Source organism: Streptomyces sp. NPDC050546 (genome assembly GCF_044457425.1).
In the GTDB taxonomy this organism is placed as follows: Bacteria; Actinomycetota; Actinomycetes; order Streptomycetales; family Streptomycetaceae; genus Streptomyces.
Genome location: NZ_JBITGX010000003.1, coordinates 559,186 through 616,014 on the forward strand (window position 1 = coordinate 559,186; position 56,829 = coordinate 616,014).

51 protein-coding genes (2 of these 51 cut by a window edge) are annotated in these 56,829 nt (G+C 71.2%); 30 read left to right on the forward strand and 21 right to left on the reverse strand.

The window, feature by feature from the left end; all coding sequences use genetic code 11:
• The 3 genes in view from ACIBK5_RS10585 to ACIBK5_RS10595 are tightly spaced (at most 28 nt apart) and all read left to right on the forward strand, a layout consistent with a single transcriptional unit that may run on beyond the window.
• Nucleotides 1–1,298 carry the 3' portion of a glycoside hydrolase domain-containing protein gene (locus ACIBK5_RS10585; protein ID WP_399018206.1) on the forward strand. It extends 901 nt beyond the left edge of the window, so only the last 1,298 of its 2,199 coding nucleotides appear in the window; the start codon falls outside the window, past its left edge; its stop codon occupies nt 1,296–1,298.
• Between the two features lie 9 nt (nt 1,299–1,307).
• Nucleotides 1,308–1,661 (forward strand): hypothetical protein, encoded by a 354-nt coding sequence (locus tag ACIBK5_RS10590; RefSeq protein ID WP_399018208.1) that lies wholly within the window; start codon nt 1,308–1,310, stop codon nt 1,659–1,661.
• Nucleotides 1,662–1,689: 28 nt separating this feature from the next.
• Entirely contained in the window at nt 1,690–2,382 is a 693-nt protein-coding gene (locus ACIBK5_RS10595) for a hypothetical protein (RefSeq protein ID WP_399018341.1), read from the forward strand.
• Between the two features lie 81 nt (nt 2,383–2,463).
• Here the strand turns inward: ACIBK5_RS10595 and ACIBK5_RS10600 are convergent, their stop codons facing one another.
• Nucleotides 2,464–3,390 (reverse strand): RNA polymerase sigma factor SigF, encoded by a 927-nt coding sequence (locus tag ACIBK5_RS10600; protein ID WP_184598226.1) that lies wholly within the window; start codon nt 3,388–3,390, stop codon nt 2,464–2,466.
• 242 nt (nt 3,391–3,632) lie between these two features.
• Between ACIBK5_RS10600 and ACIBK5_RS10605 the strand changes: the two genes are divergently transcribed.
• The 4 genes from ACIBK5_RS10605 to ACIBK5_RS10620 all read left to right on the forward strand — a co-directional run bounded on the left by ACIBK5_RS10605 (nt 3,633) and on the right by ACIBK5_RS10620 (nt 6,743).
• Nucleotides 3,633–4,010, forward strand: coding sequence for an STAS domain-containing protein (locus ACIBK5_RS10605; RefSeq protein WP_189726744.1), 378 nt, complete (start codon nt 3,633–3,635; stop codon nt 4,008–4,010).
• Nucleotides 4,011–4,253: 243 nt separating this feature from the next.
• Nucleotides 4,254–4,808, forward strand: coding sequence for an ATP-binding protein (locus tag ACIBK5_RS10610; protein ID WP_399018212.1), 555 nt, complete (start codon nt 4,254–4,256; stop codon nt 4,806–4,808).
• Nucleotides 4,809–4,986: 178 nt separating this feature from the next.
• On the forward strand, nt 4,987–5,691 hold the full coding sequence (locus ACIBK5_RS10615; protein ID WP_399018213.1) for an LPXTG cell wall anchor domain-containing protein: 705 nt from the start codon (nt 4,987–4,989) through the stop codon (nt 5,689–5,691).
• A 2-nt stretch (nt 5,692–5,693) separates the two neighbouring features.
• Nucleotides 5,694–6,743: a hypothetical protein gene (locus ACIBK5_RS10620; protein ID WP_399018215.1), complete on the forward strand. Its 1,050-nt coding sequence runs from the start codon at nt 5,694–5,696 to the stop codon at nt 6,741–6,743.
• Nucleotides 6,744–6,819: 76 nt separating this feature from the next.
• Here ACIBK5_RS10620 and ACIBK5_RS10625 read toward each other — a convergent pair whose 3' ends face one another.
• A complete protein-coding gene (locus ACIBK5_RS10625; RefSeq protein ID WP_399018216.1) occupies nt 6,820–8,316 on the reverse strand; it encodes an oligopeptide:H+ symporter in 1,497 nt (498 codons plus the stop codon).
• 483 nt (nt 8,317–8,799) lie between these two features.
• On the opposite strand from ACIBK5_RS10625, the gene ACIBK5_RS10630 reads away from it, so the two are divergent.
• The gene (locus tag ACIBK5_RS10630; protein WP_189726740.1) at nt 8,800–9,477 is read left to right on the forward strand and encodes a response regulator transcription factor; all 678 of its coding nucleotides are present in this window, start codon (nt 8,800–8,802) and stop codon (nt 9,475–9,477) included.
• A gap of 28 nt (nt 9,478–9,505) precedes the next feature.
• Complete coding sequence (locus tag ACIBK5_RS10635) at nt 9,506–10,783, forward strand: ATP-binding protein (protein WP_399018219.1); 1,278 nt, start codon at nt 9,506–9,508, stop codon at nt 10,781–10,783.
• A gap of 19 nt (nt 10,784–10,802) precedes the next feature.
• Here ACIBK5_RS10635 and ACIBK5_RS10640 read toward each other — a convergent pair whose 3' ends face one another.
• A complete protein-coding gene (locus ACIBK5_RS10640) occupies nt 10,803–11,294 on the reverse strand; it encodes a GtrA family protein (protein WP_399018220.1) in 492 nt (163 codons plus the stop codon).
• Between the two features lie 163 nt (nt 11,295–11,457).
• On the opposite strand from ACIBK5_RS10640, the gene ACIBK5_RS10645 reads away from it, so the two are divergent.
• From ACIBK5_RS10645 to ACIBK5_RS10660, 4 genes are all read left to right on the forward strand, one after another.
• Nucleotides 11,458–12,597, forward strand: coding sequence for a 5-(carboxyamino)imidazole ribonucleotide synthase (locus ACIBK5_RS10645; RefSeq protein ID WP_399018222.1), 1,140 nt, complete (start codon nt 11,458–11,460; stop codon nt 12,595–12,597).
• Entirely contained in the window at nt 12,594–13,121 is a 528-nt protein-coding gene (purE, locus tag ACIBK5_RS10650) for a 5-(carboxyamino)imidazole ribonucleotide mutase (protein WP_184598238.1), read from the forward strand. The genes ACIBK5_RS10645 and purE overlap by 4 nt, the downstream gene beginning before the upstream one ends.
• A 5-nt stretch (nt 13,122–13,126) precedes the next feature.
• Nucleotides 13,127–14,305, forward strand: coding sequence for a dipeptidase (locus ACIBK5_RS10655; protein ID WP_399018225.1), 1,179 nt, complete (start codon nt 13,127–13,129; stop codon nt 14,303–14,305).
• A gap of 223 nt (nt 14,306–14,528) precedes the next feature.
• Nucleotides 14,529–14,756, forward strand: coding sequence for a DUF397 domain-containing protein (locus tag ACIBK5_RS10660; protein WP_399018228.1), 228 nt, complete (start codon nt 14,529–14,531; stop codon nt 14,754–14,756).
• Nucleotides 14,757–14,984: 228 nt separating this feature from the next.
• Here the strand turns inward: ACIBK5_RS10660 and ACIBK5_RS10665 are convergent, their stop codons facing one another.
• Nucleotides 14,985–15,200: a hypothetical protein gene (locus tag ACIBK5_RS10665; protein ID WP_399018230.1), complete on the reverse strand. Its 216-nt coding sequence runs from the start codon at nt 15,198–15,200 to the stop codon at nt 14,985–14,987.
• Nucleotides 15,201–15,490: 290 nt separating this feature from the next.
• On the reverse strand, nt 15,491–16,345 hold the full coding sequence (locus ACIBK5_RS10670) for a helix-turn-helix domain-containing protein (protein ID WP_399018231.1): 855 nt from the start codon (nt 16,343–16,345) through the stop codon (nt 15,491–15,493).
• Nucleotides 16,346–16,744: 399 nt separating this feature from the next.
• Here ACIBK5_RS10670 and ACIBK5_RS10675 point away from each other — a divergent pair, with 399 nt between their 5' ends.
• The gene (locus tag ACIBK5_RS10675; protein WP_399018233.1) at nt 16,745–17,878 is read left to right on the forward strand and encodes a dipeptidase; all 1,134 of its coding nucleotides are present in this window, start codon (nt 16,745–16,747) and stop codon (nt 17,876–17,878) included.
• A gap of 36 nt (nt 17,879–17,914) precedes the next feature.
• Here ACIBK5_RS10675 and ACIBK5_RS10680 read toward each other — a convergent pair whose 3' ends face one another.
• Nucleotides 17,915–18,307, reverse strand: coding sequence for a VOC family protein (locus ACIBK5_RS10680; RefSeq protein ID WP_399018235.1), 393 nt, complete (start codon nt 18,305–18,307; stop codon nt 17,915–17,917).
• A gap of 14 nt (nt 18,308–18,321) precedes the next feature.
• A complete protein-coding gene (locus tag ACIBK5_RS10685) occupies nt 18,322–18,693 on the reverse strand; it encodes a VOC family protein (protein ID WP_399018236.1) in 372 nt (123 codons plus the stop codon).
• 116 nt (nt 18,694–18,809) lie between these two features.
• On the opposite strand from ACIBK5_RS10685, the gene ACIBK5_RS10690 reads away from it, so the two are divergent.
• Nucleotides 18,810–19,316: a CGNR zinc finger domain-containing protein gene (locus tag ACIBK5_RS10690; protein ID WP_399018238.1), complete on the forward strand. Its 507-nt coding sequence runs from the start codon at nt 18,810–18,812 to the stop codon at nt 19,314–19,316.
• 143 nt (nt 19,317–19,459) lie between these two features.
• Here ACIBK5_RS10690 and ACIBK5_RS10695 read toward each other — a convergent pair whose 3' ends face one another.
• Nucleotides 19,460–20,803: a UDP-glucose dehydrogenase family protein gene (locus tag ACIBK5_RS10695; RefSeq protein ID WP_399018240.1), complete on the reverse strand. Its 1,344-nt coding sequence runs from the start codon at nt 20,801–20,803 to the stop codon at nt 19,460–19,462.
• Between the two features lie 189 nt (nt 20,804–20,992).
• Between ACIBK5_RS10695 and ACIBK5_RS10700 the strand changes: the two genes are divergently transcribed.
• Nucleotides 20,993–22,150: an acyl-CoA dehydrogenase gene (locus tag ACIBK5_RS10700; RefSeq protein WP_399018241.1), complete on the forward strand. Its 1,158-nt coding sequence runs from the start codon at nt 20,993–20,995 to the stop codon at nt 22,148–22,150.
• A gap of 199 nt (nt 22,151–22,349) precedes the next feature.
• Nucleotides 22,350–22,715 (forward strand): four-helix bundle copper-binding protein, encoded by a 366-nt coding sequence (locus ACIBK5_RS10705; RefSeq protein ID WP_399018242.1) that lies wholly within the window; start codon nt 22,350–22,352, stop codon nt 22,713–22,715.
• Nucleotides 22,716–22,775: 60 nt separating this feature from the next.
• Here the strand turns inward: ACIBK5_RS10705 and ACIBK5_RS10710 are convergent, their stop codons facing one another.
• Nucleotides 22,776–24,077 (reverse strand): LCP family protein, encoded by a 1,302-nt coding sequence (locus tag ACIBK5_RS10710; protein ID WP_399018244.1) that lies wholly within the window; start codon nt 24,075–24,077, stop codon nt 22,776–22,778.
• 119 nt (nt 24,078–24,196) lie between these two features.
• On the opposite strand from ACIBK5_RS10710, the gene ACIBK5_RS10715 reads away from it, so the two are divergent.
• Nucleotides 24,197–24,754: an acyl-CoA thioesterase gene (locus ACIBK5_RS10715; RefSeq protein ID WP_399018246.1), complete on the forward strand. Its 558-nt coding sequence runs from the start codon at nt 24,197–24,199 to the stop codon at nt 24,752–24,754.
• Between the two features lie 50 nt (nt 24,755–24,804).
• Here the strand turns inward: ACIBK5_RS10715 and ACIBK5_RS10720 are convergent, their stop codons facing one another.
• Nucleotides 24,805–26,169: an LCP family protein gene (locus tag ACIBK5_RS10720; protein ID WP_399018343.1), complete on the reverse strand. Its 1,365-nt coding sequence runs from the start codon at nt 26,167–26,169 to the stop codon at nt 24,805–24,807.
• Nucleotides 26,170–26,422: 253 nt separating this feature from the next.
• Between ACIBK5_RS10720 and ACIBK5_RS10725 the strand changes: the two genes are divergently transcribed.
• A complete protein-coding gene (locus ACIBK5_RS10725; protein WP_399018248.1) occupies nt 26,423–27,460 on the forward strand; it encodes a glycosyltransferase family 2 protein in 1,038 nt (345 codons plus the stop codon).
• A 57-nt stretch (nt 27,461–27,517) separates the two neighbouring features.
• Here ACIBK5_RS10725 and ACIBK5_RS10730 read toward each other — a convergent pair whose 3' ends face one another.
• The 6 genes from ACIBK5_RS10730 to ACIBK5_RS10755 all read right to left on the reverse strand — a co-directional run bounded on the left by ACIBK5_RS10730 (nt 27,518) and on the right by ACIBK5_RS10755 (nt 37,300).
• Nucleotides 27,518–29,239 (reverse strand): LCP family protein, encoded by a 1,722-nt coding sequence (locus ACIBK5_RS10730; protein WP_399018250.1) that lies wholly within the window; start codon nt 29,237–29,239, stop codon nt 27,518–27,520.
• A 92-nt stretch (nt 29,240–29,331) separates the two neighbouring features.
• On the reverse strand, nt 29,332–31,113 hold the full coding sequence (locus tag ACIBK5_RS10735; protein ID WP_399018251.1) for an LCP family protein: 1,782 nt from the start codon (nt 31,111–31,113) through the stop codon (nt 29,332–29,334).
• A 186-nt stretch (nt 31,114–31,299) separates the two neighbouring features.
• The gene (locus ACIBK5_RS10740) at nt 31,300–32,946 is read right to left on the reverse strand and encodes an LCP family protein (RefSeq protein ID WP_399018253.1); all 1,647 of its coding nucleotides are present in this window, start codon (nt 32,944–32,946) and stop codon (nt 31,300–31,302) included.
• Nucleotides 32,947–33,019: 73 nt separating this feature from the next.
• The gene (locus ACIBK5_RS10745) at nt 33,020–34,783 is read right to left on the reverse strand and encodes an LCP family protein (RefSeq protein WP_399018255.1); all 1,764 of its coding nucleotides are present in this window, start codon (nt 34,781–34,783) and stop codon (nt 33,020–33,022) included.
• A 242-nt stretch (nt 34,784–35,025) separates the two neighbouring features.
• Nucleotides 35,026–36,273, reverse strand: coding sequence for an LCP family protein (locus tag ACIBK5_RS10750; RefSeq protein ID WP_399018256.1), 1,248 nt, complete (start codon nt 36,271–36,273; stop codon nt 35,026–35,028).
• A gap of 271 nt (nt 36,274–36,544) precedes the next feature.
• The gene (locus ACIBK5_RS10755; protein ID WP_399018257.1) at nt 36,545–37,300 is read right to left on the reverse strand and encodes a TIGR03089 family protein; all 756 of its coding nucleotides are present in this window, start codon (nt 37,298–37,300) and stop codon (nt 36,545–36,547) included.
• Nucleotides 37,301–37,450: 150 nt separating this feature from the next.
• On the opposite strand from ACIBK5_RS10755, the gene ACIBK5_RS10760 reads away from it, so the two are divergent.
• Together ACIBK5_RS10760 and ACIBK5_RS10765 are read left to right on the forward strand one after the other, a co-directional pair.
• Nucleotides 37,451–38,911 carry a peptidoglycan recognition protein gene (locus ACIBK5_RS10760; RefSeq protein WP_399018259.1) on the forward strand — a complete coding sequence of 487 codons (1,461 nt, stop codon included), beginning with the start codon at nt 37,451–37,453 and terminating at the stop codon, nt 38,909–38,911.
• Nucleotides 38,912–39,045: 134 nt separating this feature from the next.
• Complete coding sequence (locus ACIBK5_RS10765) at nt 39,046–40,128, forward strand: sugar phosphate nucleotidyltransferase (protein ID WP_399018261.1); 1,083 nt, start codon at nt 39,046–39,048, stop codon at nt 40,126–40,128.
• 270 nt (nt 40,129–40,398) lie between these two features.
• On the opposite strand, the gene ACIBK5_RS10770 is transcribed toward ACIBK5_RS10765, so the two are convergent.
• The 4 genes from ACIBK5_RS10770 to ACIBK5_RS10785 all read right to left on the reverse strand — a co-directional run bounded on the left by ACIBK5_RS10770 (nt 40,399) and on the right by ACIBK5_RS10785 (nt 44,315).
• Nucleotides 40,399–41,418 carry a DNA-3-methyladenine glycosylase family protein gene (locus tag ACIBK5_RS10770; RefSeq protein WP_399018263.1) on the reverse strand — a complete coding sequence of 340 codons (1,020 nt, stop codon included), beginning with the start codon at nt 41,416–41,418 and terminating at the stop codon, nt 40,399–40,401.
• Between the two features lie 68 nt (nt 41,419–41,486).
• Entirely contained in the window at nt 41,487–42,818 is a 1,332-nt protein-coding gene (locus ACIBK5_RS10775) for a coenzyme F420-0:L-glutamate ligase (protein ID WP_399018265.1), read from the reverse strand.
• Nucleotides 42,815–43,774 carry a 2-phospho-L-lactate transferase gene (gene cofD, locus ACIBK5_RS10780; protein WP_399018266.1) on the reverse strand — a complete coding sequence of 320 codons (960 nt, stop codon included), beginning with the start codon at nt 43,772–43,774 and terminating at the stop codon, nt 42,815–42,817. Before cofD ends, ACIBK5_RS10775 begins: the two co-directional genes overlap by 4 nt.
• Before the next feature lie 34 nt (nt 43,775–43,808).
• A complete protein-coding gene (locus ACIBK5_RS10785) occupies nt 43,809–44,315 on the reverse strand; it encodes a cysteine dioxygenase (RefSeq protein WP_399018268.1) in 507 nt (168 codons plus the stop codon).
• Nucleotides 44,316–44,975: 660 nt separating this feature from the next.
• Between ACIBK5_RS10785 and ACIBK5_RS10790 the strand changes: the two genes are divergently transcribed.
• The 3 genes from ACIBK5_RS10790 (at nt 44,976) to ACIBK5_RS10800 (ending at nt 50,657) form a co-directional block, all read left to right on the forward strand.
• Nucleotides 44,976–45,239: a WhiB family transcriptional regulator gene (locus ACIBK5_RS10790; RefSeq protein ID WP_003990679.1), complete on the forward strand. Its 264-nt coding sequence runs from the start codon at nt 44,976–44,978 to the stop codon at nt 45,237–45,239.
• A gap of 163 nt (nt 45,240–45,402) precedes the next feature.
• Nucleotides 45,403–49,131, forward strand: a complete 3,729-nt coding sequence (locus ACIBK5_RS10795) for a glycosyltransferase (RefSeq protein WP_399018270.1) — start codon at nt 45,403–45,405, stop codon at nt 49,129–49,131.
• Nucleotides 49,128–50,657: a DUF5719 family protein gene (locus ACIBK5_RS10800; RefSeq protein ID WP_399018272.1), complete on the forward strand. Its 1,530-nt coding sequence runs from the start codon at nt 49,128–49,130 to the stop codon at nt 50,655–50,657. The genes ACIBK5_RS10795 and ACIBK5_RS10800 overlap by 4 nt, the downstream gene beginning before the upstream one ends.
• A gap of 39 nt (nt 50,658–50,696) precedes the next feature.
• Here ACIBK5_RS10800 and ACIBK5_RS10805 read toward each other — a convergent pair whose 3' ends face one another.
• Nucleotides 50,697–51,152 (reverse strand): metallopeptidase family protein, encoded by a 456-nt coding sequence (locus ACIBK5_RS10805; RefSeq protein WP_399018274.1) that lies wholly within the window; start codon nt 51,150–51,152, stop codon nt 50,697–50,699.
• Between the two features lie 294 nt (nt 51,153–51,446).
• On the opposite strand from ACIBK5_RS10805, the gene ACIBK5_RS10810 reads away from it, so the two are divergent.
• The 6 genes from ACIBK5_RS10810 to manA form a co-directional block, all read left to right on the forward strand.
• Nucleotides 51,447–51,869 carry a DUF3499 domain-containing protein gene (locus tag ACIBK5_RS10810; protein ID WP_189726709.1) on the forward strand — a complete coding sequence of 141 codons (423 nt, stop codon included), beginning with the start codon at nt 51,447–51,449 and terminating at the stop codon, nt 51,867–51,869.
• A gap of 120 nt (nt 51,870–51,989) precedes the next feature.
• Nucleotides 51,990–53,606, forward strand: coding sequence for an L-lactate permease (locus ACIBK5_RS10815; protein WP_399018276.1), 1,617 nt, complete (start codon nt 51,990–51,992; stop codon nt 53,604–53,606).
• A gap of 102 nt (nt 53,607–53,708) precedes the next feature.
• Nucleotides 53,709–55,073 carry a phosphomannomutase/phosphoglucomutase gene (locus ACIBK5_RS10820; protein ID WP_399018278.1) on the forward strand — a complete coding sequence of 455 codons (1,365 nt, stop codon included), beginning with the start codon at nt 53,709–53,711 and terminating at the stop codon, nt 55,071–55,073.
• 101 nt (nt 55,074–55,174) lie between these two features.
• Nucleotides 55,175–55,345, forward strand: a complete 171-nt coding sequence (locus tag ACIBK5_RS10825; RefSeq protein ID WP_184598287.1) for a Trm112 family protein — start codon at nt 55,175–55,177, stop codon at nt 55,343–55,345.
• A 116-nt stretch (nt 55,346–55,461) separates the two neighbouring features.
• Complete coding sequence (locus ACIBK5_RS10830; RefSeq protein WP_399018280.1) at nt 55,462–56,589, forward strand: SIS domain-containing protein; 1,128 nt, start codon at nt 55,462–55,464, stop codon at nt 56,587–56,589.
• An 87-nt stretch (nt 56,590–56,676) separates the two neighbouring features.
• A protein-coding gene (gene manA / locus ACIBK5_RS10835; protein WP_399018282.1) for a mannose-6-phosphate isomerase, class I crosses the window boundary here: on the forward strand, nt 56,677–56,829 show its beginning. 999 nt of this gene lie beyond the right edge of the window; the window shows 153 of its 1,152 coding nt (coding positions 1–153); it begins with the start codon at nt 56,677–56,679; its stop codon lies off the right edge, out of view.

Consider the following 56,829-nt stretch of genomic DNA (forward strand, 5'->3'; position numbering starts at 1 on the left):
TCACGCCCGCACGGGCGCAGGCCCTGAAGGACGCCGGCTACAAGTACATCGGCCGCTACCTCTTCAACCCCTCCAGCACGAGCCTGCCGGAGAAGCAGATCCAGCCGGGCGAGCTGGCCACCATCAAGGAACACGGGCTGAGCTGCTTCCCGATCTTCCAGACGTGGAGCCGGTCGGCCGACTACTTCAGCCCCAACCAGGGCACCGCCGACGCGTTCCGCGCGATCGAGTGGGCCGAGTACCACGGCTTCAAGCCCGGCACCATCATCTACTTCGCCGTCGACTACGACGCGATGGACGGCGAGGTCACCGAATTCGTCCTCCCGCACTTCCGTGGTGTGATGCGCACGATCGGAGAGAACTCCGGCTACGGCGTGGGCGTCTACGGCCCGCGCAACGTCTGCCAGCGCGTCGCCGACGCCGGCTACGCGGCGGCGAGCTTCGTCTCCGACATGTCCAGCGGCTTCTCCGGAAACCTCGGCTACCCGCTGCCCACGAACTGGGCGTTCGACCAGATCTCCACCATCAAGGTCGGTTCGGGTGCGGGCCAGATCGAGATCGACAACAACATCGTCTCCGGCCGTGACTTCGGCCAGAGCAGCTTCAACCCGGGCGCCGACTTCGGGGGGCTGGACACGGACCTGGACAAGGACGCCTACCGGGACGCCCTGCTCAAGGACGTCCAGGCGTACCTGGTCTCGATCGGTGTGCCGGAGACCGGTGGCGAGAACTGGGAGCCCGACGACGACTGGGCCACGCTCGGCGGCATCTCCACCACCAAGGCCGTCGACCTGGTGCTGAGCGCGGACTGGCTGTTCACCTCGCTTGCACGGCAGCTCAAGCTCCGCAAGGCGCTCATCCAGGCGCCGGTGCTGTGGGAGCTCCGCAAGCTGAACCCCTTTGACGTCGCCGCCGACGAGGCCGTGAAGAAGGGGCTGGACGACGACTGCAGCACCGGCTGGGGACAGATCTTCGCCTGGGTGACGATCGATGCCCGCAACTACTGCCGGGAGCAGGGCATCATCAACGGCTCGCCGCTCACGAACGACGACATCCCCATCGTGTGGAAGCAGCTCAACGAGGACCCGACGTACAACATCCGCTCGGTGGCTTACCTGACGATCTACAACGCCCACCAGATCGGCGCGCCCCGGCCGAGCCTGACCAGCACCCCGGCCCAGACTCAGGCCCTGCTGGCCCGGTACAACGGCACCGGCGGCGACGCCGAGAAGTACGGCCGTGAGCTGCTCGGCCTGTACAACCAGCTGGAGAACTACAACAAGCTGTCGCGCGGTTAGTGAGACCCGATGAAGACGAACACCGAACACCGGTGGCTCCGGCAGAGCTTCCCCCTGGTCGTCAACGTCCTGCTGGGGATTCCGGCCGTGGTGCCCGCGTTCATGCTGTGGTACTTCGCGGCGAACTGGCCCCTTGCCTCACTGGGCTGGACCGACCGCGAACCCACCGAGAACGACGGTGTGCTCCCCTGGGTGATAGTCGCCACACCGGTCTTCATCCTGTTCGGCCTCATCTGGTGGCTGGCCAATCGCCCGTTCCGCCGCAGGACGGCGCTGTCACCCGGCAGGTACTGGCTGCTGAGCGCGGTGGCCACCGCACTGCCCACGCTCACTCTCATCATCATCAGCCTGGGAAGGAACTGAAAACGTGTCCGACAACGCGCGCAGCAGCATGAGCGGCATCCCGAGACGGGCCCTGGTCAAGGGGGCCGGTGTGATCGCAGTCGCGGCAGCCGCAGGCTCATTCGCGCAGGCCACCGCCATGGCCGCCCCCGCGAGCGCTCCGCTGAGTGCCGCCCGGAAGAAGGCCCCCACCTCCGCCAACGGCTGGACCCTGGAAAAGGAGGCCAACCACGTCTCCACCGTCTGGACGCGTCCCGTCCCGGGCACCGGCCTGGAGGTCGACGTCCGGATCGGTGACGCGGAGGCCATCCTGCTCCACGTGGTCCGGCGCTACCACTACGAGGTCGAGCAGCTGCCCCGCGTCGACCTCGCGGGCTGGCAGCGGATCGGCGGTCTGAAGAAGGGCGCGCCGGAGTCCAACCTCGCCTCGGGCACCGCGGTGCGGATCCGCCCGGGTGCGGCCGCGAGCGGCAGCCTCTTCCCGCTCCAGGTGCTGACGGTGCGCGACATCCTCGCCGACTGCGGGGGCGTGGTGCGCTGGGGCGGCGACGACAGCCCCGTGGACGAGTCGCTGTTCTACATCGACCGCGGCCCGGACGACGCGTCGGTCCATGCGCTCGCGGACCGGCTGCGGCTGGCCGAGGCCACGCCCGGTGAGGGCGCCGGCGTGACGGTTGACGTGCTGAGCCGCTCCCGCCGTGACCGCGCGGAGCGGCTGGTGCGGGAACAGCGCGCGGGCTGAGCCCCGTAAGGCACGCGCCCGGGGGCGGACCGTTCGGTCCGCCCCCGAGGGACACGTCACCCGACTGGGATCACATGAGGATCACTCCTCGACGGTCAGCCCCTTGCGGAGCCGTACCAGCGTCCGCGACAGCAGTCGCGACACATGCATCTGCGAGATGCCCAGTTCCTCGCCGATCTCCGACTGTGTGAGACCCGCGACGAACCGCAGCGACAGGATCTTCCGGTCGCGCGGGGGCAGTTCGGCGATCAGCGGCTTCAACGACTCGACGTACTCGATGCCTTCGAGTCCGTGGTCCTCGTAGCCGATGCGGTCCGCGAGCGCGCCCTCGGAGTCGTCCTCCTCCGGCTGGGCGTCCAGCGAGGAGGCGGTGTAGGCGTTCGAGGCGGCCATGCCCTCGACGACCTCGTCCTTGGACAGGCCCAGGCGCTCGGCCAGTTCCGTCACCGTCGGGGCACGGTCCAGCTTCTGCGCCAGTTCGTCACCGGCCTTGGCCAGGTCGAGCCGGAGCTCCTGGAGCCGCCGCGGCACGCGCACGGACCACGAGGTGTCGCGGAAGAAGCGCTTGATCTCGCCGACGATGGTCGGCATCGCGAAGGTGGGGAACTCGACACCCCGGGAGAGTTCGAACCGGTCGATCGCCTTGATCAGGCCGATGGTGCCGACCTGGATGATGTCCTCCATCGGCTCGCTGCGGGAGCGGAACCGGGAAGCGGCGAACTTGACCAGCGCGAGATTCAGTTCGACAAGCGTGTTGCGGACGTACGAGTACTCGTGCGTGCCTTCCTCCAGCGCTTCGAGGCGCTCGAAGAGGGTCTTGGACAGAGCCCGTGCGTCGACCGCGCCGACCTGCTCGTACGGGGGGATGTCCGGAAGTCCGGCGAGAACGTCGTCCTGTGTGACGAGCGTCTCGTCCTGCTCGATGGGATCCAGATGTTCCGGAGGGGGTGTCGACGTCGCTTTCTGGGTACGCGATGCGTCGAGCCGGGGTGACATGATGTCCTCCATCGTTCTCGGCATAAGGCTGCCGGAGCCAATTACGTGCACTGCGGTGTGCGGCGCCTCCAAAGCCGGCCGTGTGTCGGGTACGTGTCCTTACTAGGCCTACCCGCTTTCCCGAGCCCACCGCAAGTGCGTTCTGTGGGCATATGTCCGTTTGTGTGTAGTTGTTCGGGTGTCGAAGCGCGTCATGAAGGCGTAGTGTTCGAGGGCGTCAGCAAGCAGCCTCGACGTCAGGAGAGAGAGACGGCATGGACCGCGGGACGGTCGGCAGCGCACAGTCTGGCCGGCTTCTGGTGGAGGTGCGGGAAGAGGGCTCTAGCGCCGTCGTGACCCCGGCGGGTGAGTTGGATCATCACACCGCCGATCTGTTGCGTGAGCCACTCGAGGACTGCCTCGCCAAGGGATTCAAGCGCCTGGTCATCGACTGCGCGCGCCTGGAGTTCTGCGACTCCACGGGGCTCAATGTGCTCCTCGGCGCACGGCTGAAGGCGGAGGCCGCCGGTGGCGGCGTGACCCTCGCCGGGATGCAGCCGGTGGTGGCGCGCGTATTCGAGATCACGGGTGCGGACGCGGTCTTCACCGTCCACGACACGCTCGAGGCGGCCCTGGCCGACGAGTCGAGCTGAGCGGCGGTGCGTCGGCGCGCCGAGCCTCGGCCTTCCCTCTGTGACCGACGTCCCACGTCCGTCACGCCCTTCGTGCCGAATCCGGGGGTGTTCCGCCGGGACGCCAGGGCAGGAGACATCCTGAACCTGTTGGCTGCCGGGGTGTGGGGGGCACCGCGAAACCGATCCGCCGCGCACTGCGTGACTGACGGTGTACAGAATCTTTTGAATCGTGAACTGGTGAATCGGTGAGGTGAAGCGCTGATGAGCACCACCCGGCCTTACCCGCCGGGCGACCGCGGGCCGGAGCCCAGCGGCGTTTCCGGGGCGTCCGAGGGTGGCGTACCGGCGGCCACTGCGTCCGGCGAGGGCGTGGGCGCGCCGTCCGGAGCCGCGGCGCCGCCGGGGGGACGGCAGGTGCGCCGGCTGAGCTTCGACGGGGAGAGCGGTGTCGTTCCGCTCGCCCGCGACTTCACCCGCCAGGCGCTCTACGCGTGGGGCTGGCTGCCCGCCGCCTCCGCCGACCGGCGGGCCGCCGCCGAGGATGTGCTGCTCGTCGTCTCCGAGCTGGTCACCAACGCCTGCCTGCACGCCGGGGGGCCGGACCAGCTGTGGATCACCTGCGACAACAAGGTGATCCGCCTCGAGGTCGCCGACCGGGGCACCGGGCAGCCGGCTCCCCGTAATCCGCACCGGGCGGGGCGCCCGGGCGGCCACGGCATGTTCATCGTCCAGCGGCTGTGCCTGGACTGGGGCGTCGTGCGTACGCCGGGAGTCGCCGGCAAGACGGTGTGGGCGGAACTGGGCGCACCCGCCTGACCGGGGACCGTCCACCGGTCCCCACGGATTCCCCTTCGTACCTCCCCTCATACGTCACTCGCCGCGCGCCGGATCGCCACAGATCCGGCGTGCGCTGTGTCTTCCTTCCTCCGGGTCCCGGGCGTACCTTGACGGCCCGATCTGATGCGCCGTCAGGAACAGGAAGGGGAGTGGCATCGTGTCGTACCGGAGTCGAACCGCCGCGCTCGCGTCCGCGGCGGCCCTGGCCGGCTCGGCGGTGTTGATGGCCGCCCCCGTGGCCCGGGCCGAGGTCGTCGACGTCAACTACCAGTGCAAGACGCCGATCGGCGACAAGAGCGCCGTCTCGCCCATCGACATCAAGGGCGTCGAGGACGGCGACGGCTACAAAATCACCATGTCCTGGCAGAAGGGCGTCTCCTCCAGCCCGGTCGAACTGGGCAAGGGCGCGATGACCCCGAGCGCCACGATCGCCCTGGGCGGTGCCGACAACGGCACCCTGACGGTGACCGGCCCCGCCAACGACGCCGCGATTCCGGCCAACACCCCGATCAAGATCAACGACCTGAGCGGGACGTATCTGCCGAAGAAGAGCGGGGAGGTCACCTTCACGGCAGGTGTGCTCACCATCAAGGCGCTCGGTACTACGACGACATGCACCCCGACCAACGACCCGGGCCCGTCCCTGACCCTCGACGTCAAGGCCGCGACCGGCGACGGCACCGGCTCCGCCCAGGGCGGCGGCTCCGGCCCCGGCCCGGACACCGGCGCCGGGCTTCCGCGGACCGGGCCCGAGGACTCGGCCATCGCCCTCGGCACCTTCGGCGGGACGGTCCTCCTCGCCGGCGCGGCAGGCGCCCTGTGGCTGACACGCCGTCACCAGAGCGCACACGCCCGCCGCTGAGCATGCGCCGGACCTTTGCGGTAGCTGTTCTGCTGGTGTCTCTGCTGGCCCTGGTTGGGGCCGGGCCCGTCGGGGCCGTGGAGCGGCCCCGGGTCGAGGTGTCCGAGGCGGAGGCAGGGGCGGGTGGGTCGGTCACCGTCAGCGGTAGTGGCTGGCGGGCGCGTGCCCTGCTGACGCTGCTGGTGTGCGGGCAGGCCGAGCCGGACCGGGGTGTGACCGGCGGCACCAACTCCTGCGCCAACGCCGACGGCCGGGCCGTCACCACCGACGCCGAGGGGCGCTTCCGCCGTGCCCTGCCCGTCGTCGAGCCGCCGGTGCCGTGCCCTTGCGTGGTGCACGTGGAGACGGTGACCGGAGCCGGTGCCGAGGCCGACGCGGCCCTCCGGATCGCCGGGCACACGGTCGAGCCGCTGCCCGCGGAACGGTCCGGCGGGCGGCTCTCCCTGCTCGCGGACACCAGGCTGCGCGGCGGCGACGGGCTGCTGACCTGGTTCGGCTCGCCGCCCGCCCGGACCCTGGAGGTCACTGTCGGCAACGTCGGCACGTCCCCCGTGAAGGATCCCGTCTTCCAGGTCGGCACCGCGCACGGCGTGTTCGCCCCGCAGTGGCAGGACCAGCGATGGCGCGGCACGATCCGGCCCGGCGGCGAGACCCGTATCGAGCTGCCCGTGGAGCTCGCGGCCGGGGCGAACGGCGACTACACGGTGTCCCTGAAGTACGGCGGCAAGGTCCTCGCCGAACACCCCTGGGGCGTGGGCCGCCCCTGGGGCGTGACCCTGTTCTGGGGCCTGGTCCTCCTGGTCGTACCGGCGGCGGTGATCCGCGCCGGCCTGGCCCTGGTGGACCACGTCCGGCCCCGCCACCCCGGCCACGCGGCCCGCCCGGCCCGTCGCAGGGTGCTGCCCGCGCTGTCGCACCGCCCGAGGAAACGCGCCGGGACGGGCACGCCCTCCGCGGCCCCGGCCCTGCCCTGGGTCACCCCCGACGCGGGACCGGAAGACGCGAGGCGGCCCTCCGCCGCGTACGGAAAGGACCCGACGACGAAGGCCTGACCAGCACGAGCGCACGCGAAAGGGCCGCCGCGTCCCGGGGAAGCGGCGGCCCTTCGTCATGGCCCGGCGGGGCGGGTCAGCGGACGTTGCCCATGAGCTCCTTGACCTTCTTGCGGTACATCCACACCGCGCCACCGGCGAGGACGGCGAGCGTGGCCTCCAGGGCCACGATGCCCGTCTTGTTCAGGTCGACCCCGGCGATGGAGAGCAGACCGGTCGTGGCGTCACCGGCGGTGACGGCCAGGAACCAGACGCCCATCATCTGCGAGGCGTACTTCGCGGGCGCCATCTTCGTCGTCACCGACAGGCCCACCGGGGAGAGCAGCAGCTCACCGACGGTCTGCGTGAAGTAGATCGCCACCAGCCACAGCGCCGCCGCCTTGTGACCGCCCTCGGCGATCGACAGCGGGGCCAGGAAGAGGAAGAAGGACGCGCCGACCAGGACCAGACCCGAGCCGAACTTCACGATCGTGCTCGGTTCCTTGCCGCGCCGGTTCAGGGCCAGCCAGAACCAGGCGAAGACCGGGGCCAGCGCCATGATCAGGACCGGGTTGACCGACTGGTACCAGGAGACCGGGAAGCCCCAGCCGAAGACGCTGTTCTCGGCGGAGGAGTCCGCGAAGATCGACAGCGTGGAGCCGCCCTGGTCGTAGATCATCCAGAACACGGCCGCGGCCACGAAGAACCAGATGTACGCGGACATCTTCGACTGCTCGGCACCGTCCAGGTCCTTGTCGCGCTTGATGCGGACCAGGACCATCGTCGGGATGATCACGCCCAGCAGGGTCAGCGGGACCAGGATCCAGTTGAGCGTGTAGTGGCCGGAGAAGCCGACGATCGCGTAGAAGACGACCGCGATACCGGCCCAGATCGCCGCCTTGCGCAGCGTCGAGGCCTTCTCCTCGCCGGACAGCGGCGTCGGGACGGCGGAGGAGCGCTCGGCCAGGTTGCGCGAGCCGATCAGGAACTGGACGAGGCCCAGCGCCATGCCGAGCGCGGCGAGCGCGAAGCCCAGGTGCCAGTTGACGCTCTCACCGATGGTGCCGATGATCAGCGGCGCCGCGAAGGCGCCGAGGTTGATGCCCATGTAGAAGACCGTGAAGCCACCGTCGCGGCGGGGGTCGTCCGGTCCGTCGTAGAGGTGGCCGACCATCGTCGAGATGTTGGCCTTCAGCAGACCCGAACCGATCGCGACCAGGCCGAGACCGGCGTAGAAGGTGCCGGAGGAGGGCAGGGCCAGCGTGAGATGGCCCAGCATGATGACGCCGCCCGCGATGGCGACGGTCTTGCGCGGCCCCCAGACGCGGTCGCCGAACCAGCCGCCGGGCATGGCGAGCAGGTACACCAGCGACACGTACACGGAGTAGATCGCCGTCGCCGTGGCCGCGTCGAGGTGCAGGCCACCAGGGGCCACCAGGTACAGCGGGAGCAGGGCCCTCATGCCGTAGTAGGAGAACCTCTCCCACATCTCGGTCATGAAGAGAGTGGCCAGTCCGCGGGGGTGGCCGAAGAAGGTCTTCTCGGAGCCGGGGGTGCCCGGGCGGGCCGAGTCCTTCGTCAGGCTGGACGCCATGGTCGTTCCTTGCTGGTCGGGACGCGCCCCGCGACAGGGGTGGTGCGCCCGGTGGGGGGCTGTCGGCGCCGGAGCGTACGGCCGTCGCCCCCGACGCCTACGGGGGTCCGCTCCGGGGCACGGAGCGGTGGGCGGTCGCCACCGGGGTCCACGTGGGGTCCACGCCTCTACGCGCGTCGCCGCACGACGAGGCCCGACACAAAAGAGACCTTCGGGGCAGAGAGCCACAGAAGGTCGCCTAGGGCTACAGGCGTCGATTCACCATACGGCAGGACACGGCCGCATATGGAAGGACTTGAGAGGAGGATCACAGGTGTCGGGGGAACCGTGAGCCTCGTTTCCAAGGTCCTTACCAGGATCGCACCCCATAGGCAGAGGTCTGTCCGCGTTCCCCCGGAACGTAAGAAGTGGGTATGCCAACGGTAAGAATCAAGGCTTCCGGTCACACCCCAGCTCAGGGCCTCGCAGGTCTACCATCACTCCATGACCCGTGTACTGCTCGCCGAGGACGACGCGTCCATCTCGGAGCCGCTGGCCCGTGCTCTGCGCCGGGAGGGCTACGAGGTCGAGGTGCGTGAGGACGGCCCCACCGCTCTCGACGCAGGACTGCAGGGCGGCGTCGACCTGGTCGTGCTCGACCTGGGTCTGCCCGGCATGGACGGTCTGGAGGTGGCCCGCCGTCTGCGTGGCGAGGGCCACACCATCCCGATCCTCATCCTGACCGCGCGCGCCGACGAGGTGGACACCGTCGTCGGGCTCGACGCGGGCGCCGACGACTACGTCACCAAGCCCTTCCGGCTCGCCGAGCTGCTCGCCCGCGTCCGGGCCCTGCTGCGGCGCGGTGCCGCCGAGCCGCAGCAGCCGCCGGCCACCCACGGCGTGCGCATCGACGTCGAGTCGCACCGCGCCTGGATGGGCGAGGAGGAGCTCCAGCTCACCGCCAAGGAGTTCGACCTGCTGCGGGTGCTGGTGCGCGACGCGGGCCGGGTCGTCACCCGCGACCAGCTGATGCGCGAGGTCTGGGACACCACCTGGTGGTCGTCGACCAAGACCCTCGACATGCACATCTCCTGGCTGCGCAAGAAGCTCGGCGACGACGCGGCCAACCCCCGCTACATCGCCACCGTGCGCGGTGTGGGCTTCCGTTTCGAGAAGAGCTGAGCCACAGGGCAGGCACGGGTAACAGGACATGCGCCGCCGACTGATCCAGTCCACGCTCGCCGTGGTGCTGGTAGTGATCGCCGTCTTCGGGGTCTCGCTCGTCATCGTCGAGACCCGGACGATCAGCAACAGTGCCCAGGAACGGGTGGAGTCCGAGGCGGTCCGCCTCGCCAGCATCGTCGACAGCCGGCTCTTCGGGTCCCAGGAGGTCGACGCCGAGGTGCTGCGCGACCAGGTCACGCAGGACCGCTACTACGCGGTGATCCGGCTCCCCGGCGAGGCGCCCATCGAGGTCGGCACCAAGCCGTCCGGTGACGTCATCAGCGCGACCGCGCCCGGCGAGGAGGGCGAGACCGTCACCGTCGAGGAGCCGCGCTCCTCGGTGACCCGCGAGGTCGGCCGGACGCTGCTGATCATCGCGCTGGTCGCGCTGCTCGCGGTGGTGGCCGCGGTGCTGCTTGCGGTCCGCCAGGCGAACCGGCTGGCGTCGCCGCTGACCGACCTCGCGGAGACGGCCGAGCGGCTCGGCTCGGGCGACCCCCGCCCACGGCACAAGCGCTACGGCGTGCCCGAGCTGGACCGGGTGGCGGACGTGCTGGACGGTTCCGCCGAGCGCATCGCGCGCATGCTCACCGCCGAACGCCGGCTGGCCGCGGACGCCTCCCACCAGCTGCGGACCCCCCTCACGGCCCTGTCCATGCGGCTGGAGGAGATCACCCTCACCGACGACCCGGCCACCGTGAAGGACGAGGCGACGATCGCGCTCACGCAGGTCGAGCGGCTGACGGACGTCGTCGAGCGGCTGCTGACCAACTCTCGCGATCCGCGCACCGGCTCCGCCGTCACCTTCGACCTCGACGAGGTCATCCAGCAGCAGCTCGCCGAGTGGCGGCCGGCGTACCGCAGCGCGGGCCGGGCGATCGTCAGCTCCGGCAAGCGGCATCTGGAGGCGGTCGGCACACCCGGCGCGGTCGCGCAGGTGCTGGCCGCGCTGATCGAGAACTCCCTGATGCACGGTGGCGGCACGGTGGCCCTGCGTACCCGCGTCACCGGCAACCAGGCGGTCATCGAGGTCACGGACGAGGGCCCCGGTGTCCCCGCCGACCTGGGCGCACGCATCTTCGAGCGGGCGATCAGCGGCCGGAACTCCACGGGCATCGGCCTGGCCGTCGCCCGCGACCTGGCCGAAGCGGACGGCGGCCGTCTGGAAATGCTCCAGACCAAGCCCCCGGTCTTCGGTCTGTTCCTGTCCCGCACGGCCGCCCAGACGTCGATGACGGACGAGGACGAGCCGATGGTCCGCTGAGGTCCTCGTTCCGGTACGGCTACGGCACCCGCTGCTTGTTCCGCTCCCGCTCCACCGTCGGTCCGGTGTCCGACGCCGGTGCCGGGGCCGGGAGGGCGACGAAGACCCACGTGCGGTACGACCAGAAGCGGAAGAGCGTGGCGACGCCGATGCCGACGAACTTGAAGATGTTGTTCTGGAGCGGGGTGTTCCAGCCGAAGCCGTAGGTCGCCGCGTACAGCACGCCGTTCTCGATGACCAGGCCCACCGCGCTGAACAGCAGAAACAGGGTCATTTCCCGGGTGCGGCCGCTCTTGTCGCGGTCGCGGTACGTGAAGTAGCGGAAGCCGACGTAGTTGAAGATGATCGCGACGACGGTCGCGATGACGCTCGCGCGCACCACCTGGAGGTCGGTGACATGCCGCACCAGGTTGAACACGAGAAGGTTGACCAGCACCCCGGCCCCGCCCACTGCGCCGAATTTGGCGACTTCGCGAACGAGCCCTCGGAGCCGAGAGGCACCATGTCCCATGGTCGTGCAGGCCCCCGTCCCTCAGTTGGCGTCAACCCAGCCATGCTAACCACCCTCCCGCGCGATCTTCCTGCGGATACCGGTGGACGGCCGGAGATGGTCCGGGCCGGGGAGGGGAGGGACAGGAAACCGGCCACCTTGGCGCGGCCGATACCCTGAGGGAGTGACGTTTCCGGTAGTCGGCATGGTCGGCGGTGGCCAGCTCGCTCGTATGACACACGAGGCGGGCATCCCGTTGGGCATCAGGTTCAAGCTTCTCAGTGACACCCCGCAGGACTCGGCTGCGCAGGTCGTGAGCGATGTCGTCATCGGCGACTATCGCGACCTGGACACGCTGCGCGAGTTCGCCCGCGGGTGCGATGTGATCACCTTCGATCACGAACACGTTCCCACCGAGCACCTCAGGGCCCTGGAGGCGGACGGCATCCCCGTGCGCCCCGGCCCCGACGCGCTGGTGCACGCCCAGGACAAGGGTGTGATGCGCGCGAAGCTCGACGCGATCGGCGTGCCCTGCCCCAGACACAGGATCGTGTCCGATCCTGCCGATGTGGCGGCCTTCGCGGCCGAGGGCGAGGGATTCCCCGTCGTGCTCAAGACCGTGCGCGGCGGCTACGACGGCAAGGGCGTGTGGGTCGTCGACTCCGTCGAGGAGGCCGCAGACCCGTTCAAGGCCGGTGTCCCCGTGCTCGCCGAGGAGAAGGTCGACTTCCTGCGCGAGCTCGCCGCCAACGTCGTACGGTCGCCGCACGGCCAGGCCGTCGCCTACCCGGTGGTGGAGTCGCGGCAGGTCAACGGCGTCTGCGACACGGTCATCGCCCCGGCCCCCGGCCTCGACGAGGACCTCGCGGTCCGGGCCTCCGAGATGGCCCTGAACATCGCCAAGGAGCTCGGTGTCGTCGGGCACCTCGCCGTCGAGCTGTTCCAGACCCGCGACGGCCGCATCCTCGTCAACGAACTGGCGATGCGCCCGCACAACTCCGGCCACTGGTCGATGGACGGCGCGGTCACCAGCCAGTTCGCCAACCACGTCCGCGCGGTCCTGGACCTGCCCCTCGGCGACCCCCGCCCGCGCGCCCCGTGGACGGTCATGGTCAACGTCCTCGGCGGCGACTACCCGGACATGTATTCCGCGTACCTGCACTGCATGGCCCGCGACCCCCAGCTGAAGATCCACATGTACGGCAAGGACGTGAAGCCCGGCCGCAAGGTCGGACACGTCAACACCTACGGCGACGACCTGGACGACGTGCTGGAGCGCGCGTCCCACGCGGCCGGCTACCTGAGAGGCACCATCACCGAATGAGCCCTGTTGTTGGCATCGTCATGGGGTCGGACTCCGACTGGCCCGTCATGGAGGCCGCCGCGAAGGCCCTCGACGAGTTCGAGATCCCCTACGAGGTGGACGTCGTGTCGGCCCATCGCATGCCGCGCGAGATGGTCGCGTACGGCGAGCAGGCCGACGGCCGCGGGCTCAAGGTGATCATCGCCGGGGCCGGCGGCGCCGCCCACCTTCCCGGCATGCTCGCCTCGGTCACCCCCCTGCCGGTCATCGGCGTGCCCGTGCCGCTGAAGTACCTCGACGGCATGGACAGCCTGCTGTCGATCGTGCAGATGCCGGCCGGTGTCCCCGTCGCGACGGTCTCCGTCGCCGGTGCCCGCAACGCCGGCCTGCTGGCCGCCCGCATCCTCGCCGCGCACGACGAGGAACTGCGCGGCCGGATGCGCGACTTCCAGCAGGAGCTGAACGACCAGGCCACCGAGAAGGGCAAGCGCCTGCGCTCCAAGGTCGAGGGCTCGGGCGGCTTCGGCTTCGGCGCGGGGAAGTGACGGCGATGACCTCCCTGGAGTCAGCCCGGGAACTCCTGCGCGAGTTCCCGGTCGCCGACGGCCACAACGACCTGCCCTGGGCGCTGCGCGAACAGGTCCGCTACGACCTCGACGCCCGCGATGTCGCCGCCGACCAGAGCGCCCATCTGCACACCGACATCCCGCGGCTGCGCGCGGGCGGGGTCGGTGCGCAGTACTGGTCGGTGTACGTCCGCACGGACTCGCCGGACCCGGTCGCGGCCACCCTCGAACAGATCGACTGCGTACGGCAGTTGCTGGCCCGCCACCCGGCCGACCTGAGGCCCGCGCTGACGGCCGCCGACATGGAGGCCGCGCGCGGGGAGGGCCGGATCGCCTCGCTCATGGGCGCGGAGGGCGGCCACTCCATCGCCAACTCCCTGGGCACCCTGCGCGGTCTGTACGGGCTCGGTGTGCGGTACCTGACCCTCACCCACAACGACAACGTGGACTGGGCCGACTCCGCGACCGACGAACCGAAGGCCGGTGGCCTCACCGCGTTCGGCCGTGAGGTCGTGCGGGAGATGAACCGGCTCGGCATGCTCGTCGACCTCTCTCACGTGGCGGCGACGACCATGCGGGACGCGCTCGACACGAGCACCGCCCCGGTGGTCTTCTCCCACTCCTCCGCGCGGGCCGTGTGCGACCACCCGCGCAACATCCCGGACGACGTCCTGGAGCGGCTGCCCGCCAACGGCGGTGTAGCGATGGTCACGTTCGTGCCGAAGTTCGTGCTCCAGGCGGCCGTGGACTGGACGGCCGCGGCCGACGAGAACATGCGCGCCCACGGCTTCCACCACCTCGACACCACCGCGGAGGCCATGAAGGTCCACCGCGCCTTCGAGGAGCGGCGGCCCCGCCCGGTCGCGACGGTGGCGACGGTCGCCGACCACCTGGACCACATGCGCGAGGTCGCGGGCATCGACCACCTCGGCATCGGCGGCGACTACGACGGCACGGCCTTCACCCCCGACGGCCTGGACGACGTCTCCGGCTACCCGAACCTCCTCGCCGAGCTGCTGGAGCGCGGCTGGTCCAAGGCCGATCTGGCCAAGCTGACCTGGAAGAACGCGGTACGGGTGCTGGGCGGGGCCGAGGACGTGGCCCGTGGCCTTCAGGCGACGCGGCCGGCGTCCAACGCCCGCCTGGAGGACCTGGACGGCTGACAGCGGACCCGTTCGCGATCATGGCCGGTGTGCGCACCTTGCAGCCCGGCCCGCCGGGGCGGGGCGACGGCGCGCTGTTGAACGACGGCTACAGCGGGTAAGACCGTGTAGGACGTACGGCGTAATCGCAGTTTTCTCGGATCGAGCCTGGCGTTGAGAGGGCCCGAGCCGCCCGGGTGCGGTCTCCCGGCGCCGGGCGAGCTGCCAGGAGTGGCAACTCGGCGTGCGGGAGGGGGCGGCGTTGGCTGAGGATCGGGGTGCGGTTCCGTGGCGGAAGAGCAGTTACAGCAGCACAGCGGAACAGTGCTGCGAAATGGCCGTGGTCGCGGGGGAGATACTCGTACGCGACTCGAAGTGCCCGAGTCGCACGATGCTGGCCTTCACCCCGGGGGCCTGGCGGACGGCGATGGCGTGGATGTCCCGCCAGGTCCCGGGCGAGGCGGCGCCATGAGCGCATCGAATTCGGATGGACATGAGGTGAGCGACCCGGGCCGGGAGCGGTCGGTGACCAGGGAGTCCGGCCTCGTCGGGTACTGCCTGGTGACCGGTGCGCTCGCATCGGCCGCCGGCGCGGGCGCCTCGCTGCTCGGCGGTGCCCTGTGGGCGCGGCTCGCCATGTGGCTGACGGTACTGGTCGGGGTTTCCGCCGTCGCCGGCTGGTGGTGGGTGCGCTCGCCCGCTACTGCCCGTCATTGGACGGTTGATCTTCTGGTGCGTCCGGCAGCAAGGGACGTACCGTCTCGAAGAGCCTGATGAACGTGCGGACGAGGAGCGGTCCGCCGCCGAGGCTGCCGATCCAGCAGATTTCCGGGGGTACGCCCATCCGGATGCCGGCGTAGGCCACGAGGGTCGAGACCGCCGAGGAGAAGACCACCAGCGCGGCGAGGTTGCGCACCACCCGTATGAGATCGTCCGTGTGGGCCCGTCGGCGCCTGATGTGCTGTTCGGTTTCCGCCTTCCTCAGCCGGAGAAGCCGAGCGCACGCCTCACGGCCAGCGAGCGCTCTCCTCGTCAGGGCGGTGCGCTCGGAGCCCTCGGGTCGGTGACCGGGCCCAGGGGCGGTCACCGGACGTGTGGAACCGGCGCGCGCCTTGCCGGGGGACGGCGCCGACGTGCGGCGCCTCTTCCTCCCCTTGTCCGTCGTCATGGCTTCCCCTGGGCCCCCGTGGCACGCTGAACCGGCGGTCAGGTGCGGTGGAATTGTTCGATGAGTTCGTCGAGCAGCGCGACCGTGGCGTCCTCGGCCAGCGCCTTGTTGCGCAAGTCCTCGAAGCATTCCTGGTACCGGGCGACGAGTTCGCGGTCGTCCCGGTTCGTGAGCATTCCTCCGGGGCCTGCCATGTACAGCACGTCCTCGTCGGCCTGGAAGCCCAAGAGGAAGAAGGTGCTGTCCAGGCTGTCGTGTGCGCCCGCCGCGAAGGGCAATGCCCGCAGAGTGGCCCGGCCTTCGGCGATCAGTTCCTTGATGAAGCCCAGTTGACGGCGCATCGTCGCGGGTCCGCCGACCTGACGGCGCAGGGCCGCCTCGTCGAGGATCATCTCCACTTCGGGGCCGTCCTCTTGAAGGACCCGCTCCTGCCGGGCCATGCGGAGGTCGATGTGTTGTTGGGCCCTGGGGTTGGGCTGACCCGCCTCGAAGAGAGCGGACACGTAGTCCGCGATCTGCAAGTGACTGGGGATGAGGCTGGGGTGGTAACCCTTGATGGCGTTCGCCGCGCTCTCGTACCCCAGGTACTGGGCGAAAGGCTGGCTGATGATGTCGTTGTACTCGGACCACCACGACTGGCCTTTGCTGCCCCGGGCGGCCTCTTCCAGCTCCGCCACCAGGTCCGGATCTTCGACCCCGTACTCCTGCAGCATCGCCCGCAGATCCGTGACCGACAGACTGACCGAACCCGCCTCAATTCGGATCAATTTGGACAACGACCACTCGAGCACTTCGGCTGCCTGCCGTTGGGTCAGCCCCTGCTTGTCGCGGGCTGTCTTGAGGGCGAGACGCAGCTTGCGGCGGTTGAGGCTCGGGTCCACGGACCTGGGCATGGCGCTCCTTCGGGAGAGTGACGGCGGCGAACAGCACTTGGCGTGCCGAAACCTTCCCATCCTACGGGGGCGAACCGACTGTCAGCCAAGCGAGTGACTCGAATGGACGCATGCTTGACGCTGCCGTCTCTTCGCAGATACCCGAATGACACATGTCTAATCGACCTGAGCTGGCGTAGACCCTGCGAGTGGTGCAGGTCACAGTTCAGGTGGGTATGGCTATGGAGTTCCGGGGCTCATGAGTCCAGGGACGAGTCGTGGGTCGCCCAGTGGGGCCGTGAAACGACGAACGGGCCGGCGTGATCATCGCTCCGTTACCCCGAACGCCCCTCCCGCCAGGAACCACCCGCCGCTCCGTGCGACGGTGACCGTACGTCACGAGCACCGTACGGAGCCGCCATGGCAGATCTCCAGCACGACCTGCGCCCCACCGCCGCGACCGGCGAGTTCGACGATCTGACCGAGCAGTACCCCGACGAGGGACTCGTCGCGGCTGAGCCCTACGAGCCCGTCTCCGATCCGGACGACGCGCCCCTGACCCGGGCCCACGCCGTCCTCGCCGCCCACCCCGTCGCCGACGGGTACAACGGACTGCCCTGGGCGCTCAAGCGCCTGTCCTACTACGACCTCGAGGAGGGCGAGAGCACCGTCGACACGGACGTGCCCCGGCTGCGCAGCGGCCATGTGGGCGCGCTGTTCTGGTCGCTGCATCTGCCCGAGGGCCTCGACGGCGACCGGGCCGTCGGCGCCACCCTGGAACAGCTCGACCTGGCGAAGAGCATCGTCCGCACCTGCGACGAGGGCCTGCGGCCCGCCTGCACGGCCGGGCAGGTCGCCGACGCCCGCAACTGCGGCCGTGTCGCCGTGCTCCTCGGTCCCGCCGGGGCCTCGGCCGTGGGCGACTCCCTGGGCACTCTGCGCCAGCTGCACCTCCTCGGCCTGCGCGCCCTGACGCTGACCGGTGTGTCCTGGGCGAGCGACGCCGGGCTGACCCGGTTCGGCGAGGAGGTCGTGCGCGAGATGAACCGGCTCGGTGTCATCGCGGACCTCTCCGGTGCTCCGGCGGAGACCCTCCGCCGGGTGCTGAGCCTCTCCCGGGCACCCGTGCTGTGCAGTCGCTCCGCGGCCCGTGCGATCCGCCCCCACCCGGTCAACCTCCCCGACGACCTGCTCGCCGAGCTGGGCGCCGCCAAGGGGCTGTGCCTGGTACCGCTGACGGCCGAGCAGACCGGCCCGACCGTCCGTGATGTCGCCGACCACCTCGACCACATCCGTGCCGTGGCCGGAGCGCAGTGCGTCGGACTGTCCGGCACCTTCGACTCCGGCTCGGCCCATCCCCAGGAACTCGGCGACGTCTCCTGCTATCCGCGGCTGATCGCCGAGCTGCTGCGGCGCGGCTGGGACGAGGGCGATGTGGCCCTCCTGACCTGGGGAAACGTCCAGCGCGTCCTGCGCGGGGCCGACTTCACCGCCCGCTCCGCGCAGCAGCGCCGCGCGCCGTCGAAGGCGACGATCTCGGAGCTGGACGGGTAGCCGTCCTGCCCTCCCGTCTCCGCTGCCTCCGCGGGGTCAGTCGTGCGCGATCCGGCAGAGGCAGAACGGGTGGCCCGCCGGGTCCGCATAGACCCGGAAGTCCTTCTTCTTGTCGTCCGCCTTGTCCAGCACCCGCGCTCCCAGCGCCAGCACCCGCTCCTCGGCCGCGTCGATCTCCTCCCAGGTCGCACCACCGTCGAAGTCCAGGTGGAACTGCTGGGCGTTGCGGTCGGACCGGGGCCACTCCGGCGGGGTGTGGCCGGGCGAGCGCTGGAAGGCGAGCCGGGGCCCGCCGGGGAGGCGCAGCACCACCCAGTCGGGGTCGTCGTCCTCGGGCGTGCCGCCCCCGACCGCCGCGTAGAAGCGGGCCAGCTCGCGCGGGTCGGGGCAGTCGACGACCACGGAACGGAAATGTGCCACGGCGGACATGAGGCCTCCCGGTGTCAGCAGGCGCAGAGGCAGAACGGGTGCCCGGCGGGGTCGGCGTAAACCCGGAAGGTCCGGGAGCGGTCCTCGGTGTCCAGCGGCTTGGCGCCGAGCGCCAGCACGCCCTTCTCGGCCGCGTCCAGGTCCTCCACGTCCAGGTCGAGGTGGAACTGCTGCGAGTGGTCGGGCGAGGGCCACGTCGGAGCGACGAACCCGGGGGCGGCCTGGAAGGCCAGCGGTGTACCGCCCGGCACCTTCAGGTCGACCCACTCGTCCTCCCCGTCGGTCGCGACCTCCGGTGTGCCGCCGAGCACCTCGGCGTAGAAGGCGGCGAGTGCGTGCGGGTCGGGACAGTCCAGGACGACGACACCCAGCTTGGCGAGAGCCATGACTTCCTCCTCGAAGGCGCTGTTACCATCAGAATCGGGTAACCAGTAACCGTTACTGCATGCTCCCCTATCGGGGGTAACCTCGCAAGGGAAAAAGCGAGAGGTACGGTCCTGCCATGACGGAGAGATCGCCCGCGCCCGGCGGCCTGGCCCTGGTCGAGGCCCTGGTGAACACGCTGGACATCGAGTCGGGCGCCGACGTGCTCGACTCGCCCGAGGGCCGGGCGCGCTTCGGGATCACACCGGACGAGACGGACCGGGCCCGTGCCCTGCGCGAGTCCCTGCGCGCGACCCTCCTCGCCCACGCCGGCCATCCGCCGCACCGCGAGACGCCCCCGCTCGGCGAACTCCTGGCCCGGGCCCCGCTGATCGTCACGGTCGACGCGACGGACGGCTCGGCCGCCCTGACCCCCACCGACGACCACTCCCTGTACGCACGCGTCGCCGCAGCCGTCGCCGAGTCCCTGGTCGCCGGCACCTGGACCCGCCTCAAGGCCTGCGAGGCCCCCGACTGCCACTGGGCCTACTACGACCGCAGCCCGGCGGGCCGTGGCCGCTGGTGCTCGATGCAGGTGTGCGGGGCTCGCGCGAAGATGCGGCGATACCGGGCGAAAGGGGCGTGACCCGCCCGCGCCCGGGCCCGGTGGGGCAGAATGCACGGTGACGCCGGTTCGGCCGACTGAGCCTCGGCCGAACCGGCGTCACCTTTTCTCAGGCACCTCAGGCACCTCAGGCACCCTCAGGCCCTCAGGCACCCCAGCCATGTTCAGGCCTTGGGGCGCCCCATCGCGCGGTACGTCCAGCCGGCCTTGCGCCACCGGTCCGGGTCGAGGGCGTTGCGGCCGTCGAGGATGAGGCGGGTCGTCGCGACCTCGCCGAGGGCCTCCGCGTCCAGCTCCCGGAACTCCCGCCACTCCGTCAGATGCAGCACTATGTCGGCGCCCCGGACGGCCTCCAGCGCCGAGTCCGCGTAGCCGAGGGTCGGGAAGACACGGCGGGCGTTCTCCATGCCCTTCGGGTCGTACACAGTGACCTGGCCGCCCTGGAGATGGATCTGCCCGGCGACGTTCAGCGCGGGCGAGTCCCGTACGTCGTCGGAGTCGGGCTTGAAGGTCGCGCCCAGTACCGCCACCCGCTTGCCGAGGAACGGCCCGCCGCCCAGCGCCTGCCGCGCCAGCTCCACCATCTGCCCGCGCTGGCGCATGTTGATGGAGTCGATCTCCCGCAGGAAGGTCAGCGCCTGGTCCGCGCCCAGCTCACCGGCGCGCGCCATGAACGCCCGGATGTCCTTCGGCAGACAGCCGCCGCCGAAGCCGATCCCGGCCCGCAGGAACTTCTTGCCGATCCGGTCGTCGTAGCCGATGGCCTCCGCCAGCTTGGCGACGTCACCGCCGGCGGCCTCGCACACCTCCGCCATGGCGTTGATGAACGAGATCTTCGTGGCGAGGAAGGAGTTCGCGGAGGTCTTCACCAGCTCGGAGGTCGGGAAGTCGGTCACCACGAACGGCGAGCCCTCGGCGATCGGCGTGGCGTACACCTCTCGCAGCAGCTTCTCGGCACGCTCGCTGCGCACACCCACCACCAGCCGGTCGGGATGCAGCGTGTCGTCGACCGCGAAGCCCTCGCGCAGGAACTCCGGGTTCCAGGCCAGCTCGGCGTCCTCGCCGGCGGGCGCGTGCGCGGACAGGTAGGCCGCGAGGCGATCGGCGGAGCCGACGGGCACCGTCGACTTGCCCACGACCAGGGCCGGTCCGTGCAGATGCGGGGCGAGGGAAGCGATCGCGGAGTCGACGTACGACATGTCACAGGCGTACTCGCCGTGCCGCTGCGGGGTGTTCACACAGACGAAGTGCACATCCCCGAAGGCACCGACCTCGGCCCAGTCCTGGGTGAAGCGCAGCCGCCCGCTGGACCCCTCGATGCCGGAGACGTGCTTGCGCAGCAGCTCCTCGAGCCCCGGTTCGTACATCGGCGCCTCGGCGCGCTCCAGCTTCTCGATCTTCTCGGGCACGACGTCGAGGGCGAGCACCTCGAAACCCAGCTCGGCCATGGCCGCCGCGTGTGTCGCGCCTAGATAACCGGTGCCGATCACGGTGATCTTCAGGGCCATGGGGTGCTCCAGGGGTCTACGGCATGCGGTGCGCGCCCGAGCATAGCCGGGGCATGGGAACGCGCTTCACTGGGCAACTTCTCCGCTGTCGTCTAGCTCACGTATCACTCCCGGGGGCAACCCCATAAACTTTTGATTACTTAACGGTAGTTAGCGTCAGCATCGCAGCGTTTTGGAGCGTGAGAGACCTTGGCCGGATCGGCTGACTTCGACCTGTACCGCCCGTCCGAGGAGCACGACATGCTCCGTGACGCCGTCCGCTCCCTGGCCGAGGCGAAGATCGCGCCGTACGCCGCCGCGGTGGACGAGGAAGCCCGCTTCCCGCAGGAGGCGCTCGAGGCGCTCGTCGGCAACGACCTGCACGCCGTGCACGTACCCGAGGAGTACGGCGGCTCGGGCGCCGACGCGCTGGCCACCGTCATAGTGATCGAGGAGGTCGCACGCGTCTGCGCCTCCTCCTCCCTCATCCCCGCGGTGAACAAGCTCGGCTCGCTCCCGGTGATCCTCTCCGGCTCCGAGGACCTGAAGAAGCGGTACATGACCCCGCTCGCCAAGGGCGACGGCATGTTCTCGTACTGCCTGTCCGAGCCGGACGCCGGCTCCGACGCCGCCGGAATGAAGACCAAGGCCGTCCGCGACGGGGACCACTACATCCTCAACGGCGTGAAGCGCTGGATCACCAACGCGGGCGAGTCCGAGTACTACACGGTGATGGCCGTCACGGACCCGGCCAAGCGCTCCAAGGGCATCTCGGCCTTCGTCGTCGAGAAGTCGGACGAGGGCGTCTCATTCGGCGCCCCCGAGAAGAAGCTCGGCATCAAGGGCTCCCCGACCCGCGAGGTCTACCTCGACAACGTCCGCATCCCCGCCGACCGCATGATCGGCGAGGAGGGCACCGGCTTCGCCACGGCGATGAAGACCCTCGACCACACCCGCATCACCATCGCCGCGCAGGCCCTCGGCATCGCGCAGGGCGCGCTGGACTACGCCAAGGGCTACGTCCAGGAGCGCAAGCAGTTCGGCAAGCCGATCGCCGACTTCCAGGGCATCCAGTTCATGCTCGCCGACATGGCCATGAAGATCTCGGCCGCCCGCGCCCTGACCTACCAGGCCGCCGCCGCCTCCGAGCGGGGCGACGCCGACCTCACCTACCAGGGCGCCGCCGCCAAGTGCTTCGCCTCGGACGTGGCGATGGAGGTCACCACCGACGCCGTCCAGCTCCTCGGCGGCTACGGCTACACGCGCGACTACCCGGTGGAGCGCATGATGCGCGACGCCAAAATCACCCAGATCTACGAGGGCACGAACCAGGTCCAGCGCATCGTCATCGCGCGCAACCTGCCGTAAGGCCCCGAAGACCGCCGCTCCCCTTCACCGGTCGCCCTCCGCCCGTTCCGCCGGGCCGGAGGGCGACCGTCGTTCCGGGAAGCGCGCGCCCGCATGGCGGATTCCTTCCCTCCGCCCCATGGCGGCCGGCGTCGCGCAGGCGTAGGACGGAAGGCACGGGGGCCGACCCCCGGCCCCCACCGTCCCCCCGGAGGAAGTCATGACCCAGCAGCCCGCCACCATGACCCCGCTGAGCAAGGAGATGCAGGACTGCGTCCAGGCGTGCATGGCCTGCCACAGCGTGTGCGAGGAGACCATGAGCTCCTGCCTGCAGATGGGCGGCACGGCCCAGATGCAGATCATGCGCGCCGTCATGGACTGCGCCGAGATGACGCGCATGTGCGCCGACATGATGATGCGCCGCTCGCCGCTGTCGGCCGAGATGTGCGCGATGTGCGCCAGGGCCTGCGACATGTGCGCCGAGGCGTGTATGTCCATGCCGGACGACGACCAGATGATGCGCTGTGCCGAGGCGTGTCGCCGCTGCGCCGAGATGTGCCGCTCGATGTCGGCCGCCGCGATGTGAGAACCGCCTCACGGCAAAGGGGGCACCCGCCCGGGTGCCCCCTTCCGCTGCCTGCCCGCCTCAGTTGCTGGAGACGGTGACCTTCTCGTCGTTCTTCAGCTGGTTCACCAGTGTCTTCAGCTTGGCGGTGTCCCACTGGAGGTTGCCGTTCGCGGAGTTGCCCGAGATCGGCATGTTCATCGACTTGCCCTCGCCGCCGCTGACGCCCTTCATCGCCCAGAACATGGACGCCAGGTCGTACAGTCCCATGTCCTTGTCGACCACGAGGGAGTCCAGGCCCGCGCCCATGGTCGGGTACAGCTTGAACGGGTTGAGGACCGTGCTCGGCGTGGCGACCTGGTTGGCCAGGGCCGACAGGAACTTCTGCTGGTTCTTCGTACGGTCCAGGTCCGAGCCCTTGAGGGCGTAGCGGGTGCGGACGAAGGCGAGCGCCTGCTCACCGCTCAGCGTCTGCTTGCCCTTCTTGAAGTTCGCGCCGGACTTGGTGTCCTTGATGTCCTGCGGGATGTCCATCTCGACACCGCCGACCGCGTCCACGATGCTCGCGAAGCCGCCGAAGCCGATCTCCACGTAATGGTCGATGTGCAGGTTCGTGTTGGCCTCGACGGTACGGACCAGCAGCTCAGGGCCGTCCTCCGCGTACGCGGCGTTCAGCTTCGTCTGGCGGCCCGTGCCCGGGTAGGACTTGCCGGAGTCGGAGCCCACGAACGACGGGATCGTGACGTTCGAGTCACGCGGCAGGGAGATCAGCGTCGGGCCGTTGCTGCCGGTGTGCAGGATCATCATCGAGTCCGTGCGCTTGCCCTCGGCGGAACCGGTGCGGAGTCTCTTCTTCTCCTCGGCCGACATGCCCTCACGGCTGTCGGAGCCGACGATCAGGTAGTTCGTGCCCTCGCCCGCCTCCGGACGGTCGATGACCTTCGACAGGTCGACGTCGCGGTTGAGCTTGGAGTCGGCCCAGAAGTACGTGGCGACGCTGGTCACCACCAGAACCGTCACCAGAGTGATGGTCGTCACCTTGATACGGCGGCGCCAGTTCGGCGCGGGACGCGGCTCGTACATGCCGTCGCCCGGGCCGCCGGGGCCCCTGCCACCGGGGGAGCCGTAGACCTGGCCGGTGTTGTAGCCGCTGTCGTAGCCGTCGCCGGGGCCGCCGTAGCCACCGTCCACGTACGACGGCTGCTGCGGTACTCCGCCGCCGTACGGCGGCGCACCGCCGTACCCGGCCTGCCCGGGCGACGGCGCCGGGCCACGGCGGACCTGCCGCATGACGCGGGCGCTCTCGGGCTGTGCGCTCGAGCTTCCGCGTCCGTAGCGGTTGCCGCGGTTGTCGTCGGACCGCCCCTCGGGCCAAGTGTTCATGCGGACCAGTGTGCAGGTCCCCGTGGTGCGCCATACAAGAGTCGTCGGAAAATCAGAGCACGGCTGTGGCGAAGCTGACACAAAACCCCCTCATGCCGCCTCGGCATAAGGTGGGGGCCATGACAGACCAGGCCCCAGCTGCGGATTCCGGCAGTACGGATATCCCGGGCAAGCCGACTTCGGCGTCCCGCACCACCCTCAGCCACATCATGACCCACAACGACACGAACCTGCTGGGGACGGTGCACGGCGGGGTGATCATGAAGCTGGTCGACGACGCGGCGGGGGCCGTGGCCGGGCGGCACTCGGGCGGGCCGGCGGTCACCGCGTCCATGGACGAGATGGCGTTCCTCGAACCGGTCCGCGTCGGCGACCTCGTTCACGTCAAGGCGCAGGTCAACTGGACCGGCCGGACGTCCATGGAGGTCGGCGTCCGGGTCCTGGCCGAACGCTGGAACGAGTCCGCCCCGCCCACCCAGGTCGGCTCCGCCTACCTCGTCTTCGCCGGGGTCGACGCCGACGGCAAGCCCCGCCGGGTCCCACCGGTCCTCCCCGAGACCGAACGCGACAAGCGCCGCTACCAGGAGGCCCAGATCCGCCGCACCCACCGCCTGGCCCGCCGCCGCGCGATCATGGAGCTACGGGAGAAGCGGGCGGCGGAGGGCTTCGAGGACTGACGGGCCCCGCCCCGCCTCCTTCCACGAACTCGTAGAACTCCTGAGGGCTTCTACGAGCACGCCACCTCGTCCCCCCGCACCACCACGCCGGACTGGCCCTGCCCCGTGTCCTCCGCCCGCACCTTGCGTACGCGTTCGAAGTCCGTGCCCGCGATGACCTTCAGGGTCGCGCCCAGACCCGGGGCCGCCCGCAGCTCGCTGCCCGGCAGGGCTGCCGCGAGCGACTTGGCGGAGCGGTCCCAGCCGGGGTCGTAGACGATGACCGTGCGTTTCACATCGGTGGTGGGGGCGTTGGCCGGGGTCCCGGTCGTACGGAAGCCCGTCGAGGCCAGTGCCGCGTCGACCCGGCGGCCGAGCCCGGCCGTGGGGGTGCCGTTCTCCACCTGGACGCTGATCTGCTGCGGGGCGACCGGGACGACCCGGGCCTCGTCGCGCTGCCGCCGCACGGACAGGGGCTGGTCCGCGCGCAGGGCGTGGAAGAGCCGCTCCGCCTTCACGGGGTCCCACTTCAGCGTCGAGCCGACGCCCTCCACGGGGTAGCCGAGCTGCCCGATCGGGACGGTCGTGAACTCGGAGGAGGAGGGTGAGAAGTTCCGCATGGCCCGGCCCAGGGTCAGCATCTCGTCCGTGCCGAAGCCCTTGTCGGCCCGCACCGAGCCCAGCACCGCCCGTGTCACGTCCCGGAACTTCATCGGGTTCAGCAGGATCCCGGAGGACATGACCCGTTCCACGAGCGCCGCCATGAACCGCTGCTGCCGTTTCATACGGCCCAGATCCGACGCCCCGTCGACATGGCGTGCGCGCACGTACTGAAGCGCCTGCCCGCCCTCGAGGGTGTGGCGCCCGGCCGGCAGGTTCAGTCCCGTGTACCTGTCGCTGAGGGGGGCGGCCGTGCAGATCTGCACGCCCCCGACCACGTCCACCGTCTTCATGAAGCTCGTGAAGTCGACCTCCAGATAGTGGTCGATCTTCACCCTGGTCATGTTCTCGACGGTCCGCACGGTCAGCGGTGCCCCGCCCTCGGCGTACGCCGCGTTCAGCTTGATCGGGTGGCCCTCGTGCCGTCTGCCCGTCGTACGGTCGACATGCGCCGGCGTCACGGCGTACGAGTCACGCGGCAGGCTCACCACACTCGCCCGCTCCCGGTCCTGGGAGATGTGCACGATCATCATCGTGTCGGTGCAGTGGCAGGGCGCGCCGCCTAGCCGGTACTTCTGCCGCTCGTCCTGGCTGATCTTCTCGCGACCGTCGGTGCCGACCAGCAGGACGTTCATGCCGTGGCCCGCCTCGGGCCGGTTCTTCATGTCCTTGAAGGCGTCGACCCGGGCGATGTCCGCGTCCAGGCTCGTGACCACCGCGTGCCCGATACCGGCGGACGCGAGAACCACCACGGACAGCGTGGTGAGCGCCCGCATGCCCCAGCGCGGCTTCCGGCGCCGCACCGGCGGCGCGGGCCTGCGCGGGTGCCGTCGGGAGGAGGGCGGCTGCGGGCGGCGCTGCGGGGCGGCGGTGGTCCGGGAGGACCGCGGCGGCGTGGGCAAGAGGACACCTCCGGACGACGGCCGTACGTGGGATCCGTGACACCGTAGGCCGATACGATCTGCAGCCCGCGGTACCGCCCCGGCGGCGCGCACCGGTGTCCCCCGTTCGCGGTAACGTGAGGCCCCTATGAACGCCAATCCCGACGTGCGCCACCCCGCCGTTTCCGTGATCATGCCCGTCCTCGACGAGGAACGGCATCTGCGGGGAGCAGTCCAAGCGATCCTCGCGCAGGAGTACGCCGGCGAGATGGAGGTCGTGATCGCCCTGGGTCCGTCCACGGACCGCACGGACGAGATCGCCGCTCAGCTCGTCGCGGAAGACCCGCGTGTGCACACCGTCCCGAACCCGACCGGCCGTACGCCGGCCGCCCTGAACGCGGCGATCAACGCCTCCCGCCACCCGATCGTCGTGCGCGTCGACGGGCACGGCATGCTCTCCCCCAACTACATCGCGACCGCCGTACGGCTCCTTCAGGAGACCGGCGCGCAGAACGTCGGCGGCATCATGCACGCCGAGGGCGAGAACGACTGGGAGCACGCCGTCGCCGCCGCGATGACCTCGAAGATAGGGGTCGGCAACGCCGCCTTCCACACGGGCGGCCAGGCCCAGCAGGCCGACACCGTCTACCTCGGTGTCTTCCGGCGCGAGGCCCTGGAGCAGCAGGGCGGCTACAACGTGGAGTTCATCCGCGCCCAGGACTGGGAGCTGAACTTCCGCATCCGTGAGGCCGGCGGGCTGATCTGGTTCTCGCCCGAGCTGCGGGTGTCGTACCGGCCGCGGCCGAGCGTGAAGGCCCTCGCCAAGCAGTACAAGGACTACGGGCGCTGGCGGCATGTCGTCGCCCGCTACCACGAGGGCTCCATCAACCTGCGCTACCTCGCCCCGCCGACCGCCGTGTGCGCGATCGCGGCCGGGATCGTGGTGGGCGCGCTGCTGACCCCCTGGGGCTTCGTGGTGCCCGGCGGCTATCTCGCGGCGATCCTCGCCGGCTCGGTCCCGGCGGGCAAGGGGCTGCCGCTGAAGGCGCGGCTCCAGATTCCCGTGGCGCTGGCCACCATGCACATGTCGTGGGGCTGGGGCTTCCTGACCAGCCCGCGGGCGCTGGCCCGCAAGGTGATCGCGAGCCGTCGGCCGGCGGTCCGCGCGGACGCCTCCGCGAGCTGAGTCACCGGCGTATCGACGCGGGCCCTTTCCCCGAGCGGGGAAAGGGCCCGTCGTCGTTCAGTCCCAGGTGAACGCCGGGTTCACCTGCATACAGGCCTTGTCGTCGGCGCCGTTGAGCGCCTCGGCCGACTTCGGGGTCCTGTCGTTCTCCTCGGGCGCCTTGTAGGCCCTGCCCTCACGCCAGTCGGCGCCCACGACGAGGGTGATGCCGGAGACGTCGGTGGACCGCTTCACCGAACTCGCCGGGATGCCCAGGGCCTTGGCGAGACGCCGGGCGTCGCCCTCCAGGTCGGTGCTCGGGTAGCGGACGACGGTCCGGTCCTCGCTCCACGATCCGGTGCTGTCGGCGACGGCCTGGGTGAAGCCCTCCTCCTTCAGCACGCCGGCCACCGTGCCGGCGCGTCCGCGGGCCGCGGCCAGGGTGTCGGTGCGGGTGCCGTTGCGGACCTGCACCGGGATCTCGTCGTCGGGCGCGGCCGGGTCGGCGGAGGCCTTCTCCGCGGCCGGCTTCTTCGCCTTGTCCTTGCCGTCCAGGGCGATGTCCTCCCGCACAAGCCGGAACAGCTGCTCGGCGTCCTCCGTGGGCTCGACGCGGGCGCCCACGTAGCGGTTGGGCATCGTCGTCATGGTGATGCGCTGCGGCTCCACCCTGCGCAGCTCGTCGCTGAGGTCGTAGAGCTTCTTGACGGTGTCGAGGCCCGGGTCGACGGTCATGGCCCGGGTGGCCTCCTCGGCCAGTCTGCGGAGCTTGTTCGGGCTGCTCAGGGTCATGTTGTCGCGGAGCTGGCGGACCATCGCGTTCATGTACATGTGCTGGGCCTTGGCGCGGGCGAGGTCGCTGCCGTCCTCGAAGCCGTAGCGGGTGCGCAGCCACTGCAGGGCCTGCTCGCCCTGGATGTACGAGGTGCCCTTCTCCAGTTTCAGGCCCGAGCCCTTGCCGTCGGAGGTGCGGGAGTGGATGTTGGCGTCGACGCACACGGGGACGCCTCCGACGGCGTCGGCCATCGACACCACGCCCGCGAAGTCGACCATGATGAAGTGGTCGATGTGGATGCCGGTGAGCTCCTGCCAGGTGGCCACGGCACAGCCCGGACCGCCGTGCCCGAGGCTCTGGTTGGTCATCGTCCGTCCCTGCGTCGCCTGGTACACCTTCCCGTCGTCCGGGTCGGTGCACTTCGGGATCTTCACCAGGGTGTCGCGGGGCATGCTGATGACCGACATGTTGGTGCGGTCGGCGGACAGGTGCAGCAGCATCTGGACGTCCGCGAGGGGCGTGGCGCCGAACGTCTCGCGGGCGCCGCCGAGTTTCTGGTTCTCCTTGCTGTCCCGCGCGTCGGAGCCGATGAGCAGGATGTTCAGCGGGGTCTGCCCGGCGGCGTTGGGCGTCGGAGCGGCGACCTTGCCGTCGCCGAGGTTCAGGGCGTCCTTCTTGATGTTGCCGTTCAGATGCCGGTAGTAGAGGTAGCCGGCTCCGGCCGTCCCGAGTATCAGCAGGGCCAGCACGGCAGCGGCCCACTTCAGCATCCGCCGCCTGCGCGGGGACCGGGTGCGGCCGGGGCCGGGCGTACTCGCGCTCCCCGCCGGAGGGCCCTCGGCGTCGGGCGTGTCCGTGTCGTCCGCCGACGCGCCGTCGTCGTCGGGCGACTGACCGTCCGAGGCCGGCTCCTCGTCGTCCGGCGCCGGCTCCTCGTCGTCCGGCGTCGGCTCCTCCTCGCCCGGGTCCGGTTCGTGGCGGACGCTCTGCCGCTTCCCGTCCTCCCGCACACCGCTCTGCGTCACTTCCCCGGTCCTCTCCGCCCCCCGGCGCATGCAGCAGGCCCGCCCTGCCTCCTGTTAGACGCACGACGGGCCTGTCAGTTGCCCTCAACGGGTCAACTAGCGCACTTCACCTTGTCCGCGGTGGACTTCTCCACGTCCGCCGCCTTGGTCGGGGCGTTGAGCTTCACGCCGGCGCCCTTGAAGTCCTTGCCGAGGGTCAGGGTCATCGCGGGCAGGCCCTGGGAGTTGTCCACGCTCTCGCCGGGCTTCAGCGCCGACCCGGACAGGCCCATGATGTCGGCGAGGCGGCGGGCCTGGTCGGCCTGGTCGGGGGCGTACTCCAGGGTCGTCCTCGCCAGTTCGGCGGGCGCGTTGCCGGCGTTCTCCGACTTGGTCACGCCCTCCTCGACCTGGAGGTACTGGAGGGTCGTCTGCGCGCTGCCGCCGACGGCACCGCCGTTCATGATCCGCACCCGTACCTCGGAGGCCGCGGCCTTGGTGCCCTTCAGCCGGGCGGCCTGGGCGTCCTTCTCCTTCTTCTCCTGCTGCTTGACCTCGGTGAGCGACACGTCGTTCTCGATCATGTCGAACAGCTGCGGGGCCTTGGAGTCGTCGAGGACGACCGTCGCCTTCACGGTCTCCGCCGGGTTGTCCACCACCGGCACCGTCGTGAAGCTGATGTTCTTCGTCGGCACCTTCTTCAGTTCGAGCGCGACGTCCTTGAGCGTGCTGACCCTGCCGATCGCCTGGTCCACGGTCAGCGCCTTCGTCGCGGCCTCGGCCAGGTTCAGCAGCTTCGAGGGGCTGGTGAGGGTGTCGCTGGAGGCCATCTTGCGCATCAGCGAGCCCAGGAACTGCTGCTGCACCTTGATGCGGTCGAGGTCGCCGCTGTTGCCGAAGCTCTTGCGCGTACGGACGAACGCGAGGGCCTGCTCGCCCTCGACCGTCGACTCGCCCGCGGGCAGGACGAGTTTGGACTGCTTGTCGTTGACGGCCTTCTCCACGCAGACGTCGACCCCGTCCACCGCCGTCGTCAGCGTCTTGACCGCGTTGAAGTCGGCCATCATGAAGTGGTCGACCGTGATGCCGGTGTTCTCCTTCACTGTGCGCATCGTGCAGCCCGGGTCCCGGCCGCCCTCCCCGAGGCTCCGGTTGAAGCGGACGCCCCGAGTGCCCGGGACGACCTTCTCCGAGCCGTCCTCCAGTTTCGTCGGGCAGTCGGGGATGTTCACGATCAGGTCGCGGGGGATGCTGAGCGCGGTCGCGTTGGAGCGGTCCTTCGCGACGTGCAGCAGGATCGTGGTGTCGGCGTGACCGGTGCTGCCCTTGTCGCCGTAGCCCTCGTTGCCCTCACCGGTGCGCTTGTCCGTACCGATGATGAGGACGCTGAAGGCCTCGTCCTTGCTGAAGTTGCTGGCACCCGCGCTGCCGACGTCGGTCGTCGAGACGTTGCCCTCCAGGTGCTGGAGGTAGAAGTAGCCGGCCGCACTGACCCCGACCAGCACGAACGCCATCGTGCCGCCGGTCCACAGCAGCACCTTCTTCGCCTTGTTCGGCTTCTGCTGCACCGGCCGGCGCCCACCGCGGCGCCCCGGCGGCGGCTCCTCGGGAGCACCGCGCCGCCTGCGCTGCGGCGGAACGTCGGTGCGAGTCGCGCCTCCACGGGGGGAGGCCCCACGCGGAGTGCCCTCACGGGGGGAGGCCCCACGCGGAGTGCCCTCACGGCGAGAGGCCGAACGTGCGGCTGTCGAACGGGCGGTGGCTGTACGGGGAGCCGCCCCCGATTGCGCTGCGGATGGATTCAGTCGCAGTTCGTATTCGCCGGTGTTCGGATTGAGTACCCACTGGTCTGCGGGGTCCATCTGTTCCCCCCGCCCACGGCGTTGCGCGTCCACGGTTGTCCGATTCCTCCGTCGGGGCACGCGGCGCCTTCTCCCCCCGGAAGGCGCGCGGGTACTTGGTCATCACAGAAGCACTGGATCGCTCACACTATCCGCCCAGTTGAACGCCGGTGTGCGCTGAATGACAAATTCAACGTCCCTACATTTGGGCAATCCGGCTCAATTCCGTGCCGGGAATCTCTACCAGCGGTAGGGCGCGTACACATCCATGCACTTACCGGAGTCCGAGCCGTTGAGCGCGTCCGCGTCACCGGGCAGGTCCCCGGCCTTCGGCGCCGGCTGCTTCGGATACGCCGTACCCGTACGCCAGTCGGCACCCACGACGACCGTGACGCCGGACACCTCGGTGGACCGCCGCACCGAACTCAGCGGAATGTCCAGCGACTTGGCGACACGCTGGGCATCGCCCGCCAACTCGGCGCTCGGATAGCGCACGACGGTCCGCTCCTCGGCCAGCGCGCCCGAGGTGTCCGCGGCGGCCTTCGTGAACCCCTGGTCCACGAGCGACCGGGTGACGGCGCCCGCGCGTCCGGTCACCGGGCCGAGGGTGCTGGAGCGCGTGGCGTTCTGCACCAGGACGCCGATCTCGCCGTCCGCCGCCGCCGGATCCCGGGACGCCTTCTCCCCGGGCTTCTTCGAACCGGGCTTCTTCGAACCGGCCTTCTTCGAACCGGACTTCCCGCCCTTGCCGTCGAAGGGCACGTCGTCGCGGATCATCTCCCACACCCGGTCGGCGTCGGTGCCGGCCGGGATCAGGTGGTTGGCGTCCTCCGGGTCCGCGGCCGTGGGCAGCGTCGTCATGGTGATGCGGTCCGTCGGCACCGTCCTCAGCTGCGCCCCCAGGTCGTACAGCTTCTTCACCGTGCCGATCTCCTCGGACACGTGCAGCGACTTGGTGGCAGCCTCGGCCAGGTCCGTCAGCCGGCCGGTGTCGGTGAAGACGTTCTGCGACTTGAGCGTGCGGATCATCGAGTTCATGTACATGTGCTGCGCCCTGGCCCGCAGCGGATCGCTGCCCCAGGCGTGGCGGGTGCGCAGCCACTGCAGGGCCTGCTCGCCCTGGACCTTCGTCCGGCCCGCCTTCAGCTTCAGACCGGAGCCGCCGGGCACACGGGGCAGCGGGCGGTCCCACACGTTCTGCTCCACGCACACCTCGACCCCGCCGATGGCGTCGGCCATCTTCACCACGCCCGCGAAGTCGATCGTCATCCAGTGGTCGATGTAGACCCCGGTGAGGTTCTCCCAGGTCACCAGCGTGCAGCCCGCTCCGCCCCGGGCCAGCGAGGCGTTGATGATCGTGTTGACCTGCGGGTACGTCCGACCGGACTTCGGGTCGGTGCACTTGGGTATGTCGACCCGGGTGTCACGCGGAATGCTCACCACGGCGGCGCTCTCGCGGTCCGCGGCCAGGTGGATGAGCATCTGCACATCGCCCCGCGGGGGAGTGCCGCGGTCCTTCCTGGCGCCGCCCAGCTTCACGTTCTCGTCGGAGTTACGGCTGTCGGAGCCGATCAGCAGGATGTTCAGGGGCGTCTGCCCGGCCGCGTTCGGAGCGGCCCGCCGCGCCTTGGAGTCACCGCTGCTGCGCTGGCCCTTCTCGATGTTGCCGTTCAGGTGCTCGTAGTAGAGGTAACCGGCGCCGGCGGTCGCGAGGACCACCAGGGAGAGGGTCGTCGCCGACCAGCGCAGGACGCGGCGTCCGCGGCGGGCCCGACGGCCTCTGCGGCCGTCCCCGCCGCCCGGTCCGGAGGATCTGCCCGGGGCCGGCTCACGCGGGACGGCACCCTGTTTCGTCCCCTCCCCGTACACACCACTGCTCCGCGCCATCTGCTTCCCCCACCCCCGTGTCACCGAAAAGGCCTGCCGTACGCCCTGTGAGACGTACGCCAGGCCCTTCAGGTCACTCGGCGCACTCCACCTTGTCCGCCGTGGACTTGTCCACGTCCGCCGGAGCCTTGGCCGGAGCGGTCTGGGAAGTGCCCGCTCCCTTGAAGTCCTTGCCGAGGGTCAGGGTCATCGCGGGTACGCCCTGGGCGTTCTCCACGCTCTCGCCCGGCTTCAGCGCGGACCCGGGCAGGCCCATGATGTCGGCGAGGCGGCGGGCCTGGTCGGCCTGGTCGGGGGCGTACTCCAGGGTCGTCTTCGCCAGCTCGGCGGGCGCGTTGCCGGCGTTCTCCGACTTGGTCACGCCCTCCTCGTTCTGAAGCCAGCTGAGCGTCTCCTGGGCGCTGCCGGCGACGGCACCGCCGTTCATGATCCGCACCCGCACCTCGGAGGCCGCGGACTTGGTGCCCTTCAGCCGGGCGGCCACCGCGGCGGCTTCCTTCTTCTTCTTTTCCTTGACCGCGGTGAACGAGACGTCGTTCTTGATCATGTCGAAGACCTGCGGGGCCGACGACTCGTTGAGGACGACCGTGGTCGGGACCTTCTCCGCCGGGTTGTCGATCACCGGGGTGGTGGCGAACGTGAGGTTCTTGGTGTTGAGCTTGCCCAGCTCCAGACCGAGATCCTTCAGCTTGCCGATGCTGGACAGCTGCGAGTCGACGGTCAGCGCCTTCGTGCCCGCCTCGGCCAGGTCGAGCATCTTCGAGGGGCTGGTGAGCGTGTCGTTGTCCTTGAGCTTGCGCATCAGCGCGCTCAGGAACTGCTGCTGGAGCCCGATCCGGCTCAGGTCGCCGCCGAAGCCGACCGCGTGCCGGGTGCGCACGAAGGCCAGCGCCTGCTCGCCCTCGATGGTGTGGTTGCCCTTCGGCAGCTTGAGGTGCGAGTCCGGGTCGTCGATGTCCTTGCCCAGACAGACCTCGACCCCGCCGACCGCGCTGGTCAGCGTCTTGACCGCGTTGAAGTCGGCGACCATGAAGTTGTCCGGCTTGACCCCGGTCAGCTCCGTCACGGTCCGCATGGTGCAGCTCGGGGTCCGTTCGTCCTGGCCGAGGCTGGTGTTGAAGCGGGTCTGCGGCGTGCCCGGGATGACCTTCTGCGACCCGTCCTCCTGCGTGGTCGGGCAGTCCGGGATGTCGACGATCAGGTCACGCGGGATGCTCAGCGCGGTCGCGTTGGAGCGGTCCTTGGAGACGTGCAGCAGGATCGTGGTGTCGGCGTGCCCGGCACTGCCCGCGTCGCCGTACTTCTCGTTGCCCGCGCCGGTGCGCTTGTCGGTGCCGATCAGCAGGATGTTGATGGCCTTGTCCTTCTCGAAGCCACCGGTGCTCGCGCCGTCGTCGGAGACCGACGCGATGTTGCCGTTCAGGTGCTCGATGTAGAAGTACGCGGCGCCCGCCCCGGCGACCAGCACGAACGCCATCACGCCGCCGGTCCACAGCAGGACCTTCTTGCCCTTCGCGGCCTTCTTGGCGGGCCGGCGCCCACGCCGTCCCGGCAGCGGTTCCTCCGGAGCCGGAGCCCCACGGCGCCTGCGCGACGGCACCGCACGGCCGGGCGTCTCGGGCCGCGGGCGGCCGGGCGCCTCGGTGCGGCCGAGGGGCTGCGTGGTGCCGAGCGCCGACAGGTCTCCGTCGGAGGGCGGTGGCTTGCGGGGCCCGGGGACACCCGACCGCGGTGCGGAAGCGGGCAGTCGCATTTCGTATTCGCCGGTGTTCGGGTTGAGCACCCACTGGTCTGCGGGGTCGATGTCGTCCGCCCGCCCACGGCCTTGCGCGTCCACGGTTGTCTGATTCCTCCGTCGGGGCACGCGGCGCCTACCCCTCCAAGGCGCTCGGTCTCGGTTCACACAGTGCGCGTTTCTCAGGACTGTCCTCAGAGCCGGGCGCACCGGGATCGCTCACACTAACCGCCCAGTTCAGCGTCGAGCGACGACGGTGACGAAGTCCACGTCCCTACACCTGGGCAATTCGCCCATTTTCCGGGTGAAGAGCGCGTTACCTTGAGGCGGCCTTGGTGTCCGCTTTACTCGCAGGTGTCCTCGGCTGCCGTGTTTCCACGGAACGTGGGTGGAGGAGAAACGGTGACGGCGGATTTCGTGAACGGACCCGGATGCGGATCCCCGTGCGACCGTTCACGCGAATCGGCAGGCCTCGGCGGGGCGGAACTTCCCGGTGCGTCCCCCGCGACCGCCACCGGAACGTCCGTCCGCAGCCGCTCGAACAGCCTGTCCGCCTCGGGCTCCACGAGTTGGTCGCGATTGGCGTCGTATGCGTACGACTCCCGGGGGACGGTCAGAAATTGCACTTGTTCCATGGGGATGTCGCGCAGCCCGCGCACGAGTTCGTACAAACCGCGCAGGCTGGCCAGATCCGGATCCGTTGTGAGAGAGGACGTGGCGGCGTCCAGGACGGGATACAGCTTCACCGGATTCAGCAGGACGTCATTGCTGCGCACTTTGTTGACGAGAGCGCCGAGGAATCGTTGCTGCCGCTCCATCCGCTCCGTGTCGCTGCCGTCACCGAGGGACTTGCGGGCGCGGACGTAGCCGAGGGCCTGCTCGCCGTCGAGCGTCACGCGTCCCGCGGGCAGCCTCAGCTTGGCGGCCCGGTCGTCGACCGGCTCCCGCAGGCACACCTCGACACCGTCGACCGCGTCGACCATCTCCTTGAAGCCGTGGAAGTCGACGACGACGTGGTGATCGACGCGGATGTCGGTGAGCTTCTCGACGGTCCGGATGGTGCAGGCCGAACCGCCCAGCGCGAAGGCCTGGTTGAACATCGCGAACCGCGGCGCGCTGCGGGACCCGTCCGGGCGCCGGCAGCCCGGCAGCTCCACCATCAGGTCCCGGGGCAGCGATACGGCGGTGGCGCTGCTCCGTCCCGCGGACAGGTGCAGCAGGATCGTGGTGTCCGACCGCTCGGTCCCGGAGTCCCGGCCGTAGCGGGCGTTGTCGTCGCCCTCGCGCGAGTCCGAGCCGATCAGCAGGATGTTCCGCGCGTCCTTGACCAGCGAGGTGGGGCGCTCCTTCTCGTACCGCGCCAGCTCGGCGGCGGCGGCCTCGTCGGGCGTGATGTTCCCGCTGAGCTTGGCGTACACGGCCCATCCGGCCCCGGCGGCCGCCACGACGAGGCCGGTGACCCCGAACGCCGTGTACCGCACCCACCGCCGCCGGCGCCGCCGCGCCAGCCCTCGCCCACTGGCCGAGGCCCCCGCACCCGGCCCCAGCCTCGGCAAGGACTCACCACCGGTGTCGGCCACGACAGGGACCACCCCTCACAACGTACGAACGTGCGCGCGCACTGCTCCTACGACTGTGGCGTGGATGGGGGGCGGGGGAGGGGTCGGGATGGGCCGAACGGAGGATGCGCACCTACGGGCAGGCGGCCCGCCCCCGCTGCGGGCATGCGTGCCGCTGAGCCGCCTAGCTGCGGGCAATCGTGCCGCTAAGGGCGGCACGGGTGGGCGGTGGGGGAGGCACCCCGCAACGCCGGGCTGCGAATCACCCCGCCCCCAGCACCAACACCCAGCACTGGAAAACGCCCTACCGGGCAAGCGCCGTAACCCGCTCACTCTCCACCCGCTTGTCCAGCGCCTCGCCCCCCGCCAACTCCAGATTCCGGCACAACACCACAGAACCCCCCGTGGCCAACGGCCCGTACAACCCCGCGTTCAACCCTTCCCACGTGTCGTACGGCAACCCCGACAGGATCCGCGACCCCGGCCCGGTCAGCCCCAGCCCCGTCGCCCCCGCCCGAGCCCGCTCGACCACCTCGGCCCCGCTGAACTCCCGCCCCGCCACGATCAGCGCCGGCTCCTCCGGATCCACGGGCGCGTACGGCACGAACCGGTCCCCCTGCCCCGGCACCTCCACCGCGTAGTCGACGAACCCCTCGGGCGTCTGCGGAAACCGCCCCCCGAGCGGCCGCAGCGCCATCGCGATCCGCGCCCCGGAACACGCCCGGGCCGCCTCCAGCCCGTCCGGCCCGCTCACCACGACATCGGCGGCCCGGGCGTCCCCGGACACATCCGCGACCACACCGACCGACGCGCACGCGAGCAGCCACACCGCCGTCTGCCAGTGCGCGGGCAGCAGCAGCGCGACCCGGTCCCCGGGCTCGACGGACAGCTCGTCCTGGAGCAGGTTCGAGGTCTTGGCCACCCAATTGGCGAAGGTGGCCACGGACAGTTCGACGCGTTCGCCTGTGGCGTCGTCGTAGAAGGTCACCAGGGGGCGTCCCGGATCCGCGGCGAGCGCGGAACCCAGCAGGTCGGCGGGGGTGCGATCGGTGGCGTTCACCCGCGCAAGCGTACGCGGCACGCCTGCCTTCACCCAACGGTCCGGCCACCGCCCCGCCGCACGTTCGCCACCGGTTCGGCCGAATCCGGGCCGACAGTCCGTCAAATCCCAAATGGACAGACTTATAGGACTATGTCAAAGATCAGGGGCATGCGTGGATTCCTTGCTTCCTCGATCGGTGTCACCTGTGCGGCCGCTCTGGCCCTTCCCCTCACTCCGCCCGCCCTCGCGGCGACGGCGAGACCGGTGCCGACCACCGAGGTCGCCACGGCCGCGAGACCCGCGCCCCACGCGGGGACGCCGGACTCGGCCGTGACCGCCCGGCGCGCGGCCGAACCGTCCGCCTCCGGCAGCACCCAGTCCCTCCCTCTCGAACCCCTCACCCGTAACCGCGCCACCCCCTCCGCATCCGCATCCGCCTCCGCCGCCGCCGAAATGGGCCTGTCCCGCCGTGCCGTACGCCGCTTCTCCCTCGTCGGCGTCATCTGGGACGACCCCCATGCCGAACTGCACGGCCGCGTCCATGTCCGCACCCGCGCCGCCGGCACCGGCACCTGGTCGGGCTGGCAGGTCGTGGAGACGCACAACGCCGACCACGCGGCCGACCTGGACACCCCCGAGAGCACCTCGGGCCGCGTACGCGGCGCCACGGCGCCGCTGTGGGTGGGCGCCTCCGACGGCGTGGAACTCCGGGTCCGTTCGGAGCTCCGGGGCACGGGCGGCCGCAGCATCGCCGTCGCCGCGCCCTCGCTCCCCTCCGGCCTCCGCCTCGAACTCGTCGACCCCGGAGAGGGCGACGAGGCACTGCCCGGCGGCCCCGTGGACGGCCCCCGCACCGGCGGCCTGAACACCGAGGCCTCCGCCGCCACCGACGCCTCCGCCGCCAACGCGGACCTCGCCCCCCTCGGCGCCACCGAGATCACGGCACTGAGCCGCGCGGCGACCGAGCGCGAGTTCTACACCCTCCGCGCCGGCGAGCGGGTGGAGCGGAAGCGGGCGAAACCGTACGTCGGCCCGCGCCCCCGTATCGTCACGCGTCGCGGCTGGGGCGCGAACGAGGGTCTGCGGGAGCGGAAGTTCGTCTACACGAAGAAGGTCAAGGCGGCCTTCGTGCACCACACCGCGAGCGGCAACAAGTACAGCTGCTCGCAGTCCCCGTCACTCATCCGCAGTATCTACCGCTACCACGTCAAGAGCATGGGCTGGCGGGACGTCGGCTACAACTTCCTCATCGACAAGTGCGGAAAGATCTACGAGGGCCGCGCGGGGGGCGTGGCGAGGCCGGTGCTCGGCGCGCACACCCTTGGTTTCAACAGCAACAGCATGGGCATCGCCGTCATCGGATCGTACGGAGCCAAGAAACCGTCGTCCGCCGCCGTCAAGGCCATCGCCCGGGTCACGGCGTGGAAGCTGGGCCTCTACCGGATGAATCCGCGGGGGAAGACCTACCTGAAGTCGGCCGGCAGCAACCTCCACCGCAAAGGCAAGAAGGTACGACTGAACGTGATCTCCGGTCACCGGGACGGCTTCAAGACCGCCTGCCCGGGACGGAAGCTCTACGGCAAGCTCGGCTCGGCCCGCTCCAAGGCGGCCCGCTACCAGGGCCGCTGAGAACACGTTCACCGCCGTCGGGGGACAGCAGGGCGGAATGCCGCACGGCCAGCGAAGGCGCCACGGAACGGTCTGCATACACTGACCGGCCGAAAGACAGTTCGGCCGGTCCCGGCAGGAAGCAGAGACGACACGTGACTGAAGCGATCCTCCTGGTCGGTGGCAAGGGCACCCGGCTGCGCCCGCTCACGGTGCACACGCCCAAGCCCATGGTCCCGGCGGCCGGGGTGCCCTTCCTCACGCACCAGCTGGCGAGAGCGAGAGCGGCGGGCGTCGAGCACATCGTCCTGGCCACGTCCTACCTGGCGGAGGTCTTCGAGCCGTACTTCGGCGACGGGTCCGCGCTGGGGCTGCACCTGGAGTACGTGACGGAGGAGGAGCCCCTCGGCACGGGCGGCGCCATCCGCAACGTCGCCTCCCGGCTGCGTTCCGGCCCCGACGACCCGGTCCTGATCTTCAACGGCGACATCCTGACGGGCCTGGACATCCGGGCCCTGGTGGACACCCACGAGACGACGGGCGCGGACGTCTCCCTGCACCTCACGAAGGTCACCGACCCACGTGCCTACGGTCTGGTCCCCACAGACGACACGGGCAGGGTCCTGGCCTTCCTGGAGAAGCCGCAGACCCCCGAGGAGATCGTCACCGACCAGATCAACGCGGGGGCGTATGTCTTCCGCCGCTCGGTCATCGACACGATCCCGCTGGGCCGGCCGGTGTCGGTGGAACGGGAGACCTTCCCCGACCTGCTCTCCGCCGGAGCCCACCTCCAGGGCATGGTCGACTCGACGTACTGGCTGGACCTCGGCACACCGGCGGCGTTCGTCCGGGGCTCGGCGGACCTGGTCCTCGGCCGGGCCCCGTCGCCCGCAGTCCCCGGCCGCTGCGGCGACCGCCTGGTACTGCCGACGGCGACGGTCGCGGCCGACGCCAAGCTGTCGGGCGGCACGGTGGTGGGGGAGGGCGCCTTCGTCGCCGAGGGCGCTCGGATCTTCGGCAGCACGATCATGCCGGGCGCAGTGATCGAACCAGGCGCGGTCATCACCGACTCCCTCATAGGCGCCCGAGCCCGAGTGGGCGAACGCACCGTCCTCACCGGCACGGTCATAGGCGACGGCGCGACCGTGGGCCCCGACAACGAACTCCTGGACGGCACCCGCATCTGGTGCGACACCCAAATCCCACCGGGAGCGGTCCGCTTCTCCTCGGACCAGTAGCCCCACCAGCCGCACCCCGCCCCTGCTGCCCCCGCCCCCCGCCGCGCGCCGCTCCCACGCCGCCCGGCCGCCCCCCCCGCCGCGGGCAGCGCGCCGCCCCCGCTGCGGGCGCGCCTGCCGCCCTAGCTGCGGGCATGCCGTGCCGCCCTAGCTGCGGGCATGCGTGCCGCTAGGGGCGGCACGGGTGGGCGCAGCGGCACCCCGCTCCGCCGGGCTGCGAAACGCCCCGCCCCCAGCCCCGACGCCGAGCACGCCACAACGGGCAGAACATCACAGCGCCCCGATATCCCACCGAGGCATCTTCGGCGCCCGCCGCCCAGGCACCCGCCCACTCAACAGCACCAACCGAGCCGCCCGATGCCGCTGCCCCGCATACGGCTCCAGCAACTCCAGCATCACGGAGTCATCCGCATCCCGATCCCCGGCAAGCGCCCACCCCACGATCCGAGGCAGATGCAGATCCCCCGTCGTCACCTCATCCGCCGCCCCATGACTCCGCTGCACCGTCTCCGCCGACGTCCACGGCCCCACCCCCGGCACGACCTCCAGCCGCGCCCGGGCCGCCCCCGGCTCCATCCCGGCCGCCTCCTCCAACCGCCCGGCCACCCGAACCGCACGCAGAATCGTCGACGCCCGCTTGTTGTCGACCCCGGCCCGATGCCACTCCCACGACGGAATCAACGCCCACGTCCGAGGCCCCGGCATCACATGCATCCCCCCGGGCACGGGCCCCGGCGCCGGCTCCCCGAACTTCCGCACCAGCAACCGCCACGCCCGATACGCCTCATCGGTCGTGACCTTCTGCTCGAGAATCGACGGAATCAGCGACTCCAGCACCAGCCCGCTCCGCGTCAGCCGCAACCCCGGCCGCCGATGCCGGGCCAATGCCACCAGCCGGTGCCGAGGCACGAACGCGGACGGATCATCGGCGGCCCCGAGCAGCTCGGGCAACCCCTCCAGCAGCCACTCGGCCCCGGGCCCCCAGGCCTCCCCGCGCACCCCACCACCCGACGCGCGCACCCGTAGCGTCCCGGGCCCGGCAGGAGTGAGCGCGGCCCGCCACACGGACCCGTCCGGAGTCGTCCGGAACGTCGGATCACCCGGCCCGCGCCGCAGCGGCCCGAGCACCAGACCGAGATCCAGCGGCCCGTCCGGCACCCAGTCGCGCACCCGCCCCGGCCCCGCCGCCTGCCCTGGCCCCGCCGCCTGCCGCGGCACGCCCCCGCCCACGGCGACATGGCCACCGCGCACGGTCGTACGCGTGGGCCGGGGAGCGAAGCGTCCTGCCATGAATGAGTCCCTGGAACTGGAATGCGAGAGGAGCGGGCCCTACGAGCGTAGACGCCGCCCCGCGCCGGTCACCGCACCTCGATGAACGCCCCCGCGTCCCGCTCCGGCCGCGGCCGCGGTTCCTCCGCCGGATGCCCGACCGCCACCGCGCCCATCGGATCCCAGTCCGCTGGCAGCCCCAGCACCTCGCGCACCACGTCCCGGCAGAACATCGTCGACGACACCCACGCTGACCCCAGCCGCTCCCCGGCCAGCGCGACCAGGAGGTTCTGCACGCCGGCGCCCGCGGCGACCACGAACATCTCCCGCTCGGCGCCGTCCCGCCGCGGATCGCCGTAGGTGTGCGAGCCGTCCATGACCAGGCAGGGGACGACGAGATACGGCGCGTTCCGCAGGACGTCCCCGCGGCGCACCCGCTTGGCGACGGACTCCTCCGTCTTGCCGTCCCGCCGCAGATCGGCGATCCAGGCGTCCCGCATGGCGTCGAGCAGCCGCGTCCGCGACTCCTCGGACTCCAGCAGCACGAACCGCCACGGTGTGGTGTGGTGCGGCGCGGGCGCCGTCACGGCAGCGGCCACCGCCCGCCGTACGGCACCGGGGTCGACGGGCTCGTCCGTGAAGGCCCGGACCGTGCGCCGCTGGGTCACCGCCAGCCGTACCGCCTCCGACGTGCCGAGCCGGAACATGTCGTCGCGCGCGCCGCGCACCATGGCCCGCGCCCCTTCTTCGTCGCCGTCCCCGGCGACCAGGTCCGGGAGTCCGCGTACGACGGCCACGGGCAGCCCGGCGGCCTTGCCCTTGACCAGGTCGCCCGCGGAGGCGAGTTCGTCGGCCGTGGCGACGACCGTGGCCCCGAGCGGATTGCCGTACGCGTCCGTGCCCCCGCGCAGATCGTCGAGGACGCGCACCCCGGCGGCCCCGATCGCGACATCCGTGAGCCCCGCGCGCCAGGGCCGACCGAACGTGTCGGTGACGACGACACCGACCTCGACGCCGAGGATGTCCCGCAGCCCGTCACGGATCGCGCGGGCGGACGCGTCCGGGTCCTCGGGCAGCAACAGCACGGTCCCGGAGGGGGTGTTGGACGCGTCGACCCCGGCCGCGGCCATGACCAGGCCCTGCCGGTTCTCGACGATCCGGAGGGCGCCGCGGCGGGCCACCACCCGTACCGTCTCCGCGTCGATGGCCGCCTCGCGGTCGGCAGCCTGGACGATGCGGCTCTCCGCCTTGGACACGATCTTCGAGGTGACGAGCAGCACGTCCCCGTCGGCCAGACCTGGCTCGGCGGCCGCGATCAGCTTGGCCAGATCGTCCCCGGCCGCGACCTCGGGCAGACCGGCCACGGCCCACACCCGGTACCCGTCGGCATCCCGCCGCCGTCCGGAGATCTCTCCGCTCAAGCTCCCCGCACCTCCTCCGCCAGCGCCAGGGCCTCGCGGGCCATCCGCGCGGTCGCGTCGGTGTCGGTCATCATCAGCGGCACGGCCCGGCAGCGCACCCCGGCCGCCTCGACCTGCTCCACCACGCCCGCGTCCACCGTGTCCACGAGCCAGCCGTCCAGCAGTCCCGAGCCGTAGTGCTCGGCCACCGCCGCAGCGGTCGACTCGACGCCCACGGCGGCCAGCACCTTGTCGGCCATGCCCCGCACGGGCGCGTCGCCGACGATGGGGGACAGACCGATCACCGGCACCCCGGCGTCGGCGATCGCCTCCCGGATACCGGGCACGGCGAGGATCGTGCCGATCGACACGACGGGGTTGGACGGCGGGAAGAGGATCACGTCCGCCTCGGCGATGGCCTCCAGGACTCCCGGAGCGGGCTTCGCCTGTTCGGCGCCCACCGGCACGATCGCCTCGGCGGGCACCGAGGCGCGCAGCCGCACCCAGTACTCCTGGAAGTGGATCGCCTTGCGCTCACCGTCGATCTCGACCGCCACATGGGTCTCGACGCGGTCGTCGGACATCGGGATCAGCCGCACGCCCGGCTTCCAGCGCTCGCACAGCGCCTCCGTCACCGCGCTCAGCGGGTATCCGGCGCCGATCATCTGCGTCCGCACGATGTGCGTGGCGAAGTCCCGGTCGCCCAGGCCGAACCACTCGGGCCCGACGCCGTACGCCGCGAGCTCCTCCTTGAGATGGAAGGTCTCGTCGGCACGGCCCCAGCCCTGCTCCTCGTTGATGCCGCCGCCGAGCGTGTACATCACCGTGTCGAGGTCCGGGCAGACCTTCAGCCCGAAGAGGTGGATGTCGTCTCCGGTGTTGCCGATGACCGTGATGTCCGCGTCCGGCACGGCCCGCTTCAGACCACGCAGGAACCGGGCACCACCGATGCCGCCTGCCAGAACCACAATGCGCATGGGAGCCAGTCTTGCAGGCGCCTACGACAACGAGTCAGGCAGTTACGGCACCCGGCACGCTCCGGGCCTCGCAGTGCTGCGCCGTGTGCATCGGCATCTCCGTCAGCCCCGGGTAGTAGACGTGCAAACTCACCGCCGACTCGAGTGCGTCATTCACCACCTCGTGTACGTACCCCGGCGCGAACACGCGCTGCGCGCCCGCCCGCAACGCGCGTGTGCCCCGCTCCGTGCGCTCCGTCAGCGTGCCGTCCAGCACGGTCAGCACACCGGAGGAGCGGCCGTGGTCGTGCAGCCCGCTGCCCTGCCCGGGCACCCAGGACAGCAGCCACACCTCGTAGCCCGGGCCGGTGCGCAGCCGGTGGTACCAGCGGCTGGCCGCGTCGTAGCGGACGAGGTGCTCCCACTGGGAGCGGTCGGCGGCGATGGAGCGGGCCAGGCCGACGAACTCGGCGACGGTGGCCGGGTGCTCGCGCTCCACCTGGAGCAGGTGCGGTACTTCGAGGATGTCGCCGGCGATCTGGAGGTCGCTGTCGCTGTTCATGGGGTGCGTGGTTCCTCAGTGAAAGTGGGTCAGAGGGAACGAGGGCCGAGGGACTGGTGGCTCGGCCTTCAGCTGGAGCGGGTGTGGCTCAACAGCTGGAACAGCGACAGCTACAGCGAGCGCGGGCAGCACCGTGGGACCCGGCGGTGCGGGTCGAGGTGAGTGCCAAGTTCGCGAGCATGCCCACTAGGACACCGGGTCACACCTCCGGTGTCAACTCGGCACCCGGTATGTGGGACGAGGTTCACCTCATCCGGTCGTTCACTCAGATGAAAGGTTTGTTCATGGCCTGGCCGGGACACTTGGCGTTCACCGGGCGCACAAACCTCGTTGCGTACTCGTGATCAGACTGTGATCAGATTCGCTTCGGCGGGTGCGTCGGAACGAGATCGAACTCCCGGGCGTCCTCCCCTGTACAGGTCTGTACGGGGCCCGGGTGACGGCGGGGCCCCTCGCGGGCTCCGTCTGCGTGTCAAGGTTTATGCCGATTTGAACACTTTCCGCACGGCCTTGGTTCCGCAGAGTGAATAAGGGGCTCAATAGCAGATCTCGGCTTGACTCGCCCGGAGCGGCACACTTGTAATTTCACTCGTGTCGTTCAGCCGCAATCGGTAACGGCTACATCACGGGGACGCGGAAAAGAACAGACGAGGGGCGCACATGACCGAGCTGGTGCAGCAACTGCTGGTCGACGACGCGGACGAGGAACTCGGCTGGCAGGAGCGCGCGCTGTGCGCCCAGACCGACCCCGAGTCCTTCTTCCCCGAGAAGGGCGGCTCGACCCGGGAGGCCAAGAAGGTCTGTCTCTCCTGCGAGGTCCGCTCCGAGTGCCTCGAGTACGCCCTCGCCAACGACGAGCGCTTCGGCATCTGGGGCGGCCTGTCCGAGCGGGAGCGCCGCCGGCTGAAGAAGGCAGCGGTCTGACCGGACCCATGGGTGGGTGAACGGCCCGTCGCAGGTGGGTTATCCACAGGCGGCGGGCCGCCGGGCTGTCAGCCGATAGTGTGGGCGCTCGTCCGAGACGCCCCGCGGCCCCCGCCGGTCGCAGGCGTCCACCGCAGTCCACCGAACCGGGGCCCGTACCTCGATGTCCGTGCACAGCCACCCGGCAGCTCATCACGACACCGCTGCCACAGCCGTCTTTGACCCGGCCCACCCGTCTGCGTTCGACCCGGCCCGCCCGCCCGAGTTCCCGCGTCATGTGGTGACCGCGGTCCTCGTCTCCCACGACGGCGCCCGCTGGCTGCCCGACGCGCTCGCCGGGCTGCTCGGCCAGGAGCGCCCCGTCCAGTACGCGATGGGGGCCGACACCGGCAGCGCGGACACCTCAGCCCAGCTGGTCACCGACGCGCTCGGCGCCGACCGGGTGCTGCACCTCGCCCGCCGTACCGGCTTCGGCCAGGCCGTCGAGGAGTGCGACCGCAGCGCCCCGGTCCTCACCCCGGAGCAGCTGCCTTACCTGAAGCGGCCCAGCGGCTGGGACCCGGTCACGCGCTCGTGGCGCGACGACACCTACGACATGCCCGAGCTCCCGCACGGTGAGCCGGTGCAATGGCTGTGGCTGCTGCACGACGACTGCGCCCCGGAACCCGACGCCCTGGCCCAGCTGCTGCGCGTCGTGGACAACGAGTACGAGCTGGGCCGTGACGACGTGGCCGTCGTGGGCCCCAAGCTCCGCGGCTGGTACGACCGGCGGCAGCTGCTGGAGGTCGGCGTCTCCATCGCCAACTCCGGCCGCCGCTGGACCGGCCTGGACCGCCGGGAGCAGGACCAGGGCCAGCACGACCACGTCCGGACCGTGCTGTCGGTGTCCACCGCCGGCATGCTCGTCCGCCGCGACATCTTCGAACAGCTCGGCGGCTTCGACCGGCACCTGCCCCTCATGCGCGACGACCTCGACCTGTGCTGGCGCGCGCACGCCGCGGGCCACCGCGTGCTGATCGCCCCGGAAGCCGTCGTCCGGCATGCCGAGGCGGCCTCCCGGGAGCGCCGCGCCGTCGACTGCGTGGGCCGCACCTCGGCCTCCCCGCACAAGGTCGACAAGGCCGGCGCCGTCTACAGCCTGCTCGTCAACACGCGTACGGCCGTGCTCCCCTGGGTGCTGCTGCGCGTCGTGCTCGGCACCCTGCTGCGCACCGTCGCCTACCTCGTCGGCAAGGTCCCCGGACAGGCCGTCGACGAGATCCGCGGCCTCATGGGCACCCTGCTGCGGCCCGAGCGGATCCTCGCCGGGCGGCGCCGCAGAGGCACCCCCCAGGTCGACAAGGGCGAACTGCGGCCGCTGTTCCCGCCGCCCGGAGCGACCGTCCGCATGACCGTCGAGCAGGTCGCGGGCAACCTCGTCGGCAGCTCCGACCCCGAGGCCACCGCCGGTGCCGGACGGCACGGCGGAGCCGTCGAGTCGGGCCCCGGCGGCGACGACGCGGACTTCCTGCAGATCGAACAGTTCGCCCGGCTCAAGCGCATCGCGCGCAAGCCCGGCCCGGTGCTCTTCCTCGTCCTGCTGCTCGTCTCCCTGCTCGCCTGCCGTGAACTCCTCGGCGGCGGCGCGCTCGCGGGCGGCGCCCTGCTGCCCGCCCCGGCAGACTCCGCCGCACTGTGGGCGCGCTACCTGGACGCCTGGCATCCGGTCGGCGCCGGCGGCACCTCCTCCGCGCCGCCGTACATCGCGCTCGTGGCGATGATGGCGTCTCTGCTGTTCGGCTCGACCGGCCTCGCCGTCACCGTCCTGCTCGTCTGCTCGGTGCCGCTGGCCGGTGTCGCCGCCTACTTCGCCTCCCGCCCGCTGGTCGAGTCCCGGCTGCTGCGCGCCTGGGCGGCCGTCGTCTACGCCTTCCTGCCCGCCGCCACCGGCGCCCTCGCCGGCGGCCGCATCGGCACGGCGGTCCTGGCCGTCCTGCTGCCGCTCATCGCGCGCGCGGGCATCGCGGCCAGTGGCCTGGCGAACCAGGGGGGCGCGCGGGGCAGTTGGCGCGCCACCTGGGCGTACGCACTGCTGCTGACCATCGCCACCGCGTTCACCCCGATCGTGTGGCCCGTCGCGCTGATCCTCGGCGTGGGGCTGCTGGCCGTGCGCCGCACGGACATCACGGCGTACGGGACGCGGTTCCTCGCCCAGCTCGGCACGCCCCTGCTGGTCCTCGCGCCCTGGTCGCTGTCGCTGCTCCCGTTCGGCTTCTTCCAGCAGGCCGGCCTGGAGTACGGAGCCGGCTCCGCCTCCGCCCTCGACCTGCTCGGCGCCAGCCCGGGCGGCCCCGGCACCGTCAGCGGCCTGATGCTCATCGGCATCGTGCTGGCCGCGCTCGCCGCCCTGCTGCGTTCGGAACGCCAGTCGGGCATCCGCACGGCCTGGGCGGTCGCCCTGGTGGGCTTCGTCCTCGCGGCCCTGTCCAACAGCTCCACCTGGGCCGGCCCCGCGACCCTCGTCTACGGCATCGCCCTCCTGGCGGCCGCCGCGCTCGGCGCCGACGGCGCACGCGCGCGCGTGGCCGAGCAGAGCTTCGGCTGGCGCCAGCCGGTCGCCGTGCTGATCGCCTTCGCCTCGGCCGCGGGCCCGCTGCTCGTCGCCGCCGGCTGGATGATCCGCGGCGCCGACGGGCCCCTGGAGCGGCGCGACCCGACCCAGGTCCCCGCTTTCGTCGCCGAGGAGAGCGGCAGCAGCGACCAGGCCCGCACCCTCGTCCTCGACAGCGACTCCGGCGCCCACGTCGGCTACATGCTCGTGCGCGGCTCCGGCGCCCGCCTCGGCGACGGCGAGGTCGCCGCGGCCGACGGCGAGAACAGCAGGCTCGACAAGGTCGTCGCCAACCTCGTCGCCGGCTCCGGCGCCGACCAGGCCGACCAGCTCGGCGGCTTCGCCGTGCGCTACGTCCTCGTCCACCAGGGCGCGCCCCGCGAGGTCACCCGCGTCCTGGACGCCACGCCCGGCCTGACCCGGCTCAGCCAGCAGAGCGGCGGCGCGCTCTGGCGCATCGACCGGGAGGTCGCGCGCGCCGCCATCGTCCCCGCCTCCGGATCCGGCACCCCGCAGCCCGTCGCCGCCGGGCCCGTCGACATCCACACCACCATCCCGACCGGCGCCGACGGGCGCGTGCTGCGCCTCGCCGACACCGCCGCCGACGGCTGGACCGCCACGCTGGACGGCAAGCCGCTGACCCGCACCACGGTCGACGGCTGGGCCCAGGGCTTCGAACTCCCCGCCACCGGCGGCACGCTGGACGTCACCTACGACGACCCGATCGGCCACACCGCGTGGCTGTGGACGCAGGGCCTGCTCGCCGTCGTCCTCGTGGTCCTCGCCCTGCCCGGCCGGCGCCGCGACGTCGACGACGACATGCCCGAGGAGCCGGTCGTCCCGGCCCAGGCGGTCGCCGGCGAGGGCCGCCGCGCCCGCCGCCTGCGCGCCCAGGCCGAGGCCGAGACCGAGGCGGAAGGAACCCCCGGGACCGGGGAGTTCCCGCCCCCGCAGCCCGAGCAGCCCCCGGCGGCCGTGCCGCAGCAGCAGAACCACGGTCAGTGGGACAGCGCGGGATACCCGGGCGGCGAATACACGGGCTACGGCGACCAGTACCAGGCCGCCCCGTACCCGGCGGACGCCTACGGCGGGCAGTACCAGGCGGACCCGTACCAGGGCGGCCAGTACGACCCGTACGCCTACGGCGGCTCGCCCCAGGCGCCGCAGTACGACCCGGCGGGCTACGACCAGGCCTACAACCAGGGCTACGGCACGCCGTACGACCCGGCGCAGGAGCAGCAACAGCAGCAGCACCACCCCCACGGCACGGGCAGTGAGCGTCCCGACGGGAGCCAGCAGTGAACCGCACCACCCTGTCCCTGATCGCCGGTGTGACCGCGCTCGCCGCCGTCACCGGCTTCGCCGCGCTGTCCGCCCCGGACGGCGACCCGGGCGCGGACGCCACCGCCAAGGCGGCCGCCCAACTGCCCGTGGAGCGCACGAGCCTGTTGTGCCCGGCGCCCAGCACGTCCGACCTCGCCGAGACGTCCTACACATCCTTCACGCCCGTCACGAAGGGCACGGAGAGCGGCGGCAAGGCCGAACTCCAGGCGGCGGCCGAGGCATCGGCGGACGGCTCGGACCCGGGCGGCGACAAGGGCGAGGACGACGGGAAATCCGGCAAGGACAAGACCCAGAAGCCCGTGCTGACTCCCAAGGAGCCGGGCAAGCCGGTCACGGGAGACACCTCCGGCTCCGAGGCGCCCGCGCTCGTCGGGACCGCAGACGGCAGGTTCGCGCCCGGCTGGACCGTCCAGGAGACCACCGAGGTCGCCGCCGGGACCGGGCGCGGCCTTCAGGGCGTCAACTGCGCCGCTCCGGACACGAGTTTCTGGTTCCCGGGCGCCAGCACGGCGGCCGACCGCACCGACTACGTCCACCTGACGAACCCCGACGACTCGGCCGCCGTGGTCGACGTCGAGCTCTACGGCAAGGACGGCACCCTTCAGTCCCCGGTGGGGGAGGGCATCACCGTCCAGCCGCACTCCAGCGAGCCGGTCCTGCTGTCCACGCTCACGGACGAGGAGCAGACCAACCTCACCGTGCACGTCAACGTCCGCAGCGGACGCGTCGGCGCTTCGGTACAGGCCCTGGACGACAAGCTCGGCGGCGACTGGCTGGCCGCGTCCACGGACCCGTCGGGCAGCCTGGTCCTGCCCGGCATCCCCAAGGACGCCACCTCCGTGCGCCTGGTCGCCTTCACCCCCGGCGACGAGGACGCGGACCTGAAGGTGCGCCTCGCCTCCCCCTCCGGGCTGATCACCCCGGCCGGACACGAGACGGTGCACGTCAAGGGCGGCATGACGACGGCCGTCGACCTCGGCGACGTCACACGCGGCGAGGCGGGCTCCCTGGTATTGACGCCGACGGACCGGTCCGTGCCGGTCGTGGCGGCCCTGCGGGTCGTACGGGGCAAGGGCGACAAGCAGGAGACGGCGTTCATCCCGGCCACCCGCCCCGTCGGCACGCGCGCGACGTCCGCGGACAACAGCGCCAAGGGCAGCACCCTGTCCCTGACCGCACCCGGCAGGGCCGCCACGGTCAAGGTCACCGCCTCGGCGGGCAGCGAGGGCGGCACCCCGGTGTCGAAGACGTACACGATCAAGGCCGGCACGACCCAGGACATCGAGCCCCCGGCCCCCGGCGGCCTCAAGGGCACCTACGCGCTCACGGTCGAGCCGGTCTCCGGCGGCCCGGTCTACGGCGCCCGCACCCTGGCGGCGAACGAGAGCGGCGTCCCCGCCTTCACCGTGCAGACCCTCCCCGACGACCGGGGGACGGTGGCGGTACCGGAGGCGGACGAGGACCTGTCGGTGCTGCAGAAGTAACAGGCGCGGGGAGGGGACGTACGGGCCGGCCCGTACGTCTCAGCCCTGGTCCTCGCCGTAGCGCGGATCCACCGTCTCCGGCGTCAGCCCCAGCAGCTCGGCGACCTGCTCGACGACGACCTCGTGCACCAGCGCCGCCCGCTCGTCGCGCCCCTTGGTGCGGATCTCGACCGGTCGCCGGTAGACCACCACGCGCGCGGGGCGCCCCTCGCGCGCGCTGATCGTGCCGCCGAGCGGAACCGCCTCCTCGTTCCAGGCTTCGCCGGGCCCGTCGAGCCGCGGGACCTCCAGGACCAGGAAATCGATGTCGGCGAGCTGCGGCCACCGCCGCTCCAGGCGCTCCACGGAGTCCTGCACCAGATCGGCGAACGCCTCCGCGCGGCTCGCGGCGAGCGGCACCTGCGGCGGTGCGATCGGGCCGCGCATGCCCCGGCCGTGGCGATCACGACGGCGGGGCCCGGGGGCGGCGGCACGGGGCGTTACGGGCTTCTCCATCACCGCTGAAGGGTAGTCCCCGCCACGCGCGTGTGCCCGGCACCGCGCGGCGGCACGGACGGCTTCCGGCCGACCCGCACGGCATGTCGTTACATGACCATTCCAGCCAAGGTTGGGCTTGATTCCGTATCCCTCCGAGACCGGCGACGTCACGGCAATTGAGGATTTTGTGACGACTCTTGACCGCTTGCGGGCTCGCCCGACACCCCGGGCGGCAGCGTCCGGGCAGGTCAGCCGGGTGTGCCGGCAGGAGCGTGTGGGGCGTTTCACAACGCGACACGGTGGAGTGACCTGGTGGAGAGTCGTCGCGGCCCGCTCAAGAGTGCGGTACCGTCCAACATCGTGAGCCCTGTACGTCGCTGTTCGCGCACCGCCTGCGGCCGCCCCGCCGTCGCGACGCTGACGTACGTCTACGCCGACTCGACCGCGGTCCTCGGCCCGCTCGCCACCTACGCCGAACCCCACTGCTACGACCTGTGCGCCGAGCACTCCGAGCGCCTCACCGCCCCGCGCGGCTGGGAGGTCGTCCGGCTCCTCGACGGCTCCGCCCCGGCCCGCCCCAGCGGCGACGACCTGGAAGCCCTTGCGAACGCCGTGCGAGAGGCGGCCCGCCCCCAGGAGCGGGCGGCCGGGGCCGGTGGCGGCGGTCGGGCGGCCGACCCGATGGAGGTCGCGCGGCGCGGTCATCTGCGGGTCCTGCGGTCCCCCGACAACTGAGCGCCCCGTTCGGCCGCTGTCTCGCGCACACCCATTGACGCGGGCTTGGCGCGGACATGACCATTCCGTTTGAGGATGCGAGAAATCGCTTTCACATGACGGAAACCGGGGAGGCGCCCGTTGTACGTCCAGGAACTGGAACCCGTCGCCGGCTCACTGGGCGTGTCCGCCCTCGTGGCCGCCCTGCCCCTCGTGATCGTCCTGGTCCTGCTCGGCGGCGTCCGCCTCAAGGCGCACCTGGCAGGCCTGACCGGCCTCCTGGCCGCCGTGCTCGTCGCCTGGCTCGCGTACGGCATGCCCCTCGGCCAGACCCTCTCCAGTGCCGCCCAGGGCGCCGTCTTCGGCCTCTTCCCCATCCTGTGGATCGTCGTCAACGCCCTGTGGGTCTACCGGATGACCGTCCGCACCCGGCACTTCGACATCCTGCGCCGGTCCTTCGGACGGCTCTCCGACGATCCGCGCATCCAGGCACTCGTCATCGCCTTCTGCTTCGGTGCGCTGCTGGAGGCACTCGCCGGCTTCGGGGCGCCCGTCGCGATCAGCGCGGTCATGCTGGTCGCCCTCGGCTTTGAACCGGTGCGCGCCGCCGTCGTCGCCCTGGTCGCCAACACCGCCCCCGTGGCCTTCGGCGCGATGGGCACCCCGGTCGTCACCCTCGCCCAGGTCACCGGACTGCCGCTGGACTCCGTGGCGTCCGTGGTGGGCCGTCAGACGCCGCTGCTGGCCCTTGTGGTGCCCCTGGTGCTGGTCTGGCTCGTGGACGGCCGACGCGGGCTGCGCGAGACCTGGGTGCCCGCCCTGGCGTGCGGAGTCGCCTTCGCCGTCGCCCAGTTCGCCGCCTCCAACTACGTCTCCGCGCAACTCGCCGACATCGGCGCCGCCCTCGCCGGCGCGGGCGCCCTGGTCGCCGTACCGCACGCGCGCGTGCCCGCCGCCGAGGCCGTACGCGCCTCCGTGCTGACCGGCGCCCGCAGCGAGGAACTCGACCAGGAGGACCCGCCCCGCGAGATCCTGCGCGCCTACGCCCCCTACGCGCTGATCGTCGCGATCTTCTCCCTCGCGCAGATACCGGCCCTCAAGGACTGGCTCGCCAAGACCACCCAGACCTACGACTGGCCCTTCCTGAACGTGGCGGGGCCGGACGGCGACCCGGTCAGCGGCAACGTCTTCACCTGGCCGATCGTCTCGACCGGCGGCACGCTGGTGCTCCTCGCCGGCATCTGCACGGCCGCCGTCATCGGGGTGCACGCGCGCGTGGCGGTCAGGGAATGGCTCGCGACCGTCCACGAGCTGCGCTTCGCGATCCTGACCGTGACCTCCGTGCTGGCGCTCGCCTATGTCATGAACCTCTCCGGCCAGGCGGCGACGATCGGCCACTTCGTCGCGGCGGCCGGAGCCGGACTGGCGTTCCTCTCACCCGTCCTCGGCTGGTTCGGAGTCGCCGTGACCGGATCCGACACCTCGGCCAACGCCCTCTTCGGCGCCCTCCAGGTGACCGCCGCCCGTGAGTCCGGACTCTCCCCCGACCTGCTGGCCGCCGCCAACAGCTCCGGCGGTGTCCTCGGCAAGATGATCTCCCCGCAGAACCTCACCATCGCCTGCGCGGCCGTCGGACTCGCGGGCCGGGAGGGCGACTTGCTGCGCAAGGTGCTGCCGTGGAGCCTGGGCCTGCTGCTGGTCATGTGCCTGATCGTGGTCGGCCAGAGCACGCCGGTCCTGGGCTGGATGCTGCCCTGACCTGAGACGACGCCCGGCTGTCCTGCGGCGTCCGCCCGGCGCGCTGTCAGCGGGCGGGGGTAGTTTGGGCCGACCGACAGTACTTTTTCAGGAAGGTTGGCCGTGGCTGCTGATCTGTCGCAGGTCGTGAAGGCGTACGACGTACGCGGGGTCGTCCCCGACCAGTGGGACGAGTCCCTGGCGGAGCTCTTCGGGGCGGCCTTCGTCCGGGTCACCGGTGCGAGTGCCATCGCGACCGGGCACGACATGCGGCCCTCCTCGCCGGGCCTGTCGCGTGCCTTCGCGCGCGGGGCCGCCGCGCAGGGCGCCGACGTCACGGAGATCGGCCTGTGCTCGACGGACCAGCTGTACTACGCCTCGGGCGCGCTGGACCTGCCGGGCGCCATGTTCACCGCCTCCCACAACCCGGCGCAGTACAACGGCATCAAGCTGTGCCGCGCGGGCGCCGCCCCGGTCGGCCAGGACACCGGCCTCGCGGAGATCCGCGAACTCGTCGAGGGCTGGAGCCAGTCGGGCGCCCCGGAGCCGGCCGCGAAGACAGGAACGATCACCGGCCGCGACACGTTGTCGGACTACGCGGCGCACCTGCTCTCGCTGGTCGACCTGGCCTCCCTCCGCCCCCTGAAGGCAGTCGTCGACGCGGGCAACGGCATGGGCGGCCACACGGTCCCCGAGGTCTTCGCCGGCCTGCCGGTGACGCTGGTCCCGATGTACTTCGAGCTCGACGGCACCTTCCCCAACCACGAGGCCAACCCCCTCGACCCGGCCAACCTCGTCGACCTGCGGAAGCGGGTCCGCGAGGAGGGCGCCGACCTGGGCCTCGCCTTTGACGGTGACGCCGACCGCTGCTTCGTCGTCGACGAGCGCGGCGAGCCGGTCTCCCCGTCCGCGATCACCGCACTGGTCGCCTCCCGCGAGCTCGCCAAGCACGGCGGCAAGGGCGTGATCATCCACAACCTGATCACGTCCTGGTCGGTCCCCGAAGTCGTCAAGGAGAACGGCGGCGACCCGGTCCGCACCCGCGTCGGCCACTCCTTCATCAAGGCGGAGATGGCCAGGTCCGGCGCGATCTTCGGCGGCGAGCACTCCGCGCACTACTACTTCCGCGACTTCTGGAACGCCGACACGGGCATGCTGGCCGCCCTCCACGTCCTGGCGGCCCTGGGCGGCCAGAAGGGCCCCCTCTCCGCCCTCGTCGCCCAGTACGACCGCTACACGGGCTCGGGCGAGATCAACTCCACGGTCAGCGACCAGGCGGCCCGCCTCGCCGCGATCCGCTCCGCGTACGCGACCCGCGAGGGCGTCGAACTGGACGAGCTCGACGGCCTCACGGTCTCCGCCGCTGACTGGTGGTTCAACGTCCGCCCCTCCAACACGGAGCCGCTGCTGCGCCTGAACGCGGAGGCGAGGGACCCGGAGACGATGGCCCGGGTCAGGGACGAGGCGCTGGCGATCATCAGGGGCTGACGGGACCGCCGGCTCAGCCTTCCGCCCCTCCGCCCCACCTTCACCGGCGGTACCCTGACCAGGCACATCCGCACCGCCCCGACCCCTGGAAGAGAAGCCATATGCCCCTCGAATCCGGCCTCCTGGACATCCTCGCCTGCCCGGCCTGTCACGCCCCGCTCAAGGAGCAGGACACCGAACTGATCTGCACCGACCAGAGCTGCGCCCTGGCCTACCCCGTCCGCGACGGCATCCCCGTCCTCCTGGTCGACGAGGCCCGCCGCCCCGCGTAGGACACACGGGCGGTCACGCCCGCGTGAGCCTCCGGTGCGCATGGCCCACGGCACAACGGGCACCGAAGCAGGACGACACCCCATAACGGACCCCGGCGATCGGAGGCTGCCGCCCCATGCTCGACGAATCGCTGCTCGACTCTCCTGACGGCCTCGCGGAGGCCGACCACCGAGGCCTGCTCCGCGGCGCCGCGGAAGCCGGCGCGCGCGTCCGCACGGCCGCCCGCCACGCCGCCGAGGCGGGCATCAACGACCTCAAGCCCGACGGCCGCCCCCGCGGCGTCCTCATCGCCGGCCCGGGCGCCGCCGCCACCCACGCGGCCGACCTCCTCGGCGCGCTCGCCGGCGCCGGCAGCCCGGTCACCCGCCTGGCTCCCACCGGCGTCGCCCCCGCCGCGGGCGCCCTGCGCTGGGAACTGCCCGGCTGGGTCGGCTCCGTGGACCTCCTCCTGATCACCACCCCGGACGGGACCGAGCCGGGCCTGTCCCTCCTCGCCGAGCAGGCTTACCGCCGAGGCTGCACCGTCGTCGCCGTAGCCCCCAGCAGGTCCCCGCTCGCCGACGCCGTGAATGGCTCGCACGGCCTGTTCGTCCCCATGGCGACCGCCCCGTACGACCAGGACGAGCCCTTCGCCGCGTCCGCCCCCGGCGTCCTGTGGGCCCTGCTCACCCCGCTCCTCGCGCTTCTGGACCGTGCGGGAGTGCTCGCCGCCCCGCCGGAAGCCCTGGGCAAGGTCGCCGACCGCCTCGACCGCATCGCCGAACGCTGCGGCCCCGCCATCGCGACGTACAGCAACGCCGCCAAGACCCTGGCCTCCGAACTGGCCGACGCGCTCCCCATCGTCTGGACCGAGGGCGTCTCGGCCGGACCGGCGGGCCGTCGTTTCGCCGCCGCCCTCGCCGAACTGTCCGGCACTCCCGCGGTCGTCGCCGAACTGCCCGAGGCCCTCGCCGCACACAGCGCCCTGCTCGCGGGCCCGCTGGCCGCCAGCGCCGACCCCGACGACTTCTTCCGCGACCGCGTCGAGGAAGCACCCGCCCTCCACGCGCGCGTGGTGCTGCTCCGCGACCGCCCCATCGGCGGCCTCACCGCCGCCCCCGGCGCCCGCGACCTGGCCCTCAGCCACGACACCCCGATCAGCGAACTGGAACCGGAGGCGGGCGACGAGCTGGAGACCCTCGCCGAACTGATCGCCATCACGGATTTCGCCGCCGTTTACCTGGCGCTCGCTTCGAGGGCCTGATCATGCCCGGGACACCCTGACGCCCACGCGGCAGCCGCCCGGGAGCAGCAGGCGTACGTACGCACTCACAGGACCAGAGAGATCTCCATGGACCGCCTCGACAACACCATCCGCCCCTACGCCTGGGGTTCCCCGACCGCCATCCCGAACCTGCTCGGCGTCGAACCGACCGGCGAGCCGCAGGCGGAGATGTGGATGGGCGCCCACCCGGGCGCCCCCTCGCGCACCGGCCGGGGCACG

Bases quoted from the DNA above. Each gene is read 5' to 3' on its own strand.
- ACIBK5_RS10675 (WP_399018233.1), top strand. From the start codon at position 16,745: ATGGCAGATCTCCAGCACGACCTGCGCCCCACCGCCGCGACCGGCGAG.
- ACIBK5_RS10740 (WP_399018253.1), bottom strand. From the start codon at position 32,946: ATGGCGCGGAGCAGTGGTGTGTACGGGGAGGGGACGAAACAGGGTGCC.
- ACIBK5_RS10825 (WP_184598287.1), top strand. From the start codon at position 55,175: ATGCCCCTCGAATCCGGCCTCCTGGACATCCTCGCCTGCCCGGCCTGT.
- ACIBK5_RS10685 (WP_399018236.1), bottom strand. From the start codon at position 18,693: ATGGCTCTCGCCAAGCTGGGTGTCGTCGTCCTGGACTGTCCCGACCCG.
- ACIBK5_RS10795 (WP_399018270.1), top strand. From the start codon at position 45,403: ATGTCCGTGCACAGCCACCCGGCAGCTCATCACGACACCGCTGCCACA.
- ACIBK5_RS10590 (WP_399018208.1), top strand. From the start codon at position 1,308: ATGAAGACGAACACCGAACACCGGTGGCTCCGGCAGAGCTTCCCCCTG.
- ACIBK5_RS10630 (WP_189726740.1), top strand. From the start codon at position 8,800: ATGACCCGTGTACTGCTCGCCGAGGACGACGCGTCCATCTCGGAGCCG.
- ACIBK5_RS10760 (WP_399018259.1), top strand. From the start codon at position 37,451: ATGCGTGGATTCCTTGCTTCCTCGATCGGTGTCACCTGTGCGGCCGCT.
- ACIBK5_RS10695 (WP_399018240.1), bottom strand. From the start codon at position 20,803: ATGGCCCTGAAGATCACCGTGATCGGCACCGGTTATCTAGGCGCGACA.
- ACIBK5_RS10805 (WP_399018274.1), bottom strand. From the start codon at position 51,152: ATGGAGAAGCCCGTAACGCCCCGTGCCGCCGCCCCCGGGCCCCGCCGT.
- ACIBK5_RS10710 (WP_399018244.1), bottom strand. From the start codon at position 24,077: ATGAACACTTGGCCCGAGGGGCGGTCCGACGACAACCGCGGCAACCGC.
- ACIBK5_RS10690 (WP_399018238.1), top strand. From the start codon at position 18,810: ATGACGGAGAGATCGCCCGCGCCCGGCGGCCTGGCCCTGGTCGAGGCC.
- ACIBK5_RS10705 (WP_399018242.1), top strand. From the start codon at position 22,350: ATGACCCAGCAGCCCGCCACCATGACCCCGCTGAGCAAGGAGATGCAG.
- ACIBK5_RS10720 (WP_399018343.1), bottom strand. From the start codon at position 26,169: ATGCGGGCGCTCACCACGCTGTCCGTGGTGGTTCTCGCGTCCGCCGGT.
- ACIBK5_RS10595 (WP_399018341.1), top strand. From the start codon at position 1,690: ATGAGCGGCATCCCGAGACGGGCCCTGGTCAAGGGGGCCGGTGTGATC.
- cofD (WP_399018266.1), bottom strand. From the start codon at position 43,774: ATGCGCATTGTGGTTCTGGCAGGCGGCATCGGTGGTGCCCGGTTCCTG.
- ACIBK5_RS10605 (WP_189726744.1), top strand. From the start codon at position 3,633: ATGGACCGCGGGACGGTCGGCAGCGCACAGTCTGGCCGGCTTCTGGTG.
- ACIBK5_RS10620 (WP_399018215.1), top strand. From the start codon at position 5,694: ATGCGCCGGACCTTTGCGGTAGCTGTTCTGCTGGTGTCTCTGCTGGCC.
- ACIBK5_RS10785 (WP_399018268.1), bottom strand. From the start codon at position 44,315: ATGAACAGCGACAGCGACCTCCAGATCGCCGGCGACATCCTCGAAGTA.
- ACIBK5_RS10600 (WP_184598226.1), bottom strand. From the start codon at position 3,390: ATGGAGGACATCATGTCACCCCGGCTCGACGCATCGCGTACCCAGAAA.
- purE (WP_184598238.1), top strand. From the start codon at position 12,594: ATGAGCCCTGTTGTTGGCATCGTCATGGGGTCGGACTCCGACTGGCCC.
- ACIBK5_RS10790 (WP_003990679.1), top strand. From the start codon at position 44,976: ATGACCGAGCTGGTGCAGCAACTGCTGGTCGACGACGCGGACGAGGAA.
- ACIBK5_RS10640 (WP_399018220.1), bottom strand. From the start codon at position 11,294: ATGGGACATGGTGCCTCTCGGCTCCGAGGGCTCGTTCGCGAAGTCGCC.
- ACIBK5_RS10635 (WP_399018219.1), top strand. From the start codon at position 9,506: ATGCGCCGCCGACTGATCCAGTCCACGCTCGCCGTGGTGCTGGTAGTG.
- ACIBK5_RS10625 (WP_399018216.1), bottom strand. From the start codon at position 8,316: ATGGCGTCCAGCCTGACGAAGGACTCGGCCCGCCCGGGCACCCCCGGC.
- ACIBK5_RS10680 (WP_399018235.1), bottom strand. From the start codon at position 18,307: ATGTCCGCCGTGGCACATTTCCGTTCCGTGGTCGTCGACTGCCCCGAC.
- ACIBK5_RS10715 (WP_399018246.1), top strand. From the start codon at position 24,197: ATGACAGACCAGGCCCCAGCTGCGGATTCCGGCAGTACGGATATCCCG.
- ACIBK5_RS10725 (WP_399018248.1), top strand. From the start codon at position 26,423: ATGAACGCCAATCCCGACGTGCGCCACCCCGCCGTTTCCGTGATCATG.
- ACIBK5_RS10770 (WP_399018263.1), bottom strand. From the start codon at position 41,418: ATGGCAGGACGCTTCGCTCCCCGGCCCACGCGTACGACCGTGCGCGGT.
- ACIBK5_RS10610 (WP_399018212.1), top strand. From the start codon at position 4,254: ATGAGCACCACCCGGCCTTACCCGCCGGGCGACCGCGGGCCGGAGCCC.
- ACIBK5_RS10655 (WP_399018225.1), top strand. From the start codon at position 13,127: ATGACCTCCCTGGAGTCAGCCCGGGAACTCCTGCGCGAGTTCCCGGTC.
- ACIBK5_RS10830 (WP_399018280.1), top strand. From the start codon at position 55,462: ATGCTCGACGAATCGCTGCTCGACTCTCCTGACGGCCTCGCGGAGGCC.
- ACIBK5_RS10670 (WP_399018231.1), bottom strand. From the start codon at position 16,345: ATGCCCAGGTCCGTGGACCCGAGCCTCAACCGCCGCAAGCTGCGTCTC.